Below are 55,764 nucleotides of genomic sequence, written 5' to 3' on the forward strand. Positions count from 1 at the left end.
CCGGCACCCACACCGGCGCCGCCGCGCAACGCGCCGTCGGGTGCCTCGGATTCCGATCCCGGCGACCCGCCGGGCGGCGGCCGTGGCGGCGCCGGGCGCCCGCCGGTGAAGGGCCAGCAGCGACAGCCGCAGACCGGCTTCACCGACGCCGACCCGAACGACGCACCGAACAATGGGCGTGGTGCGCAGGGTGGCGGACGTCCGCTCGGCCCGTCCGACAACGACCCGGGCGACCCGCCCGGTCAGGGCCGTGGCGGCGGCGGCGGCGGTCAGCGTCGCGGCGGCGTCAACGATGCCGACCCCAACGACCCGCCCGGCCAGGGGCGCGGCGGCAGCGGCCAGCAGCGGCGCGGCGGCGCGACCGACAGCGATCCCGGCGACCCACCCGGCCAAGGTCGCGGCGGCGGTGGCCGCCAAGGGGGTAGCGGCGCGACCGACAACGATCCGGGCGATCCGCCCGGCCAGGGTCGTGGCACCACCGGCGGGCAGCCACGCCGGGGCGGCCTCAGCGACGCCGATCCCAACGACCCCGCGGGGCAGGGCCGTGGCGGCGGCGGCGGCGGAGGCCGGCAGGCGCCTTCAGGTCCCTCCGACAGTGATCCGGGCGATCCACCGGGCCGCGGGCGCGGCAGCCAGGGCCCGGTCAAGACCTGACCGTGGAGTGAGGTACGATCTCTCGATATGAGATTAGTCTCGTAAATTCGTCTCTTTTTTAGAGACAGACGGACATCCTGGCTGGGTCCGGCGCTGCATGGCGCCGGCTCCCAGCCGGAGCCGCTCCTTTGTCTAACGTCACCCTCTCCAGCAGCGTCGCAAACAGCGTCACCCTGGCCGGCTTCGACCGGCTGACGGGCGGGGCGCTCGCCGACAGCGTTACCGTCACCGGCGCCTTGTCCGACGCCATCGTCGAGCTCGGCGACGGCATCGACAGCCTGTTCCTCGCCGATACCGGCAACCGCCTCTCGGTCCGCGGCGTCGAGAGCCTGACCGGCGGCGCAGGCGCCGACACGATCCTACTGCTGGAACCGGCCATCGAGGCGCGGATCGACCTCAAGGGCGGCAGCGACCTGCTGCTGCTGGCAGACGGCACCAACCTCGTCACCCTCACCGGCGCGGGGGTCGAGACGGTGCTCGGCGGCACCGGCGACGACGCGATCTACAGCGGCGCGCGCATGCTGGGCTTCTACAGCCTTGGTGCCGGGGCCGACCGGCTGACCATGATCTCGACCCGCGGCAATGCTGTGACGATCGCCGCGGATATCGAGACGGTCACCGGCAATCACGGTGTCGAGGAGGTGACGGTGCTCGGCGCCGCCCTCGGCATGCGCATCGACCTCAAGGAGGGGGCGGACCGGCTCGTCCTGTCCGACAGCGCCGATTCCATCACGGCCGCCGGGGTGGAGACGCTGCTGGCCGGCGGCGGCGACGACATTATCCTGGTGGAAGGCCGTGCCGAGGGCCTGTTCGACCTCAGCGCCGGCAACGACCGCTTGCTGCTCGGCAGCGGCGGCGCGCTGGTCACCGTCGCGGGTGCGGAGGCGATCGAAGGCGGCAGTGGCGACGACGCCGTCACCCTGGCCGACGCCCTCGCTGGCCGCCGCATCATGCTCGGCGCGGGCAGCGACAGCCTGGTCCTCGCCGCGGGCGGCAACACGCTGCGCCTATCGGGCGTCGAGGCGGTGACCGCCGGAGCGGGCGACGACCGGCTGGTGCTGGAAGATGCGCTGCCCAATGGCGGGATCTTCGACCTCGGCGCCGGGGCGGACAGCATCGCGCTTGCCGATGGCGGCAACGCGCTGACGCTCCGTGGCGTCGAGACCATTGCCGGCGGCGCCGGAACCGATCGCGTCACCCTGCTCGGTGGCGGCAGCGTCGTCGCCAGCGGCATCGAGACGATCCTGGGCAGCGGCTGGGCGGACAGCGTCACGCTGACGACGCGGATGCAAGGCGGGCTGGTCAATCTGGGCGGCGGTGCCGACCGGCTGGTGCTCGCCAATGGCGGCAACACGCTGACTGCCTATGGCACCGAGACGCTGCTCGGCGGTAGCGGCGCCGAGGATGTCGTCCTGTCCGGCGCGATCGATGGCGGGGTGATCGACCTCGGCGGCGGCGCGGACCGCCTGGTGATCCGCGGCGGTCCCGTCCGCGCCCTCATCCTCAATGTCGAGACGCTGGAAGGCGGCGGCGGGGACGAGGACCTAACCCTCGGCGGCGCCATCGCCGGGCGGATCGCGCTGCATGGCGGGCAGGACCGGCTGCTCCTGGCCGATGGCGGCAACACGCTCACCGTCGCGGGGGTCGAGACGCTGATCGGCGGCGCCGGCGCGGACCTGATCCTGTTCGATCGGCGGGTCGACGGGGCGCTGGTCGATCTCGGCGCCGGCAGCGACCGGCTGACCCTGGCCCATGGTGGCAATCGCGTCCTCGCTGCGGGGGTCGAGGCGGTGAATGGCGGCAATGCCGCCGACGACGTCACGCTTCTCGACGCCGCGGCGGATGCGGTCGTCGCGCTTGGCCTCGGACGGGACCGGCTGGCGCTGTCCGACGCCGCCGACCGGATCAGCCTGCGCGGGGTCGAGAGGCTCGAGACCGGCGGCGGGAACGACACGGTCACGCTGCTCGACCCGCTGCGCAGCGGATATCTGCATCTTGGTGCCGGCGAGGACCGGCTGACCCTCGCCGATGGCGACAACAGCCTGACCGTGATCGGCGCCGAGACCATCCTGGGCGGCAGCGGCGCCGACATCGTGACGCTGGGTGCGGCGATGCCGTCAGGATCGGTCGATCTCGGCGCCGGCAGCGACTGGCTGGTGCTGACGCGCGGCAGCAACCGCATCGCTGTCGCGGGTGCGGAACTGGTGCTGGGCAGCGACGGTGCCGACACGATCGACCTGGCCGGCGGCGCGAATGGGGTCGTGCTACGCCTCGGCGCCGGGGCTGACCATGTGCTGCTGGGTGCCGGCGGCAATCGCGTGGCGCTGTCGGATGTCGAGCGTGTGGCCGGCGGCAGCGGCAACGACACCGTCACTATGGCGCGCGGCGTCGCGGGCGCGGAGATCGATCTCGGTGCCGGGAATGACCGGCTGCTGCTCGGACCCGGCGCCAATGCTGTGATGCTGTGGGGCGTGGAAGCAGTGGTCGGCAATGCGGGCGCGGATGCCGTCACCATCGCGGGGGCGACCGCCGTGGTCGCGGTGGCGCTCGGCGCGGGGTCGGATGTGCTTACCCTTGGCGATGGCGGGATCAGCGTGGTGGCGACGGATGTGGAACTGGTGCGCGGCGGCGCAGGCAACGACATGATCGCTGTCACCGCCGGCAGCGGGCGGACCCGGCTGATTGGCGGGGATGGCAACGACACGCTGACCGGCGGTGCCGGCAATGACGAGATCCAGGGCGGACCGGGCGTTGACCGCCTGGCCGGCGGGGCGGGGGCGGATATCTTCATCTACACCGCGATCTCACATTCGCCGGTCTCAGCGCCGGACACCATCGTCAACTTCAACCCGCTGGAGGGCGACGTGCTCGCCTTCGCGGGCATCGGCACCGGCGGGGATTTCCGCTGGCGCGGCGCCTTTGGCTTCACCGCGCAGGGCGGCGCCGAAGGGCGTTTCGAGGAGGCGACGAAGACGCTGTTCATCGACCTGAACGGCAATGGCGTGGCCGACATGGCGTTCCTGCTGCCGGGCTTCCCGCCGGCAGGCTTCGACGGGCATTCGGTGATCTGGGCGTAGGCCTACTTCGCCGTGAGCATCCCCCGCGCCACGATCAGGCGCATGATCTCGTTGGTGCCTTCCAGGATGCGGTGCACGCGCAGGTCGCGCACGATCTTCTCGATGCCGTAATCGGCCAGGTAGCCGTATCCACCGAGCAGTTGCAGCGCATCATCCGCAACGCGGGAACAGGTGTCGGTGACGAAGCGCTTGGCCATGGCGCAGAAGGCCGTCGCATCCGGCGTGCGCGCATCGAGCTTCGCGCAGGCGCGCCACAGCAGCGAACGCGCCGCCTCCAGCTCGATCCGCATGTCGGCGAGGCGAAACTGCGTGTTCTGGAAATCGCTGATCGCCTTTCCGAAGGCACGGCGCTCGCGGACATAGGCGAGTGCGATGTCGAGCGCCGCCTCCGCCCCGCCGAGCGAGCACGCCGCGATGTTCAGCCGCCCGCCATCGAGGCCCGCCATGGCGAAGCGGAACCCCTGCCCTTCCTCGCCGAGCAGCGCGCTGGCCGCGACGCGCGCATCCTCGAAGATCACCTGCCGCGTCGGCTGCGCGTTCCAGCCCATCTTGCGTTCATTGGCGCCGAAGGTCAGGCCCGCCGTCTCCTTCGGGACCAGCAGGGCGGACACGCCGGACGGGCCGTCGCCGCCGGTGCGCACCATCGTCAGGTAGAGGTCCGACACGCCGGCGCCCGAGATGAACTGCTTGGTGCCGTTCAGCACATAGCCTTCGTTGTCGCGTGCCGCCCGCGTGCGCAACGCCGCGGCATCCGACCCCGATCCCGGTTCCGTCAGCGCATAGGATGCGATGCGTTCCATCGTCACCAGGGATGGCAGGTGCTCGGCGCGCTGCGCGTCGGACCCGAAGCGGTCGATCATCCACGCAACCATGTTGTGGATCGACAGATAGGCCGAGACGGTCGGGCAGCCGGTCGCCAGTGCCTCGAACACCACGGCGGCGTCGAGCCGCGTCAGGCCGGACCCGCCGGACTCCTCCCGCACGTAGAGCGCCGCCATGCCAAGTTGCGCGGCCTGCCGCATCTCATCGACAGGGAAGTGGCGTTCCTCGTCCCAGCGCCGGGCATGGGGTGCGAGGACCTCGGCGGCGAAATCGCGCGCGACGGATTGCAGTTCGCGTGTCGCCTCGGGCAGGTCGAAGGCATGGGTCATCTTGGCGTTCTCCGTGCGTCCTGACGTAGCAGATGGCCGGGCGGAAGGAAGCATTCCTCACGCCACTGCGTGCCGGCGACGGGCTGCGTGATGGCCGGCGGCGCCCGCCCATGCGAAACATGGCGCCCATGCCCGATCACCCCGGCCCGCTCCAAGACGCAGCCGAACGCGACATCGCCATCGCGCGCGACCTGTTGGCCGCGGGGCGGGAGGACGCCGCGACCGTGCTGCTGCGTGGGGTGCCGGGGCGGGCCGGGAACCGGCCGGCGGCGGCCATGCTCACCATCGCCGCAAGCCAGGCCGATCTGCGCTTCCGCGCCCTGGTCGCCCAGGCCGATGCGGAGCGTGACGCGCGCTGCTGGGATGCCGCCGAGGTGCTGTATCGGGAAGCCCTCGCGCTCTATCCGCTCCATGCCGGCTACCTCGTGCAACTCGGCCATTGCCTGAAGGAGCAGGACGCCATGGCCGAGGCGGAGATGGCCTACCGCTCCGGCCTCGCGCTCGGCGCGCCGCGCGAGGATGTGGAGGCCCATATCCGCCATGTCTGCACGGTGCTGGGCGATGCCGGGGCGCCGATCCTCGAAGTGCCCGCGGCCGCCACCGGGCCGCTCGGGCACCCGCCGACCGCGGCGGATATCGAGTTGCTGTTCATGCTGCTGCGGAACCGCCGGCCCGATCCGGTGCGCGAGGTGCTGGCGCTGCTGCGCACCGCGACGACCTGCCAGGATGTGGTGGACGCGCTGCGCGCCCCGGAAGGCTGACGCTGCCGGCGTCAATGCACCCTGCGCCCCACCGCGGGCAGGCCATGCGCCCGCCGGAGATGCCGGGCGAGCGCCGCCCAATCCGGGCAACGCACCACGATCTCCGCTGCGCTATCGGTCGGCAACCCGAACAGGGCGAGCAGATGCGCCACCGCCGCCGGGCCGTAGGAGGGTGCGGGACCGCCTATGCCGACGCTCGCCGCCGCCGGCAGTGCCCCAGCGCCGCCGATGGACGCGGCTAACCGACCGATCTGCCGCGCGAGCCGATCAGTCACGTCGAGACCCGGCAGCGACCCGTGCGAGCCTTCCCGCGCCAGGCCGATCCATGGCCGATTGCGGTCGGGGCTCGGCACCAGATCTTCGATGGCGGCCGCCGTGGCGGCGGCCTCCGCGGCGCGGTTGGCCGGCGCTTCGGCCATCATTCCGGCATAGAGCGCGATCAAGCGCGAGACCAGCGCATCGAGGTCGTGCTCCGCACGCACTATGGCGCTGACGCACGCTGCGGCATGCGCGTCGTAGGCGGCGATCGCCGCGCGGTAGGCGTCGGTATCCGGCCGGTTCACCAGGATCGCGCGGCCGAGGTTCAAGGGCAGCCAGGCGCGTGCCGTCTCCGCGGTCAGGAAGCCAGCATGCCCGCGCTCATCGCTGACGACGACGGCAGCGCCGGCGGCGGCGGCCTCGAGCGCCGCGCGCCCGGTCGCGAAAACGAGGTCCGCCTGCGCCAGTTCCTCCTCCGGTACCTCAGAGAAGCGCCCGGCACCCCGCCCAAGCTCGTGGAGTTCGAGCCCGGCCTCCTCGCAGGCCCCCCGCAGCGCCGGGAGGTGCCCGGCATTCTTGGTGTAGGCCAGGGCTCGCCGCGGGCGCGCCGGCAGGGCGTCGCGCGGGAGCAGACGGCGCAGGTCAATGGGATTGGGCACGATGCCGATCGCCTCCCGCGGCACGCCTTCCGACACCAGGCAATCACGGCACAGCCCGTCAACCGCCAGCCATCGACGGAGCCCCGGATGCCGCGGCGGCCGTGAATGCGCGGCCGAGGAATCGTGGCAGACGAAAAGCCCGGGAACACCGGGGAAGGCCACGAGCGCGGCCAGCATGGGCTGGAGGTGGTGGCCGTGGATAACATCCGGCCGGACCGGCACGGCGGAGACGCGGTCCACCACGATGAAGCCGCGAACGCGCATCGCCTCGGCCTGCTTCCCGCAGAGCGGCGCGTGGATCACCACGCGGCAGCCCGCCCTGCGCAGCCCGTCGGCCAGCATCTCCGTGAAGACCTCGGTGCCGGAACGCTCGGCCAGGACCAGGTTCGTCAGGAGAACCGTGGGTTGCATTCTTCACCTCTCGGCGGCCTGATGCCGCGACGTGCTCGTATCTGCGCCGATGGGATCACCTCTCCTCATCATTGCCCATCCGGGACACGAGCTTCGGCTGTTCGGCTGGATGAGGCAGGCACGGCCCCGCGTCGCCATCCTCACGGATGGTTCCGGCGGTGCGGAGCAGGACCGCACGATCTATTCGCGCGCTCTCTTCGATGCGGTGGGTGCCGTTGCGAGCCCAGTCCTTGGCGAGGCGAGCGATCGCGCCTGGTATGCCGCGCTGCTGGCCGGCGACCCAACGCCTTGGCTGGCAGTCGCGGAACGCATCGCGGCCTTCGTCGCGGATGACCCGCCATCGCCGATCGTCAGCGATCCGGTCGAGGGCTACAATCCGGTGCACGACCTGATGGCGCGGCTCGCCGCGCGCGTCGCTGCGTCCCTGGCAGCCCTCGGCCGAAGGCCGGCGCTGGCGACCTATCCGCTCATGGCCGGCGCGACGGGGGAACGGCTGGCCAGCCTGCACCTCGACGAGGCCACCGTCGCGGCCAAGCGCGCCGCAATCGCCGCCTATGCCCTGGCCGCCGAGAGCGAGCGCCTGCTGGCCGAGGATCCAGGAGCCCTCGGCGAGGAATGCATCATCGCCTCGCCGCCGCCACACTGGCCCACCACGGCCGATCCCCTGCCCCACTACGAACGGGTCGGGCGGGCGCGCGTAGCGGCCGGGCGCTACACCTCGCTCGCCACCTATGCGGACCATGTCAGGCCGGCGGCCTTGCGCCTGCTGCAGCACAGTTGATGGTGCGGGCGCCGATGTCCGTGATCCCCGGTGCGCACCGCCGATCCGCCCCGTCTATTCCGCCGCGATCGCCGGCGCCTCGATGGTCGCAAGCCTGGTGCGGGTCGCGGCGAGGTTACGTGCCTTGATGTGCCCGAAGCCCTTCACCCCGGCCCAGGCTTCCGCCCAGTCGCAGGCCATGGCGTGGTTCACCGGGAGGCCGGCCAGCAGGCGCTCGATACCGTCGCGGAACTCGCCCGGTAAAGCGCGTTCGACGCGGCGTTCCTCGGTGCGGCCGAAGGGATCGAGCGCCGTGCCGCGCAGCGCCTTGCCGTGCCGCAGCAGGCCCATCGCCTTTAGCATCCAGGGGCCGAAGCGTCGCTTGGCCGGCACGCCGGTGACCGGATCGGGCTTCGCCATCACCGGCGGGGCCAGGTGCATCTCGATCCGCTGCGTGCCGGTGAAGCCATGCGCCAGCGCATCCTTCCATTCCGGCAGGCTGTGCAGTCGGGCGACCTCGTACTCGTCCTTGTAGGCCATCAGGCGATGCAGCTGCGTCGCGACGGCGCGCGTCAGGCGTTCCTCGCCCGGCCGCGCGGCCTGCTCGGCGGCGCGGACCCGGGTGACGAAGGCGGCGTAGTCGCCGGCATAGCGCGTATTCTGATAAGCGGTGAGGTCGGCAACGCGCCGTGCGACCAGCGCGTCGACCGTCTCCGCGACCTCGACCGGCGGTGCCAGTTCCTCCAGGGCCGCGGCGCGGCCACGGGCGAAGGCTTCCTTGTTCAGCACCACCTGCGCGCCGTTCAGTTCCAGCGCGCGGCCGATCGCCTCGGCCGAAAGCGGCACCAGCCCGCGCTGATAGGCGATGCCGAGCAGGAAGACGTTCAGATACACCGCATCGCCGAGCTCCTCCTCGACGCGCGTGGTCCCACCCAGGGCAATGGTGTCGCGACAGGCGGCGCGGATGCTCGCGAGCATCTCCGCGCCGCGATAGCGCGTGCCGGTGTCCTTCACGAATTGCGCGGTCGGCGCGAGATCCGCATTGACCACGGCCGCGGTGCGCGCGGGGCCAAGCAGCGGCCGCGCCGTGCGACCATGCGCCACCACCATGTCGGCGGCGATCAACAGATCGGCGCTACCGGCCGCGATGCGCGCGCCGGCGATGCTGTCCGGGCTGGCGCCCGCCGCGCCGATGCGCAGCTGCGCATAGACGCCGCCGCCCTTTTGCGCGAGGCCGAGGAAGTCGAGGCTACGTACCGGCCGCCCTTCGAGATGCGCGGCCTGTGCAAGGATCGCCGCCAGCGAGGACACGCCCTGCCCACCCACGCCGGCCATCAGCAGGTTCCAGGCCTCGCCCTGCACCTCGGGCCGCACGGGCTCGGGTGGCGCGGCGCCGGAGGCGACGACGTGATGTTCCGCCGGCTTCGCGCCGAGCAGCGTCACGAAGGACGGGCAGAAGCCGTCCAGGCAGGAATAATCCTGGTTGCAGGCGGACTGGTCGATCTTCCGCTTGCGGCCGAATGCTGTCTCGACCGGTTCCACCGCGAGGCAGTTCGAGGCGCGGGAGCAATCGCCGCAATCCTCGCAGACGCGGGGGTTGATCATCACCCGGCGCTCGGCCTTCGGGGCCAGGTCGCGCTTGCGCTTGCGGCGGCGCTCGGTGGCACATTCCTGGTCGTAGATGATGGCGGTGACGCCCTTCACCTCACGCAGGGACCGCTGCACGGCATCGAGTTCGGAGCGGTGGTGGAAGCCGGTCCCCGCTGGGATCAGCGGATCGTCGCGATGGCGGTCGGGATCGTCGGAAAGGATCTCGATGCGCTGCACGCCCTCGGCATGGAGCTGGGCGGCGATGTGCGGGACGTCGATCTCGCCTTCCGGCGTCTGTCCGCCAGTCATGGCGACAGCGCCATTGACCAGGATCTTGAAGGTCATGTTCGCCTTGGAGGCAACGGCGAAGCGGACCGTCAGGCTGCCCGAATGACCCCAGGTGCCGTCGCCGATATTGGCGAAGACGTGCTTCTCGGTGGTGAAGGGCGCCTGGCCGATCCAGGGTATGCCCTCCCCGCCCATCTGGGTGAACAGGTCCGAATTGCGGTCCATGTTCTTGGCGAGGTAGTGGCAGCCGATGCCCGCCAGCGCGCGCGACCCCTCGGGAAGACGCGTCGAGGTATTGTGCGGGCAGCCGGGGCAGAAATACGGATCGCGCAGATGCAGCGGCGCGGCCTGCGCGGCAGCCAGCCCGTCGAGTTCGGCGATGCGCGCACGCAGCCGGTCGGTGCGCAGCGCCTCCGGCAGGCGGGCGAGCAGCGCGCGCAGGATCTGGCCGATGTCGAGCTCGGTCAGGTCCGACAGCAGCGGCTTGCCGTTCTCATCCTTCTTGCCGGTGACGCGCGGGCGGGTGGCGGCATGGAACAGCGCGTCGCGGAGCTGCCATTCCAGCACCGGGCGGCGATCCTCGATGACGAGAATCTCCTCCAACCCCTCGGCGAAGGCGCGTGCGGCTTCGGTGTCGAGCGGCCAGGCGAGGCCCACCTTCCAGATCCGCAGGCCATGGTCGCGGGCGAAGGCGTCGGTGATGCCCGCCTCCTCCAGCGCCTGGCGGAACACCGCATAGGCCTTGCCGCGAACGGCGATGCCGAAGCGCGCATTCGGCCCATCGAGCGTGATGCGGTCGAAGCCATTGGCACGCGCGAAGGCGACGGCGGCGGGCAGCTTGAAGTGGCGCAGGCGTTCTTCCTGCGCGATCGGCGTATCCCTCAGACGGATGTGCAGCCCGTCGGGCGGCATCGGCAGCCCGACCGGATCGCGCGTCGCATGGCGTGCCGCGTCGAGCAACACCGTCATCGATGCATCCATGGTGTCGGCGACGCATTTCACCCCCGCCCACAGGCCGGCGAAGCGCGACAGGGCGATGCCCTTCAGGCCGAATTCCAGGACCTCCGCCACATCGGCCGGATCCAGCACCGGGATCTCGGCATCCATGAAGCTGTATTCGCAGCCGGATGTGATGGTGGAGGATTTGGACGACGGATCGTCGCCCGCCAGCGCGATGACGCCGCCCTTCGGCATCGTCCCGGCGGAGCTGGCATGGCGCAGCACGTCGCCCGACCGGTCCACGCCCGGCCCCTTGCCGTACCAGATGCCGAAGACGCCATCGACCGTCGCCCCCGGCGTCAGCCCGACCTGCTGGCTGCCCCAGACGGCGGTCGCCGCGAGGTCCTCGTTCAGCCCGGGCTGGAACACGATGTCATGCGCGGCGAGGCGCTTCTGCTGCCGCGCGAGTTCCTTGTCGAAGCCACCGAGCGGCGAGCCGCGATAGCCGGAGATGAACCCCCCGGTCTTCCAGCCGAAGGCCGCATCCATCTCCCGCCGCAGCATGGGCAGGCGGACCAACGCCTGGGTACCGGTCAGGAGAACCGGGCCGTCGCTGGCGTCCCAGCGTTCCTCGAGTGTCGCGTCGGGTCGGATGATGCTGCCCATGGCGGTCATGTTGGGCGGTCCCCAGGGTTCTGCCAATGGCGGGATGATGCACTGGCATGCGCGGGGTATTCTTCCGATTTCTATTGTGCAGCGCCGAAGAGACGGAACATCCTTCTGCCATGGACGCCACAGACCGACGGATCCTCCGTGCCCTCGCCCGCCGCGCGCGGCTGACCAATGCCGAACTCGCCGAGGAGGTGGGCCTGTCCCCTTCCCCCTGCTGGACACGGGTGAAGCGGCTGGAACAGGCCGGCGTCATCCAGGGATACCACGCCGCACTCGACCAGGCCGCGCTCGGCCTGCCGGACACGGTGTTCCTGGAAGTGATGATGGAGCGCCACGACGACGAGAACCTGAAGCGCTTCGAGGAAGCGGTCAGCGCCATGCCCGAGGTGCTGGAATGCTGGCTGGTGACCGGCGAGTACGACTACGTGCTGAAGGCCGCGGTGGGCGGCACGGCGGGGTATGAGAAACTGCTGCGGGAGAAGATCTACCGCCTGCCCGGCGTGCGCCACACGCGCACGGCCTTCACGTTGCGCTGTCTGAAGCGGGTGATCTCGCCGGTGCCGTGAGGCTCCGGGTCGCGGCCGAGCCGCGACCCTTGGCGTTCAGTGCCCTTCCTGCTCGTCGAAATGCACCTTGATGGCGTTGAAGGCGTTCAGCACGCCGAACAGCACCAGCCCCCAGCCGAAGATGGAGATGCCGATGTCGCGCGCCGCCGCGGCCATGACCAGGCCGACCAGCGCGAGCACGCCATAAAGCACCAGGAAGAACACGCGGGCACCGGTCATTTCGGCGTCTCCTTGCGGGGTTTGTCGTCGAACAGGATGCGTGCGGCCGCACCGTCCAGATCCTCGTACTGGCGCGACCGCAGCGCCCACAAGAAGCCCACCAATCCGATGCCGCCGAGCAGCAGCGAGATGGGGATCAGGAAGATCAGCGCGTCCATGGTTCAGTCCTTCGCCGCGCGCAGCGCATTCAGCACCACGACCAGGGAGGATGACGCCATGACGAGGGCCGCGATCAGCGGCGTCACCAGCCCGAACGCCGCCATCGGCACCGCCACGACATTATAGGCCAGCGAGAAGCCGATATTCTCCCGCGCGATCGCCTGGGCCCGCCGCGCGATGCGGATCGCCGCCGGCAATGCCGACAACCCTTCCCGCTGCAGCACAAGGTCGGATGCGGTCTGCGCCAGGTCCGTCGCCTCGGCCGGGCTCGCGGAGACATGCGCCGCGGCCAGAGCCGCGGCATCGTTGATGCCGTCGCCCACCATCAGCGGGCGCCGGCCGTCCTGCCGCAGCGCCGCGATCCGCGCCTGCTTGGCAAGCGGATCCGCGCCCGAGCGCCATTCCGCCACCCGGGCCTGCCATGCCACCGAAGCCACCGCCGCTTCCCCGTCGCCGGACAGCACTTCCGCCGTCAGGCCGAGCGTGCCGAGCGCCGCGACGGCGGCCGGCGCGTCCTCGCGCATGCGGTCGGCGAACCGGAAAGCGACCGGCGCGGCGTCGCCATCGCGGAACACCAGCGTCATGCCATCGGCGGATGCGCCAAGCCCGCAGAAGACCGGCGAACCCAGCCGCGCAGCACCGGCTTCGAGCCCCTGCCCCGGAACCTCCCGCACGCCCTCGGCGAGCGGCGCCTCCGGGCAGGCCCGCACCAGCGCCTGCGCCAGCGGATGACGGGATGCGCGCGCCATGGCGGCAGCCTGCATCAGCACGCCGGGGTCCTGCTCCCCGGGGATCAGCACGGGCCGCCCTTCGGTCAGCGTGCCGGTCTTGTCCAGCACGACATGGTCGGCCGTCGCCAGCCGTTCCAGCGCCGTCGCCGAGGTGACCAGCACGCCGCGCCGGAACAACCCGCCCACCGCCACCACCTGCACCGCCGGCACGGCCAGCGCGAGCGCGCAGGGGCAGGTGATCAGCAGCACGCAGACCGCATTCACCAGTGCGACCTGCCACGGCGCATCGAGCACGCCCCACCAGGCGAGGAAGGTCGCCGCCGCCACCGCATGCACCACCGGCACGTAGAAGCGGGATGCACGGTCGGCGACGGCAACGAAGCGACCCTTCGCCTGTTCCGCGCGTTCCAGCAGCCGCGCCATGGCGGCCAGCGAGCCGTCCTTCGCCGCCGCGCTGACCACCATGGTGAAGGCCGCGCCCATGTTGACCGCGCCGGCCGGCAGCGCATCGCCGGCGGCGAAGGCGCGCGGCACGCTCTCCCCGGTCGTCGCGGCGGCATCGAGCAAGGTTCCGGCCGCCGCCACGCCATCCAGGCGCAGCCTCTCGCCCGAGGAGACCAGCACGCGGTCCCCGGCGGCGACGGCTTCCGCCGGCACCGCTTCCATATGCCCATCGGCCAGCACGCGGCTGACCACGCCGTCCTGCAGCGCCAGCAGCTCCGCCACCGATTGCCGCGCGCGGCGCCGCGCCGCGCGGTCCATCACGCGCGCCGCGAGCAGCAGCGCGAGCAGCGCAGTCGCACCGTCGAACCAGGTGTAGGGCCCGTTGCGCAGCGTCTCCGACAGCGACATCGCCGTGGTGGCCAGTACGCCCAGCGAGATCGCGAGGTCCATCGACGGCCGCCCGGCGCGCAGCGCCGTCCAGGCGGAACGGTAGAAGGGCATGCCCGCCACCAGCACGACCGGCAGGCCGATCAGCGCCGCCAGCCAATGCAGCCCATGGCGCAGCGACGGACCCATATCCCCGCCGACCCATACGGCGACGGAGATCAGCATGATGTTCATCGACCCGAAGGCCGCGATGCCGAGCGCGCGGGTCAGGGCGCGCCCTTCGGCATCCTCGGTCGCGCGCAGGCAGGCCGGCGACCAGGGCGCCACCCGGAAGCCAAGCCGGCCGAGCAGCGCCGCGAAATCGTCCGCCCGCGCCGCCGCGCCACGCCACGTCACCGTCAGCCGCCGTGCGGAGAGCGAGGCACGCGCCGATAGCACGTCCGCTTCCGCCGCCAGCGCCTGCTCCACGAGCCAGATGCAGGCCCCGCAGGTCAGGCCAGAGACGACCAGTTCAAGCCGTTGCGTGCCGTCGCGCTCCGTCGCCACGAAGGGCGCGAGGTCAAGGGCGGGCGCCGCCGCCTCGGGCCGCAACGCGCCGGCCTCGGTCTCCCGCCGTCCGTAGAAGGAGGACAGGCCAAGCCCGGCGACGAGCGCATGCGCGCCCTCGCATCCCGTGCAGCAGAAGCGGTCCTGCCCCGGCGCCAGCCCAGCGCCGCAATGCGCGCAGGCGGCGGCCGAGACGGCCCCCGACGCGACGGCGCGGGTGCGGCCGAGAAAGCTCACGGCACGACCACCCGGCGGCGGATGTCGAAGGCAGTCTCATTCGGCCCGAACAGCGTCAGGCGGACATCCCATTGGCCGCGCTGCGGCGGGCTGGCCTCGGCCGCCCAGCGGCCCGAGCCGCGCGGGCCGAAGGCGAGCGGCAGTTCGATCCCTTCGAGCGGGCGCAGCAGCACGCCCTCAACCCGGCCCGGGAGCGGACGGCCATCGCGATCGGTCGCGACGACGGTGAGCAGGCCGCCCGCCAGCGTGACCTCGGCGCGCCAGCCCAGCGCGTCCTGCCGCACCGCTTCGGCCAGCACAGCCTCATAGCCGCGGCCGCGTTCATAGGCATGCGGCACGGTGACACCAGTGAAGGTGGAGAAGGCGTAATAGATCAGCATCGCGTTCACCGCGAAGACGACCAGGAACCCGCCGACGAAAGCCCAGGGGATCCAGCGGCTGCGATTGGGGTCGTGGCGGGCGTGCTGCACGGTCGCACTCATGGCTTCGGGCCCAGGAAGTTGGTCGCCTGGCTGGCGACCGCACGGCCGCGCGCATCCACCAGGCGGAAGGTCACGGGCGTGTCCTCCGGCAGGCGGCGGCCGAGCGGCGCGGTGAGGAAGACGCGATACTGCGCGATGCCGTCGGCGCGACGGGCGAGCAGCGGGCGGCCCTGCGCGTCGTTCTCGACATCCTGCACCGTCATGCGGAATCCCTCGGGCGCGGAGAGGACCAAGGCGAGCGGGGCGTCCTCCCGCGTCTTGTTGACGATCTTGATGGTGTAGCCATTGCGGATCGCGCCATCCGACAGCCGCACATACAGCGGCGCGCGGTCGCGCAGCACCGTCACGTCCAGCGTCGATCGCATCAGGAAGGCACCAAGCATCACCAGCGCGACCAGCGAGAGCGCGCCGGCATACATCATGGTCCGCGGGCGGATGAAGCGCGGGACCTGGCGCGCCGCCATGCCCGCCTTGAAGCGGGCATCGCCGGGCGGCATGGCGGCCGTCGCCGCCGCGCTGGCCGAAAGGTTCTTCAGCGTCTCGAAGGCGATCAGCCCCTTGGGCCGTCCGAGCTTGCCCATGACGCTGTCGCAGGCATCGACGCACAGCCCGCAGCCGATGCATTCCAGCTGCTGCCCGTCGCGGATGTCGATGCCGGTCGGGCAGACATGCACGCAGGCGAAGCAGTCCACGCAATCGCCGACCCCTTCGGCCTTCGCCTTGCCGCGCGGTTCGCCGCGCCAGTCGCGATAGGTGACGACAAGCGAGTTCTCATCGAGCATCGCCGCCTGGAAGCGCGGCCAGGGGCACATGTAGGTGCAGACCTGCTCGCGCGCCCAGCCTGCCAGCAGATAGGTGAAGCCGGTGAACAACCAGAAGAAGACATAGACCTCAAGGCTGGCACGGCCGGTGAGGATCTCCACCGTCACGGTCGGCGCGTCGTTGAAATACATGATCCAGGCGCCGCCGGTCGCCGCGGCGATCAGCAGCCAGACGGCATGGGTCAGCCCCTTGCGCGTCCAGTAATCGGCGCCATGCGGGCCCTGGTCCAGCTTCATCCGGGCGTTGCGGTCGCCCTGGATCCAGCGCTCGACGAACATGAACAGGTCCGTCCAGACCGTTTGCGGGCAGGTGAAGCCGCACCACAGCCGGCCGAACAACGAGGAGACGGCGAACAGCGCGAAGGCGCCGAGGATCATCGCGCCGGCGAGGAAGTAGATCTCCTGCGGCCAGATCTCGATCCAGAAGAAGAACAGGCGCGCATTGGTGATGTCCACCAGCACCGCCTGGTCGGGCACGCCCTCCCCGCGATCCCAGCGCAGCCAGGGCACGACGTAGTACAGGGCGAGGCAGACCATCAGCACCGCCCACTTGACCGAGCGGACCTTGCCGAAGACGCGCTTCGGATAGACCTTCTGGCGCGATGCGTAGAGCGGCTGGGCGGCGGCGGAGGTGGGTGCCTCCGCCGGACGGTCGGCCTTCGCGCGATGCGGTGCCTCGACGCTGGTCATGTCACCTGTCCTGTTGGGAGGAGGCTACTCGCCCCCGCCCAACGCATGCACATAGACCGTCAGCATGTTGATGGTGGCCGGGTCGAGCCGGCCCTGCCAGGCCGGCATCACGCCGAGCCGCGGATTGCGGATCATCGCCATGATCTCCGGCTTGCTGCCGCCCTGCAGCCAGACCTGGTCGGACAGCCGCGGGGCGCCGAGCTCGCGGTTGCCGTCGCCGCGATCGCCATGGCAGGCGACGCAGTTCTCGGCGAAGATCGTCTGGCCACGCCCGACGGCCGCCGCATCGTTCGAGCGACCGGCCAGCGACAGCACATATTCCGCGACGTCGCCGATCTGCGCGTTGTTCAGCATGCCGTCGGCGCCGAAGCGCGGCATCAGGCTGGTGCGCGCCTGGTCGTCCTCGGTGTTGCGGATACCATGGCGGATGGTGGCCTGGATCGCGTCCATCGACCCACCCCACAGCCAGTCGTCATCGACCAGGGCCGGATAGCCCCCCAGCGCGCCCTGCCCGCCCGCGCCGTGGCAGGCAGCGCAGTTGTTGGCGAAGGCGACGCGTCCACCGGCGGTGGCGAAGGCGCGCATCTCCGGATCGGCAGCAATCTGTGCGGGCGTCGCCTCCCGCAGCCGGGCCATCATCGGTGCATTGCGGGCTTGCGCGGCGGCGACATCGGCCACCACGGCCTCCCGCGCGATCCAGCCGGAGGTGCCGCGCCAGAACGGCAGCGACGGATAGATCACCATCCAGGCCACGCCAAAGGCGATGCAGGCGTAGAAGCTCCATAGCCACCAGGTCGGCAGCGGGTTGTTGAGTTCGCGAATGCCATCCCATACGTGGCCGGTGGTCTCCTGCCCGGTCACGCCATCCTTTTCGATCTTCGTCGGCATCCCTGGATGCTCCTCAGCGTGTGCCGCGCGGGGAATTGTCGACCCGCAGGGGCGCGGGCGGAACGTCGTCCCGCAGCGGAATATCGGCCTGGGCTTCGAAATGGGCCTTCTTCGACGGCCGCAGCACGAGCCACAGCATCCCGACGAACAGCACGAAGAACCAGACGACCCAGAGCGAACGCAGCAGCGGCAGCTGGTCGATCAGCGAGCTCATCGCCCCCTCCTCACGGCTGGCGCAGTTGCGCGGGCGTCACGTCGCGGAAATCCACGAGCGTGCCGAGCATCTGCATGTAGGCGACCACCGCATCCATCTCGGTGACCACGGCCGGGTTGCCGTCGAAGGCACCCTGGCGGGCGCGGGCGTAGCGGCCCTGGAAGCCCGCCGCATCGGCCTCCGGCGTTGCCTGCGCCGTCAGGTCGGCGGCGGCATTGGCGATCATCTCGTCGGTATAGGGCACGCCCACCACGCGCAGCGCCCGCATCCGGTCCTGGATGTCCGCGAAGGCGAGCGGCCGGTCGAGGAAGGCATAGGGCGGCATCACCGAGGCCGGCACCAGCGCGCGGGGCGAACGCAGATGCGCCGCGTGCCAGTCATCCGAATACCGACCGCCGACACGCGCGAGGTCCGGCCCCGTGCGCTTGCTACCCCATTGGAAGGGGTGGTCGTACATGCTCTCGGCCGCCAGGGAGAAATGGCCGTAGCGTTCCAGTTCGTCGCGGAACGGCCGCACCATCTGCGAATGGCAGTTGTAGCAGCCTTCCCGGACATAGATGTCGCGCCCACGCAGTTCGAGCGGCGTGTAGGGGCGGACCCCCGACACGCGCTCGATGGTCGTCTCGACGGCGAAGAGTGGAACGACCTGCACCAGGCCGCCGATCGAGACGGTGATGAGGGTGAGCACCGCCATCAGTATCACGTTGCGTTCGATGATGCCGTGGTCGCGAAGCCAGCCGAACATCCGGGTGTCCTCCTTACTGCGCCGCGACGGGGATGGCGGAAGCGGCCTGCGGTTCGGGTGCGAGCACCTCTCCGCTTGTCACCGTCTTCCACAGGTTGAAGGCCATGAGCAGCGCGCCGGTCAGGTACAGCAGGCCACCCAGCAGGCGGATCACGTAGTAGGGGTGCATCGCCTCCACGGTCTCGACGAAGGAGTATTGGAGGAAGCCGAGCTCATCATAGGCGCGCCACATCAGTCCCTGCATGATGCCCGACACCCACATCGCGGTGATGTAGAGAACGATGCCGAGCGTCGCGAGCCAGAAGTGCCAGGCGACCAGCTTCTCGCTCCACAGCCCCTTCTTCCGCCACAACGCGGGGAACAGGTAGTAGAGCGCGCCGAAGGTGATGAAGCCGTTCCAGCCGAGCGCGCCGGAATGCACGTGGCCAATGGTCCAGTCGGTGTAGTGCGACAGCCCGTTCACCGCCTTGATGGACATCACCGGGCCTTCGAAGGTCGCCATGGCGTAGAAGCCGACGGCAACGACCGAGAAGCGCAGCGCCGCATCGGTGCGCAGCTTGTCCCAGGCCCCCGACAGCGTCATCAGCCCGTTGATCATGCCGCCCCAGGACGGCATCCACAGGATGATGCTGAACACCATGCCGAGCGTCTGCGCCCAGTCCGGCAGCGCGGTGTAGTGCAGGTGGTGCGGGCCGGCCCAGATGTAGAGGAAGATCAGCGTCCAGAAGTGCACGATCGACAGCCGGTAGGAATAGATCGGCCGGTCCGCCTGTTTGGGGATGAAGTAGTACATCATCCCGAGGAAACCCGCGGTCAGGAAGAAGCCCACCGCGTTGTGGCCGTACCACCACTGGATCATCGCCCCCTGGACGCCCGCCGGCGCAGCATAGGAGGCCGAGGAACCGAGGCTCACCGGGATCGAGATGTTGTTGCCGATATGCAGCATCGCGACGGTGATGATGAAGGCGAGGAAGAACCAGTTTGCCACGTAGATGTGCGGTTCCTGGCGCTTGATGATCGTGCCGACGAAGACGACCAGGTAGGCGACCCAGACGATCGTCAGCCAGATGTCCACATACCATTCCGGCTCGGCGTATTCCTTCGACTGCGTGATGCCGAGCACGTAGCCGAGAGCGGCCATGACGATGAAAAACTGGTATCCCCAGAACAGGAACCAGGCCGCGTCATTGCCGCCGAACAGCCGCGCATGGCAGGTGCGCTGGACGATGTAGAGGCTGGTGCAGAGCAGCGCATTGCCGCCGAAGGCGAAGATCACCGCGCTGGTGTGCAGCGGCCGCAGCCGGCCGAAGGTGGTCCACTCCAGGTCGAGGTTCAGGAGCGGAAAGGCAAGCTGGGCCGCGATGGCCACGCCCACTAGGAAGCCCACCACGCCCCAGAATGCGGTGGCGATGGCGAAGGCGCGGATCGGCGCCTCGACATAGCCGGCCTCCTCCGCCCCCGTGACCTGGCCCGGAGCCAGGGCGGCTGTTGCAGTTGCTGCTGCCACGACCAGATTCTCCTCAAGCGGCGCCGCGGCGGAGTCGCCGCATGCACCAGGGATGCGAAAGAAGCCCCGGGACAGGGCGCCGTCCTTGATCCGGATCAATTCTTCCGCGCTGCAGCAGTGTATGGTCAAATGGTTTCCGGGACGCCGCTGCCCTGGGGAGGAAATCAACCATGCCGAGCGACGCGCAATCGATCGCCCGCCGCCCCATCGCCATCCGGATCGTCCCGCCGGACCAACCCTGGCGGTGGCTCGTCGCAGGCTGGCGGGACCTGATGGCCAATCCGCAGATCGGCTTCTTCTATGGCGCCGCGCTGACCGTCATCGGCTGGGCGCTGGCGCTGCTGCTGCTGTGGGCGCAGATCGGCTGGGCGATCCTGCCGGTATCGGCCGGCTTCTTCATCGTCGCGCCGTTGGCGGCGGCCGGGCTGTATGAGGCCTCGCGCCTGCGCGAGCGCGGAGAGCCGGTGACCTTCGCCGCCTGCATGGGCGGCTTCACCCGAAACGGGACCCAGCTTGCCTTTATGGGGGTGGCGCTGCTGCTGCTGCACCTGTTCTGGGTGCGGGTGGCGGCCCTGATCTTCATGCTGATGTTCGGCATCAACTTCGGCACGGCGATCGAGAACGTGCCCATGGCGATGCTGCGTTCGCCGATGCTGCTGCCGTTCCTGGTCGTCGGCACCGCGGCGGGCGCGCTGTTCGCCGCGGCCGCCTTCGCCATCTCGGCGGTGTCCATCCCGATGCTGATCGACCGGGAGGTCTCGGCGCTGGAGGCGATCGTGGTGTCGATCCGGGCGGTGCTGGCCAACCCCGCGGCGATGATCTTCTGGGCCGGGCTGATCGTGGTGTTCACCGCGATGGCGCTGGTGCCCTTCTTCCTCGGCCTCGCGCTGGTGGTGCCGCTGATCGGGCATGCCACCTGGCATGCCTATCGCGACCTGGTGGAATAGGCGTCCCGGCGCAGGCGCAGCAGCAGGAAGGCCACCAGCCCGAGTTGCAGGACGTTGGCCGCGATGCCCGCCCACCAGGCGGCCGCGTAGAAGCCGACGCGATCATAGATCGCCCCCGCCAGCCAGGCGCCGAAGGCCATGCCCGACAGGCTAACGAACAGCAGGGCGGGCACGCGCCAGGATGCCTCGCTGGCCGGATACAGCGCCCGGATCGTCAGCACATAGGCCGGGATGATGCCGCCGAAGCCAAGGCCATAGGCCGCCGCGACGAAGAACAGCCCGGCCTCGTCCTGCGTGGCGAGGAAGCCGAGCATGCCCACCACCTGCGCCGAGGACCCGGCGAAGACCGTCCACAGCCCGCCGATCCGGTCCGACAGCCAGCCCCAGAACTGCCGCGCGATGAAGGCGGACAGCAGCAGCACCGAGAGCATCGCGGCCCCGCGCGAGGCCGCGATGCCGAGATCCCCGCAGAAGGCGACCAGATGCGCCGCCGGCATCGCCATCGGCACGCAGCACAGGAAGGACGCCGCGGCGATCAGCGCCATGGCGCGGTTCGGCGCCATGCCGAGCACACGCCGCCCCTTCACACTGTGCATTCCCCCGGGTCCCGCCGTCGGCACCGGCGCGGGCACCAGCACCAGCGCGGCGAGCGTGACCACCAGGCTCGCCGCGAAGGCGCCATAGGCCAGCATCGTCGCCTGCCAGCCGAAGGCGGCGATCGCGCGTTCAAACACGAAGGGCCAGAGGAAGCCAGCAATGTACTGGCCGGAGGAGACGAGAGCGAGCGCCGTGCCGCGCCGCCGGTCGAACCACAGTGAGACATAGGCGACCATCGGCGCGAACAGCGCGCCATTGCCGAACAGCCCGACGCCAAGCCCTATTCCGGCTAGCAGCGACCAGCCCTGCCCGAGTGAGGCGAGTGCAAGTCCGCACAGGATCGCCGCGCCGCCAATCATCGCGACCAGGCGCTGCCCGATCCGCGCGGCCAGCAGCCCGCAGACCACCCCGCCGACACCCGACCCGAGATAGGCCAGCGAGGTGGCGAGCGAGGGCAGCGAGCGTCCCGTGCCCAGCGTTTCTGAGATCGGCACCAGGCCGATCACCACCGTCAGCGGCGCGCCGGCGGCGAGTGCGAGCATCGTCACCGCGGTGACGGCAATGATCCAGGATTGTCGGGTTTCGACACTCCCGCCCGTGGCGGCGTCCGGCATGCGTTTCCTTCCCAGTGCGGGAAGTCTCGGCGCGTCGTGGGATTCCGTCCAGGTCAGGCGGCGACACGGAAGGCCATCGCAGCCAGCACCACGCCATTCAGCGCGAACAGCGCCGCGCCCGCCATGCGCATGCCCGGCCCCGCCCGTCGTCCGAAGAAGCGGCCGAGCAGCGCGACACCCACCAGCGCCGGCACGGTCCCAGCGACGAAGGCGGCCATCGCGAGCGCGCCGCCCAGCGCCGAACCGGTCGCCGCCGCCCCGGCCAGGGCGCCATAGAGCAGCCCGCAGGGCAGCGCCGACAGCATCAGCCCAAGTGCGACCCCGCGCAGCCCGGTGGGTGCTGCGATCAGCCCGCCGAGCTTCCGTTCCAGCCCCGCAGGCAACCGAGGTGCGGGCATCCTCGGCAGCAGTGCCGCGATGCGGGCCGAGGCCTGCGCGAACATCAGCACCGCCGCGACGGTCAGCAGCCCCGCCAGCACGAAGCGGAACCCGGTGCCGATGGCCACGACACCAGCCAGCCCGCCCGCCGCGGCGCCCAGCGCCGCGTATCCCAGCATCCGCCCGAGGTGATACGGCGCCAGCGCAGCCCCCGACAGCCGCGCCAGCATCCCACCCGCCTGGGCGCGGTCCGCCACCGCCGCGGCCTGCGCGATCACGAAGGGCCCGCACATCCCGGCGCAATGCGTCGCACCGCCGGCGAGCCCTGCCAGGAACAGCGCGGCCATCACCGCCGGCACACCACCGGGCCCGAGCGCCGTCAGGTCGTGCAGGCAATTCGCCAGGAACTCCATGCCTAGCTTCTAGCACGCGCGGGGCGCATCGGCTTGCGGCCGCACAAAAGCGGTTCCCCCAAGGGCGGAACCGCTCTCGCCTTGTCGGAGCGAGCATTTACACCCGCGCGGGACCTGCTCGAGGTCTCGCCAGGATGGCGCGCAGCGACTACACGCGAAGGATCATGCGACCCCTCGCCCTCACCATGGGAGAACCCGCCGGCATCGGCGCGGAGATCGCCGCCGGCGCCTGGTCCGCCCTGCGCGCGACCGGCCCGGCCTTCTTCCTGATCGACGATGCGACCCGGCCATTTGGCGTGCCCGTGCAGCGGATCGCCACGCCGGAAGACGCGGCCACCGTCTTTCCGCACGCCCTGCCGGTGCTGCATCGTCCACTGCCGCACGCGCCCGTCGCCGGCAAGCCGGACACCGCCAATGCGCCGGCCGTCATCGCCGCCATCACCGAGGCCGTGGACCTCGCCAAGGCCGGCCGCGCCGCAGGCGTCGTGACCAACCCGATCCAGAAGGCCGTGCTGACCGCGGCCGGCTTCAGGCATCCGGGCCATACCGAGTATCTCGGCGAGATCGCCGGCACCGGCGTTCCGCCGATCATGATGCTGGCCAGCGCGGAACTGCGCGTCGTGCCGGTGACGGTGCACGAGGCGTTGGCCAAGGCCATCGCCCGGCTCACGCCGGAACTGATCGCCGAGACCGCCCGCATCACCGCCCGCGCCCTGCGGGAGGAATTCGGCATCGCGCAGCCGCGCCTCGCCATCGCCGGGCTGAACCCGCATGCCGGGGAGGTCGGCACCATGGGCTGCGAGGAGATCGACATCGTCGCCCCCGCCATCGCCACGCTGCGCGCCGAAGGCATCGAGGCGCGCGGGCCGATGCCGCCGGACACCATGTTCACCGCGCTGGCGCGCCCGACCTATGACGCGGCGATCTGCCTCTATCACGACCAGGCGCTGATCCCGATCAAGACGCTCGACATGGCGGGCGGGGTGAACGTCACGCTCGGCCTGTCGATCGTGCGGACCAGCCCCGACCATGGCACCGCGCTCGACATCGCGGGCACGGGGCGTGCCGATCCGTCTTCACTCATCGCCGCGATCCGCCTCGCGGCGGAACTCGCCTGCGCACGGGGAACCGCATGAAGCCGCATCTCGATTTCTCGGTGAATGTCGATCACGTCGCCACGCTGCGGAATGCGCGCGGCGGCACCTTCCCCTGCCCGGTCGAAGCCGCGCGCATCGTCGTCGCGGCTGGTGCCGACGGCGTGACGATGCATCTGCGCGAGGACCGCCGACACATCCGCGACCGCGACGTGGAACGCGTCCGCGCCGAGATCGCAGCCCCCCTGAATTTCGAGATGGCCGCGACCGAGGAGATGGTCGCCTTCGCCGAACGCATCCGCCCGCCCTATTGCTGCCTGGTGCCGGAAAAGCGCGCGGAGCTCACAACGGAGGGCGGGCTCGACGTCCTGCGCGCCTCGCCCTTCCTGAAGCAGGCGGTCGACCGGCTGCGCGCGGCCGAGGTGCGCGTGTCCATCTTCATCGAGGCCGATCCGGCGCAGATCGAGGCCGCCGCGGCACTCGGCGCGCAGGCGATCGAGTTGCACACCGGCACCTATGCCGAAGGGCCGGTGGCGAACCGGCCGGCGCAGCTCGCGCGGCTGCAGGCCGGTGCTGCCGCGGCCAAGGCGGCCGGGCTGCTGTGCCATGCGGGCCACGGCCTGACCTACGACACGGTCGGCGACATCGCGCGCATGCCGGAAGTCACCGAAGTGTCCATCGGCCACTTCCTGATCTCCCAATCGGTCTTCGAGGGGCTGGGGGCGACGGTGCAGCGTTTCCGAGCCATCATGGAGGCCGCGCGCAACGCATAAGGAAACGCCATGCCCAGCATCGCCATCGACGGCTACCCGATCGCCTATGCCGAGGCCGGATCCGGCCCGCCTTTGGTGATGATCCACGGCACGTTGGGCGACCAGCGGTCCTGGAGCGGGCAGATGGCTGCCTTCGGTGAGCGCTTCCACGCCATCGCCGTCAGCCTGCGCCACACCTGGCCGGGCAAGTGGGAAGACGGCGGCGACTTCACCATCGCGCGCCACGCCGCCGACATCGCCGGCTTCGTCAAGGCGCTGGGCGCCGGGAAGGTGCGGCTGGTCGGCCATTCGCGAGGCGGGCACATCGCCTTCCGCGTCGCGCAGCACCATCCCGAATTGATCGAAGCCCTCGTGCTGCTGGAACCCGGCGGCGAGCTGGATGAAAGCCTCGGCGGCGCACCACCCGCCGGCAAGCAGGGCGCAGCCTTCGCCAAGGGTGCCGCGCTGATCGCCGAGGGCAAGACCGAGGAAGGGCTGACCGTCATCGCCGAGCATACCGGCGGTCCCGGCGCCTGGGAGAAGCGATCGGAAGCGCGCAAGGGTGTGAACCGCGACAACGCGCGCACGCTGCTCGGGCAGATCAACGAACAGCGCAAGCCCTACAGCCGCGCGGAGGCCGAAGGCATCCGCATCCGCACCCTGCTGGCCGGCGGCGACCAGTCCCAGCCGCAATTCGGGCGCATCCTGGATGCGCTGGAAGGGGCGATGCCGAATGCGACGCGCGTGACGATCCGGCGCGCCGCGCACAGCGTGCAGGCGGATAATCCGGCCGATTTCAACGCCGCGGTGCTCGCCTTCCTCGATGGGCGTTGACGGCGGGCCACCGCAGCCCGCAGCATGCCGTCCATGATCGCGCGCCATGCCATCATCGCCGCCACGCGACGCCGCCGTCACACGACGACGGCACGGCGGCGTGCGCCCGATCCGAAGACCCGAGGCTGATGGCGGCCTAGTCCCGCCCTTCGATCCCAGGTCTCCCCGGCGCCCCGCCCACCGCAAGGTCGGCGGGGTTTTTCGTGTCCATCCGACAGGACCCTTCCCATGACAGCGCTTCCGCCCACCGCCTTCCGCCGCGCCACCCCGGCCGACGCCGCGGCGATCCGCGCCCTGGTGCGCGAGGCCTATGCGCTATGGGTGCCGCTGATCGGGCGCGAGCCGCTGCCGATGCGCGCCGACTATGACGCCGCGCTGCGGACGCATCGCTTCGACCTGCTGCAGCGCGGGCCGACGATCCTGGCGGTGATCGAGACCGTGCCGCACGACGATCACCTCTGGATCGAGAACATTGCGGTGCTGCCGGAACGCCAGGGCCAAGGCCTTGGACGGCGGCTGCTGGCCGCGGCCGAGACGCTGGCGCGGGAGGCCGGGCGGGCGGAGTTGCGCCTGCTGACGAATGCCGACTTCGCGTCGAATGTCGCGCTGTATGAGCGCAGCGGCTACGCGGTCACGGCACGCGAGCCCTTCCTGGGCGGGACGACGGTGTACATGCGCAAGATGCTGGCCGCGCCTCCGTCCTGATTTGGCGCGCCAACCTGGTGCCCGGCAGGCACAACCCCTGATTGCAGGCACTTTAAGCTTTTAGGATTTCAGCCCTTTAAATCCGCTCCACGCAGCTACGCGCAATCCGCCCCTTGACCACGAGAACCTATCAAGAACATCGCCCAAAATCCAGCACTGCCTGACATCAAGCGCGGCCGATGGCATTCCAAAGGCCACTGGCCTTTGGCGGGAGGGGTTCCGGGGAGGGCGGCGCCCTCCCCGCGCGCCTCAAGCGTCGGTGAACTGCAACGCCGCCAATCGCGCATAAAGCCCGGCTTCCGCCAGCAGCGCCTCATGCGTCCCGGTGGCGACGATCCGTCCGGCTTCCATCACCACGATCCGGTCCGCCCGTCGCACGGTCGCGAGCCGGTGCGCCACGACCAGCGTGGTGCGCCCCTTCGACAGCCGTGCCAGCGCCGCCTGCACCGCATGTTCGCTTTCGGCGTCGAGCGCGCTGGTCGCCTCGTCCAGCAGCAGCACGGGCGCGTCCCGCAGGATGGCGCGGGCGATGGCGATGCGCTGGCGCTGCCCGCCCGACAGGGTGACGCCGCGCGCGCCGAGATGGGTGTCGAAGCCGTCCGGCAGCGCGGCAATGAAACCAGCGGCGGAAGCGGCCTCGGCGGCAGCGCGGACATCGTCGTCAGTTGCGTCCGGCCGGCCGTAGCGGATGTTGTCGGCCACCGTCGCGCTGAAGATCACGGGGTCCTGCGGCACCAGGCCGATGCGGCCGCGCACCGCCTCCGGCGCCGCCCGCGCGATGTCCACGCCATCGAGCAGGATCGCGCCTACCTGCGGGTCGTAGAAACGCAGCAGCAGCGACAGCACGGTGGTCTTGCCGGCGCCGGATGGCCCGACCAAGGCGACGGTCTCGCCCGGCGCGACGTCGAGGCTGAAGCCGTCCAGCGCCGAGGTTTCCGGGCGCGACGGATAGCGGAAGGTGACGTCGCGGAAGGTGACGCGGCCCTCAGCGACGGGTAGTGCGACCGGGTTCGCCGGGGCGGCGATGGCGGGCTGCACGGCGAGGATCTCGGCCAGCCGGTCGGCCGCCGCGGCGGCGCGCTGGATCTCGCCCCACAATTCGCTGACGGTCGCGCCGGCACTCGCCAGCAGCACGGCGTAGAAGACGAAGGCGGTGAGGTCGCCGCCCGACATCCGCCCCGCGATCACGTCCTGCCCGCCGACCCACAGCGCGAAGGTGATCGCCCCGAAGCCGAGCAGGATGACCGAGAGGATCAGCGCCGTGCGCGTCAGCACGCGGCGTAGGGCGGCCTGCACGGAGCGTTCGGATTCCGCGCCGTAGCGGGCGCGCTCGGCCGGTTCATGGGTGAAGGCCTGCACCGTGCGCATGCCGTTGATCGCTTCCTCGGCGGTGGCGGCGAGGTCGGCGACGCGTTCCTGCGCGGCGCGGGACAGGCGGCGTTCGCGGCGGCCGAAGACGATCATCGGCAGCACCACCATCGGCACCACCACGGCCATCAGCCCGGCGAGCTTCGCGCTGGTCAGCACCAGCATCGCGAAGGCACCCGCGCCGGTCAGCGCGTTGCGCAGCCCCATGGAGATGGCCGAGCCGATCAGCGATTGCAGCAGCGCTACATCCGCGGTCAGGCGCGACATCAGGTCGCCGGTACGCGCGGTCTCGTAGAAGCGAGGATCGAGCCGCGTCAGGTGGTCGAAGACGGCGCGGCGGATATCGGCGGCGACGCGCTCGCCGAGCCAGGTCACGAGGTAGTAGCGCACCGAGGTCGCGACGCCGAGCGAGGCGACGATCATCGCCATGACGATCGCCGCCTGGTTCAGCGCGCCGGGGCCGCCGCGAAAGCCGTCATCGATGATCTGCCGCAGCCCCTGCCCGACCGCGAGCGTCAGCCCGGCGGCGGCGAACAGCGCGACGACGGCGCCGACGGCGCGCGGCAGATAGGGCCGCAGGAATGGCAACAGCAGCTGCAGCGATGCGACGCCGCGCCGCGTGCCGCTACCGGACATGGTTCACCAAGGCCGCATCAGCAGCGCCGCGGCGGCGCGACCGCTGCCAACGCCGCGCTGCGTTGCGCCGCTGAATCGGATCGTGCCCGCACGATCCGGGAGCGCACGGCGCGACCGCGCCCAGACCGCCCGTTGCCGCCAGCGCACCAGCGCAGGGCGCGAAGCCAAGGCCCGCGGATGCGGGCCGCCCGGCGTTTGAGGGCGTATCAAACGTGCTGACCACCATTGATGTGCAGTTCGGCGCCGTTCACGTAGGACGACGCCTCGGTGCAAAGGAAGTAGATCGCCTGCGCGACCTCCTCCGGCCGGCCGAGCCGGCGCATCGGGATCTGTTCCTGCACGATCTTCTCGGTGCCGGGGGACAGGATGGAGGTATCGATCTCGCCCGGGCTGATCGCGTTCACGCGGATGCCGAGCGGGGCGAAGTCGCTCGCCATCTCCCGCGTCAGGGCGGCGAGCGCGGCCTTGGAGGTCGAGTAGGCCACCCCAGCGAAGGGATGGACATGGCTGCCGGCGATCGAGGTGACGTTCACCACCGACCCCTTCGCCTTCTGCAGCGGCTCCACCAGGCCGCGCGCGAGCAGCAGCGGCGCGAAGAAATTGACGCGGAAGACGCGCAGCCAGCCCTCGATATCCATCTCGAGCGAGCCGAGCCGCGCGCCGCCCGGTCCCTTCGGCGAGATCGCTGCGTTGTTCACCAGCGCGTCGAGCCGCCCACCCTCGGGCTTCAGCCGCTCCTTGATCTCCTCGGCGGCTGCCTCGGTGGCGGAAGGATCGGTCAGGTCGAGCTGGATGTGGTCCTCGGGGCCCATCTCCCACGGGCATTGCTCGGGGAAGGGCTGGCGGGAGATGGTGATGACCCGCCAGCCGGCGGCGGAGAAGCGCTTGACGGTCGCATGGCCGATCCCGCGCGAGGCGCCCGAGAGCAGCAGCACGCGACGCGGCGCATTGGAATCCCTGGGTCGTCCCGCGCCGCTCATGGACATGCAACCGCTCCGCGCTGTTGAGGCGCGGCGGGTATAGCGCGGATGAGGGGAAGGCACACCCAGGCGCAATGGCCGCCCTTGGCGGCCATTGGCTGAGTCTTTCGTGCCTCAATCGCCGGCGCGCACGTCCGTGTGCTTGGCTCGCGCGCCCTGCACTGTGGCGTTGGGCGCGGTGCGCAGGATGGGCGCGGTCGCGCTTCGCGCTCGCGGCAAGGCCGCGATCCGATGGGGTCGCGGCCCCCTTTCGCTGTAGCGCCATGGTGCCCTGCGCCGGGCTTGCGCGCCGTGCGCTCCGAGGCCCGAGGCATGGCCTCGGGCCGACGGCCGGCGCTGATGCGTCAGGCTGCCAGGCGGTCCGGCGTGACGGGCTGGAAGGCGGCGGCCCAGGCGGGTGCGGCGCGCAGCAGGCGCTCGACCACAGCCTCGGGCAGCGTCTCGACATATTCGAAGGCGGTGACGGCCGTAGCGTCCCAGTGGCGGGCGATCTCGGTCACGGCCTGCACGGCGGGTTCGGCGACGCTCGGCAGGCGCAGCGCGCCAGCAGCGGCGAGGTCAGCGGCACGGCGGGCAGTGGCCACGATGCGGGCCGCCTGCTCCAGCCGGATGCGGGCCGCGAGGTTGCCTTCAGCCATCTCGGCGAGGCTGCGGGCCAGGGCGGCGGATTGCGGGCGGGTGGAATTGGTCATGTCAGTGTCCCCTTTCGGACGGTGCGCATGGCCTCCCTCACCACGCGTCTATGAGAAAGAATGGTTTGCCACTCCCGTAACGACAAGATCGAAGTTTAGAACTCCGGCATGTTGCATCTGCATAGTCGCCGGCCTGCCCAGGTTCGGGGGCAGGCCGGGGCGGCGGATCATTCGGGCTCCAGGCCGGCGGCGCGGGCCTGCTGGCCCCAGAATTCGACCTGCTGGCGGATGAAGGTCGCGAATTCGGCCGGGGTGGAGGTCACCTTCTCAATGCCGAACTCGCCGAGCCGCTGGATGGTCTCGGGCCGGTCCCAGACGCGACGGATGGCGGCGTTCCAGGCGCCGAGGATCTCCTCGGGCATGCGCGCCGGCCCGACCGCGCCCATGAAGGACAGCAATTCGAAGCCCGGCAGCCCGACCTCGGCAAGCGTCGGCCATTCCGGGAACAGCGGCGTGCGCTGGGCGGAGGTGATGCCAAGCGGCTTCAGCTTGCCTTCCTGGAGGAAGGCTCGGGATGCCGCGACATCGGCGAACATCGAACTGACGCGCCCGGCGATCACGTCGGTCATCGCCGGCGGGGAAGACCGGTAGGGCACATGCGTCACATCGACATTGCCAAGCCGGTTCAGCATCGCCGCGCCCACCACGCCCGTCGTGTTGCCCGAGGCGCAGGTGAGCTGCCCCGGCCGCGCCTTCGCCAGTGCCAGGAATTCCTGCATGGAGCGCGCCGGCACCTGGTCGTTCACCGCGAAGACGAAGATGTAGGTGCCCAGGCGGCAGATGGCGGTGAAGTCCGCGATGGCGTCATAGGTCGGCCGCCGCATCAGCGCCGGCGTCGCGCCATGCGGGCTGTTGGTGGTGACCATCACCGTATGCCCGTCCGGCGCGGCCCGGGCCGTGGCGATCGCGGCGATGGCACCATTGGCGCCGGGGCGGTTGTCCACCACCAGCTGCGTGCCCCATTCGTGTTCCAACAGGGATGCGAGGGTACGCGCCACGGTGTCCGTGCCGGACCCGGCGGCAAAGGGGACGACCAGGGTGACAGGGCGGGACGGCTTCCATCCACCCTGGGATCGCGCCAGCCCCGGGGCCAGGAAGGGCGCGGCCAGCATGGTCCGTCGAGCGATCGTGAAGGTCACGGGGGCGTCTCCTCAATGCCGTGTCGTTTGGGCGGGAAACTCGCAATCGCGGGCTGGCTTGTCCATCGGGGAAGGCCCGGCGCCAGGGGATAGCGCATGCGTCGGACTTGACCCGGCGCGGCCCGGCGGTCCATGACGGCCGCGCAATGCAGAAGCACAGACCCCGCGCCCTGCGGCTGCTCGGCCTGGTCCTGCCCCTCGCCGCGCTTGCGGCCCTGCCGCCGGCGCCGGCCAACGCCAATACGACCCAGCGCGGATCCGCGGCGGCGCGCCCGGCCGCGGCCCCGCGCCAGCAGGTCGCCGCCCGCGCCACGCCGGCCCCTGCCCCACCCGCACCGTCCAACGACCCCTGGGACGCCTGTGCGCGCGCCATCGCAGCGGCCGACCAGAATTCGGGCCTGCCGCCCGGGCTGCTCGGCGCCATCGCCCGGGTCGAGACCGGCCGCCGCGCGCCGAACGGCGGCGTGCAGCCCTGGCCGTGGTCCTTCAACGCCGCCGGCGAGGGCCGCTACATGGCCAGCCGCGCCGAGGCGGTGGCCGAGGTGCAGGCGCGGCAGGCCGCCGGCACGCGTTCAATCGACATCGGCTGCATGCAGATCAACCTGCTGCACCACCCCGACGCCTTCCCCAGCGTCGATGCCGGCTTCGATCCCGAGACCAATGTCCGCTACGCGGTGCGCTACCTGAAGTCGCTGTTCGCCCGTACCGGGGACTGGGCAACGGCAACCGGGCAGTACCATTCCTCAACGCCTGAGCGGGCGACCATTTACCACATGCGCGTCACGGCGGCGCTCACCGGCCAGGGGTTCACCCCCGGCCCCGCCCCCGGCGTCATCCCGCTGCCCGGCCCGGCCATGGCGGGGCTTTGCGCCTCGGGCCGCGGGGCGGTGCTGCTGGTGGGGGCGCAGACGCCCTCCCTGCGGCCGATCGTGGCCGTGCCTGCGGTGGAACTGCGCTTGCGCGGACGCCCGGCAGCGGCACCGCCGGCCCGGACGCGGATCATGTGCCTGCGGACAGCGAGCCGGTCGGCGCCGGGCTGAGGCTGGCAGCGACATTGTTGCGGCGCCACGCCATGTCGCGGTGCCAGGCCGACCACAGCACGATCCCCCAGGCGGCCGGCGCCACCAGCGGATGCTGCACGACGACGAGCAGCGCCGGCATCAGGCAGGCCAGCAGCAGCAGGGCCTTCTCGCCCGGCAGCCAGCCATCCCGCAGCGCCGCCCGCACGAGGAACAGCGCGGCGACCGGAATGGCCGGCGTGTCATAGCCCCAGACATAGGGCGTCAGCAGGTAGGAGGCGGCGATGGCTGCCGCGGCGCGGGCTTCCTCTGGGCCTTCCGGCCTCCGCAGCCACAGCCGGAGCACCAGCGCCGCGACCGCCAGGGCGACCAGGCCGTGCCCCGCCGCGGCGAGCCCTTCCCGCCCCGTCAGCCGCGCCAGGAAGACATAGACGGATTGGATGCGCGGCGAGATCTCCCCCGCCAGCATGCGATCGGCGTTGCCAGCGACCGAGGGAAGGAAGGCGCGCCAGGCCTCCGTGCCGAAGGCGGCCCAGGCGAGGCCCATCGCCACGAGCGCCACCGCCGCCGCCACGCCGAAGACGCGCCAGCGGCCGGTCAGGACCAGCAGCAGCGGCAGCAGCAGGCCGAATTGCGGCTTGACCGTCAGCAGGCCGAGGGCGAGGCCGGCCGCCGCCGGCCGCCGGTCCAGCAGGGCAAAGGTCCAGGCGAACAGCGCGGCGACCAGCAGCCCGTTCTGCCCGACCGAGGCCGTCAGCAGTACCGATGGCGCGGCCATGACAGCCACCACCGCCACCCCGCGCGGCAGCACCGACCAGGCGGCTGCGGCCAGCAGCAGGCCGGTCGCGACAACCCAGGCCAGCCAGGCCCAGCCATAGCCGAGCGGTGCCAGGGGCAGCACGGCGAAGAAGAAATGCGGTGGATTCAGCCAACCCAGCGCACCGCCGATTGCCTCCGGCGTGATGCCGAGCACCGCCGCCTGTTCAAGCCGGAATGCCGTCCAGTCATAGGCGATGGCCGCCTGCCCGGCCATCGCCAGGCGACCGGCGGTGAGGAAGGCCAGCAGGTCGGCCGTATTGGGTGTGCCTGACCGCAACACGGTGGCGGTCAGGACGAGCAGCATGTCGGAGGCGATCGTCACCAACCCGAGCGCAAGGACGCAGCGCCCGTCCACCCAGGCGGGCCATCCGGCGCCCTGCCAAGCGCGCACGAAGCGCGGTCAGCCCGGCCGGTCGTTCGGCGTGACCTCGATGACCTGGCGGGTGCCGCCGCGGAAGGCATCGCCGAGGGCCGCAATGTCGCCACCGGCCTCGCCGAGCACCGAACGCGCCGCCGCGACATCGCCCGTGGCGGCGAGGGAAATGGCATAGTTCGCCGTCACGCGGTCGGTCGCATCCGGGCGACGTGCCAGCGGCTCAAGAACCGCGCGCGCCTCATCAGGCCGGCCGTCGAGCAGCAGCGACAGGCCGAGATTATTGGCGATCGCGATGGAGTTGGGCGCCAGGGCCTGGGCCCGGCGGTATGATTCCTGCGCCTCCGGGTGGCGGCCCATCAGGTCGAGCGCGACGCCGCGTCCGTCCAGCGCATCGGTGTTGCGGGCGTCAGAGACAAGCACGCGGTCGAACAGCGACAGCGCCTGGCCTGCCTGGCCACCGCGCAGCCTGACGCGGCCGAGTTGGACCATGAGCGCGCGATTATTGGGCAGGCGTTCCACCGCAGCGGCCAGCACCTGCTCAGCCTGGGCGTGGTTGCCGGAACGGACCAGCGCAGCGGCAAGCCGTGCCTGGGCCTGAGCATTGTCCGGGTCGCGCGCCGCCGCGGCGGCATACATGGACAGGGCGACATCCATCTGGCCCTGGCTTTCGGCGGCCGCCGCGACGCGCATCCGTGACGCGGCGTCGGGATCGCGCAGCCCGTCGGTCGCGCAGCCTGTCAGCAGAAGCCCGAGGAGGCAGGCAGGAAGGAGCCGACTCGTCATTACTGCATTCCCGATAGGAGGCCCTTGCCAAGTTCCAGCACGGACGGCCCGACCAGCGCAATGAAGACCGCGGGCATGATGAACAGGATCAGCGGAATGACCAGCAGCGCAGGCAGGCGGATCGCCTTCTCCTCGATGCGCAGCATGCGGTCCTGGCGCATCTCGGCGGCCAGCACGCGCAGTGCCTGGGCGAGCGGCGTGCCGTATTTCAGCGTCTGGGACAGGGTGGCGCCGAGCCGCTTGAAGCCGTCGAAATTCGATCGTTCGGCGAAGCGTTCCAGCGCCTGGCGTCGGTCCGGCAGCATGCGCAGTTCCTGCACCAGGACGAGGAAGGAGATGGCGAGCGGTCGGTTGTTCGGCTCGATCTCCCGCGCCACGCGGTCGAGCGCGGTCTCGATGCCAAGACCCGCTTCGGCTGTCACGACCAGCAGGTCGAGAGCATCGGGCAAGCCCTTGCGCAGCTTCTCCTCATGCTTGCCCTTGAGGTAGCCCAGGGCGAAGTTCGGCCCGAAGACGCCGAGCAGGATGCCGCTGAACACGACGACGGCGGTGCGCGGCCCGTCGAAGTTGCTGACATGTGCGTAAACGTAGGCGCAGATCGGCAGCGCCACCATCATCACCGCCTTGACGCCAATGAAGGTTGGCACCGCGGCGCGGGGATTGAGGCCGGCCGCGGCAATGGCGACCTGGAAATCGGCGAGGTCCTTTTCCGACACCAGCGTCGTATTGCGCAGGATCTCACCCAGGCGCCGGAAGGGCGCCGCGGCGACAGTGCCCGTGGCGGTGGCTGCGGCCGCGAAGTTGGGCCCGTCCGTCCGCAGCACGCCGCTCACGCGGTTGGCCATGTCCTTTTCCTCGGCTCCGCGCGCCAGCACGATGGCCGCCAGGATGGCGAGGCAAACAGCCCCGACCACTGCCAGGATGGGCACGAGACCGCCGTCCATGATGAGGTCGATCATGGGTCAGTCCGATCCCGCCCGCTTGATCATCCAGCGGATCACTAGATAGCCGAAGACGGAGAAGCCAAGGCCGATCAGGGCGAGTTTCCGCCCGGTCGGATTGTAGAAGAAGTTGTTGATGTAGAACGGCTGGATCTGCGACATCGCGAGCGCCGCAATATACGGCAGAGCCATCAGGATGCCCGCCTGCATGCGCGCTTCCGCCGCCAAAGCCTTGGCACGCTTGGCAAGAGCGACGCGCTTGCGCACGATATCGGCGAGGTTGTCGAGTGTCTCGGCGAGATTGCCGCCGGTCTGCGACTGCATGCCGAACACCACCGCCAGGAATGAGAATTCCGGCAGTTCAGTGCGCGTATGCAGACGCATCAGCGCCTGGTCGATCGGGCGGCCGATCGCCACATCGCCCAGCATGCGTGCGAATTCGTCCCGCAGCGGATCCGACAGTTCCGCCGCCACGCTGCGCATCGCCTCGGCAACCGGCAGGCCGGCGCGGATGGCGCGCACCATCATCCCGATCGCGTCCGGGATCTGATGGAAGATCGCATCGACGTAGCGGTTGTGCTGCCAGGCGAATAGGCCACGCACCACGAAGATGCCAATGCCCAGTCCCATCGGCACGGCCATTTCGACCGACACCAGGAAGCGCAGGTAGTAGCCGAGCACGATCGCGAGCACGACGCCGATCAGCAGCGTCGCCCACCAGGGGATCAGTTGCTCCTGCGGCGTCTCCGGATTGAAGCGTAGGAAACGGAGAAAGTGCTCAAGCAGCGGGCGCCGGTCGGCGGTTTGCAGACGGATGCTCGGCAGGCCCGGCGTCTCTATATTGCGCAGGTCCACGAGCCCCGCACTGGCCACCCTTTCCCTCATCCGGCGGGCCTGGCCGGATTTCGCGAGCGTTATCAGGCCGGTGACCAGAGCCAGGGTCAGCAGCGCCCCGATGCCGAGGAGGTAGGAACGATCCATGCTCAGCCCTCCTGGAGCGCGCGCATCCAGGCATCGAGCATGCCGAAGTAGTTGAGCCGATCAACGAAGGCCGGCCGCATGCCCGGGGAAACCCAGGAGCCGCGCAGGCGTCCGTCGGCGTTCTCGCCTTCGTACTGGAAGGTGAAGATGTCGTTCATAGTGATGACATCGCCTTCCAGGCCGCAGATCTCGGCGACCTGGGAGACGCGGCGGCCGCCGTCGCGCATGCGTTCGATCTGCACGATCAGGTCCACGGCAGCGGCGATCTGCGTGCGGATGGCGCGGGAAGGCAGCGTGGACTGCCCCATCATCACCATGTTCTCAATACGGGTCAGCGCGTCGCGCGCGGTATTGGCATGGACGGTACAGAAGGACCCGTCATGGCCGGTGTTCATCGCCTGCAGCATGTCGAAGGCTTCGGCGCCGCGGACTTCGCCGACGATGATGCGGTCGGGGCGCATACGCAGGGCGTTGCGCACCAGGTCGCGGGCGGTCACCTCGCCGCGCCCTTCGAGATTGGCGTGGCGGGTTTCGAGGCGCACCACATGCGGCTGCTGCAGTTGCAGTTCCGCCGCGTCCTCGATGGTGACGATGCGTTCACCATGGTCGATCAGGCGCGACATGGCGTTCAGCATTGTCGTCTTGCCCGAGCCCGTGCCGCCCGAGATCACGACATTCAACCGGCAGCGCGAACCGATCTCGAGAATCCGCTGCACCGCCGACGACATCGATCCGTTCGTCGCCAGCGACGACAGGTCATAGCGCTTCTTGGCGAACTTACGGATCGAGATACAGGGCCCGTCCAGCGCCAGCGGCGGGAAGACGATGTTGACGCGCGAACCGTCCAGCAGGCGCGCGTCGCAAAGCGGGCTCGATTCATCGACGCGGCGGCCGACCGTCGCCGCGATTTTCTGCGCGATGGCCGAGACCTGCGCGGAGGAACGGAAGCGGACGTTGGTGCGCAGCAGCTTGCCACGCACTTCAACGAAGACATTCTCCGGCCCGTTCACCATGATGTCGTTGATGGTGTCGTCGGCCAACAGTGGCTCAAGCGGGCCGTAGCCCACCATGTCGCGCGCGATCTCCTCGGCGATGCGCGACTGGTCGCGCGCCGAGATCTCCATGCGCTCGCGGCTGGCGAGCTCATGAACCAGCGCATCGAGCTGCTGGCGCAACGCGAGGGGCGGCAACTCGCCGGCGACGACCGGATCGATCCGCTCCATCACCAGGGTGCGCAGACGGGCGAGCTCTTCGCTTTCCGACAAGGCGATATCGGCGGCGCTGATATTCACCGACCGGATCTCGTTGTCGGTCGAGATCGGCACCGGCAGGTGATTGGCGCCTTCGCTGCGCCGCCCGAACGTCCGCATGGTCAGCCTCCGCGCCCGAACAGCCGTCCGAAGAAGGAACGCGGCCGCTCGACCGAGCGCACCGCCGCGATTTCCTGCGACAGGGCGCCGAGCGCGCGGCGCAGCACCGGGCTGTCGCGCAGTGCCGGCCGGCCGAGATTGGCCGCGCGAGGCAATTGCCGCGGCAGGTCGGGAATGACCACCTCGGGCGAGGCACCGATGCCCTCGGAGATCAGCTTGATCGGCAGGTAGCCCTTGCGCCCTGCCCCGTTCAGCACGGTGATGACGCGCCCGGCCGAACCGGTCATCGACACCAGCTTCTTCACCGCGACGGTGTCGCGGATGCTCGCGACATCAGGGCCCAGCACCAGCACGACGTGGCGCGCGCGCTGCAGCGCCAGCCGCTCGACCGGGCCGGGCGGCATGGGCAGGTCGATCACCACGTGGTTGAAGCGCTGCCGCAGCATCTCGATGACCCGGCGCACGCCTTCCTCGGTCGGCTGCGTGTCGGATTCCATCGGCTCCTCGGCGGCGATCAGCCGCACGCGCTCACCGAGCGGCACGGCGACGCGATCGAGGAACAGACTGTCGACGCGATCCGGTTCTTCGAGCGCGACGCGCAGGCCCGAGGTGACGCGCGCGCCGAGCATCATCGCCGCCGCGCCGCCGCGCAGATGCAGGTCGAGCAACGCGACATGCCCGCGCGTCGCATCCTCCAGCTGCAGGGCGAGGTTGACCGCGAGCGTCGTGGCCCCGACACCGCCATGGACGCCGCAGACCACCGTCACCTGGCCGCCGCGATCCTGACCGCCATCGCCGCCACCCTGCACATGCGGGGCGAAGAGTCGGGTGATGGTGTCGCGAGTCAGCGGCTTATGCAGGTATTCATGCACGCCGACATTGCGCGTGATGTCGCGGTAGAAGCCGATCTCGGTCCGCTCACCCACCACCAGCACGCGCACGTCGGGCGTGCAGACGGACGCCAGATCGTCCAGCGCGCCGAAGGGATCCTCGATGCCGCTGATGTCCACGATCAGGACCCGCGGCGTCACCTCCTTCTCAAGCGCCTTGACGGCGGTGCGCACCGTGCCCCGGCGCAACTGCGCACCGAGCACGTCGCCGATGCCGCCACGGATCGCCGCCTCGCTCGCCTCGTCGGCCACGAAGGCCATGAGGGAGGGGCGATCAGCCGAGATGATCGCGCTGCCACGCTGCGCGTCGGGCACTTCGCGCAGGAAGCCGCGATCACCTCCCACCGGAGCCTCCACTGCCCGAACCGCCCGAGGTCACACCACTCGCGCCACCCCCACCGCCCTGACCGACATCGGTCAGGGTCATTTGCGGCAAGGGCGGCCGGGCGCCGCGCTGCAGGGCGCTGACCGCGGCCGCGCCCGCCGCGCCGCGATCCGTCGCCGCGCCGACACCACGCGTCAGGTGCGAGGGATCGGCGACCTGGGCGCGCAGGTTGCGGTCGTTGATGCCCTCGGCCTGCCAAGTGCCCGCCCGCTCGAAATCGGTGGGCGGGAAATAGGTGTCGGGCGCGCAGGCCCCGAGGCCAAGCGCCAGGGCCAGCGCGGAGATGGATGCGAGACGCCGGTCCATGCCACTCACTCCACGATGAAGCCGGCCGCCGCGGGCGGACGGATCTGGCGATAGGGCGCGCCGGACCCTGTCTGGCGCCGCAGCAGCACGCGCTCGAGGTCAGTGGCCGGGCGGAAGGTGTCGAGCGGCGTCGCGAGCGCCGACGGATCCGAGACCGGCCGCACGAGATACGGCGTGATGATGATGACGAGCTCCGTCTCGTTCCGGCGGAACCGGTCGGAACGGAACAGCGCGCCGAGCACGGGAATGTCGCCCAGCCCCGTCACGCCGCTATTGTTGATCGAGGCATTGCGGCTGAGCAGGCCGGCGATGGCGAAACTCTGGCCGGAGCCAAGTTCGATCGTCGTCTCGGCGCGACGCACGGTCAGGCCGGGGATCGTGACGACACCGCCCGCGACCGGGAAGTTGATCGAACCCGTGTCGGTGAGTTCGCTCACCTCGGGGCGCACCCGCATGTTCAACCGTTCGGGCGAGAGCACTGTCGGTACGAAAGCCAAGCTGACGCCGAAGGGCTTGTATTCGACCGTAATGGTCGAGCTGTTGTTCGACGCCGCTGCCGGCACCGGGAACTCACCACCCGCGAGGAAGGAGGCGACTTCGCCCGACTGGGCCGTGAGGTTCGGTTCCGCCAGCACGGTGATCAGCCGGTCCTGCGCCAGCGCGTCGATCAGGCCGTTGATGTCGAAATTGCCGCTGTTGAAGCGCACGCCATAGGTGCCGCCGACCGAGGAGGTGCCGCCGCGCAGCGCATTAATGATGCCGCCCGCCACCGTGCCGGCAACGCCGCCGCCGGTGCGCAAGCCGAGCTGCCAGGTTCCGTCATTGAAGGCGCCGAGCCAGTTGAAGCCGAGATCCCGTGTCACCTCGCGCGAGATCTCGGCGACGCGCACGCGCAGGTTCACCTGGATGCCGGACAGCAGGGTGAGCTCGTTGATCACCTCGCGCGCTTCGCCAGCCATCGACTTGGCGATCGCTTCGGCGCGCTGGGCGTCCGCGGCGGTCGGCACCATACCTGTCAGCGCAAAGGCACCACGGCCGACCGCGGCTACCCGCACATTCTGGCCGCCGCGCACCATGCGGCGGATCATGCTCTGCACCTGGCCGGCCGAGACGGCCGGGACGGCGGCCACGGGCACGCCGGTCGCGGCGGCGGTCGCGCCGGTCGCCGCCACGGTGATGTCGAATTCAGCCACCAGCGACCCGTCTTCACGCGTCGCGATCAGATTGGTCCGCCCGGCATTCACGCCCATCACGAACAGGCTGGTCGGCGAGGCGGGCTGCACGCGCGCGATGCGCGGATCGGCCACCAGCACGGTCAGCGCGGGGCCCGGCAGTTCCACCAGACGGCCGGAGCCTTGCTCAAGCACCAGCGGGCGGGTCAGCGTGGCACCCGGGGCCGGCGCCACCACCTGGGGCACGCCCGGGATCTGCGGCGGCAGGGTTTGTGCCTGCGCCTGCGGCAGCAGGGAAATGCCCGGCGGCGCCTGCATCGGCACATTGAAGGGCGCGGCGGGACGCGGGCCGCCCTGCGGCAATGCCTGCGTGACCTGGACCACGGCGGGCGCCGGCGCCTGCACCTGAACGCCCTGCAGTACATCGGGCACCAAGGGTGCGGTCCGCGTTGCCTCGGGGCCCGGCGTGGTGCTGGCGAGCACGGCGCCACGCGCCACCGGACGCTCCGGCGCGGCGATGCGCGTTGCGGCGGCGAGGTCCGCCATCACTGCGGCGGTCGAGGGCGCAGGAGCCTCCGCGGCCGGCGCCTGCGCTGTGCGCAGCACGGGTGCCACGGCGGCAGCGGCGGGGGCCTCGGGGTCAAGGATATCCACCACCAGCTTCGGGCCGTGGTGGAAGTGGCGGAAGCGCGCGCCGTCGCGCGCCGAGATACGAATGGTATCGCCTTCCGTCGCGAGGCCCGTGACGTTGCGCGGCGTGGGCACCGAACCAAGCTGCGGCCGGCCCGGCGCGGCGAAGCGGATGACCAGACTATCGGCCCCGGCCACGGCCTCATACGAGGTGCGCACCGGCCAATCGAATACCACGCGGCCATAGCCCGGATGGCTGCCGACACGCACGCCGACCGCCGGCCCTTCCAGGGCGGCGGCCACGTTGTCTTGCGCCTGCGCGGAAACGCTCCCGGGCGCGACCATCAAAGGCAACGCCGCGACGGCGGCCAGCAGGACCATGCGGCCCGCTCGCGCGGACGCCAGCGTCGCCAAACGCGTATCCATCATCGGAACGTCACCTCCTGCTGCGAGCCGCCCTGTATGATACGCATGCGCGGCGCGGCTGGAGCCGGAGCCTGGGGACCGGACAAGGCCGAGGAGACGTCCGAACCGAACACCAGCGACGGGCGCGGTTCGGTCGCCTCGGGCACACCCTCGATCGAACGCACGACGAGGGAGATGCGGCCAAGCTGCATGGCAACCGCCAGGCGCTCGGCTTGCTCGGGGTTCACTTCAAGCGTCACGGTGCGCGCCACCACACGGGCGGTCGCAGCATCCGTTCCGCTGTGACTGATCTGCTGATCCACTGCAATCACCCGTACCGCAGACAGGATGGTCTCGCCGACAACGCGGCGTCCAGGCGATTCGGTCCCCTGCTGCTGCAGGTTCTGGGTCAGGATGAGGTCCACCTCGTCGCCCGGCCAGATCAGGCCGGAAGCGCCGGTCACGACGTCGACGCCGACCGAGATCGCGCGCGTGCCCGGCCGCAGCACGGCGGCAAGGAAGCCACGGTCGCGCGGGCGGAGGACGTCGGTGCGAATGATCGGCTGGTTCGGGTCGATGAAGCGGCGCAGCAGCGCGCCGCGCAACTCCGCGAGGGATTCCGCGCCGCCGACGAAGGCGCCCTCGGGCGCCGCATCGCCGGCGACCTCCATCTCGCGCATGTCGTCATCCTTCAGCAGCGTGCCGATGGACAGCGGACGGGCGGCGACCAGCATCCGGATCTTGGGCGCCGGCGCGACGGCGGGCGGCGCCTCGACCCGCGCGACCTGCTGCGGCTGGCCGGGTGGCTGGAGGAGTTGGAGCGCGAGGATCCCGAGGCCGGTGGCGCTCAGGACCAGGGAGAGGACGACGAGAAGCCGCAGGAACATCGGGTCAGATCCCCGTCTGGGTGTAGAGCACGATCAGTCCGCCGGCCGCGATGGCAACAGCGTAGGGCAATGGACCCCGGCGACGCACGCGCCACGCCTCAACGGCAAGCACGCGACGAAGAAGAGTCCCTCCGGCGACGACACGCGTCTCGGGAACGAGAACGCGGCCAATAATATAGGCAACGCCAAGCGCGCCACCCGCAAATACCGTCGCGACGATAAAGAGCCACGTCTCGTGGACACTGAGGCCCACGGCCATGGCGCTTATCAACTTGACGTCGCCGCCACCAAACCAGCCCCGCATTGCAAGCGGCAGAAGCACGACGAAGAGCAGAGCGGCGACAATGAGAGAGATGCCGGCATCGGCCCAACCGAGCATGAGACGGCTCACCAGGCCCGCGAGGGCGATCGCGATTGATACGCCATCAGGAATGAGCCGTGTGGCGATGTCACGCGCCGCGGCAAAGATCAGGAGAGGTGCCGCGACGACCTGGAACAAAAGCAGATCATGCATGCGCTCACGCATCCCAACAGTGGTGCGCCGCCCCCGCTAGCCTCGCTCGCCTTAGCGCGCGGCGGCGTTGAGCGAGGTTTGGCCGGCGAGCAGGGCGGAACTTGCGTACTGCATTGGCTCGACGAGCCTAAAGGCAACGACCGCGGCACCCACGACGATCACGACCCCGACGGCGAGAATGGCGTATTCGGCCGACGTCACGCCGCGCCTGTCATCAAGCCGCCCAGCGAACGCCTTCAGGACCTTTCCGAAGCCAGCCATCGATTCCATCCATTCCGGTTGCCGCCGCGCCTGCGGTTTGCCCTCGCATTCTCCATCAGTCGAACCGAAAGGGAATGCGCCAACGTGCAGCCTATACGACGGAGGACATCCGAAAACTCCAAACCGATCGCCCAGTCACTTGCCGCAAGACGGAATAGTTCTGGACGATCGGCTGGGGATTCAGACGACCTGGATCAGCGAGAAATCGAGCTCTGGGTCGCGGTGATCTGCGAACCGATGGCCGAGAAAGCGCTGTTCAGACCCGGCGCGAACGCCAGCACGGCGCCGCCGACGACGATGACCACGCCGACCGCGAGGATGGCGTACTCGGCAGCCGTCACGCCCTTGCGGTCGGAAGCAGCGCCACGGATGGAAGCCAGGAACTTGCGAATCATGTCGATCCCCTTCGATGCATCTCAAAAACGAGCCGTTTGCTGCACCATCCGCACCGAACCCGCTCGCCTGGGTTGCCGTGGTGCGGATGCGAAGCGGATCGCCCCATGAGGGAGTCAACCGCGACGGGACAACCAAAGCACTTTCGTTAACGAAAGGTCAACGCCAAAAAATGAGATGGTGGGTTTATTTTTTGTGGATCTACCGTCGCAATCTCGTGATGACGCCCTTGATGCGCGCTTTAACGATGTGATAATGCTCCGATTCGGTGATCTGAATTCGTTTGATGCAGCTTCTGATTGTAAATTCAGGGTGGCATTGTCGCATTCGGCCAAAATGATCCGCGTTCCTAAAAATCCGGACAAACATCATGCCAAGGGATGATCGTGCCCGCTAACTAACGGTTGCGCACACTCACTTGTGAGTTATATCTCAGCAGTGAATACACTAACATTTTCGTGTTCGTCACTGGCACCGCCCTGCGGGGGATAAGCATCCATGCCCACGGCCGTACACGCCTCGTACCTGCCTCGAAAGCCTGTGATGGCTAGCGTTCGCTCGCGCAGGGGCGCGATCAGCATCGCCTTTGCGGTCGGGTCCACTGCCCTGCTTGGCATGGGCGCACTTGCGACCGAAGCCGGCATATGGCTCTCCTCTCGCAGGAACGCGCAGAACGCGGCGGACGTCGCGGCGTATGTCGGCGCAGTCCGATTGTCCCTCAGTGGCAGTTCGGAGGCCACTGCCGCCGCCAGCCAGGTGGTCAGCCGCAACGGCTTCACCGACACCGGCGCCCTTACCGCTGCGGGCGATACGCGCGTGACAATCGACATCGGGTTCGTGACGCCGGCCGCGTCGCCCGGCGGCGCCGTCGGCAACTTCGTTACGCCGGCCCCCAATGGGTCGAGCGCCAATGCGGTCCGGGTCCAGGTCCGGCAGGTCCAGCGCATCGGTCTGGCGCAATTGATCAACCGAACCGCGCCGATTGCCTGGGGCGGCGCCGTCGCGACCATTGAGGCGGGCGGGCCGGCCTGCACGCTTTCCATTCCGCCGCCGGATCCCTCTCAACAGGTAGCCGGTCACACAAACGTCGCCGGCAGCACGACCGTCAACGCACCGAACTGCCTCATCGCGTCGAACTTTCCCGGCCGGAAGTCCATCAACGTCCAGGGCAGCGCCGTGAATTCCGTGACGGCCGCGGGGCTGCGGGCGGCGGGCCAGTGCTACAACTGCGAAGACGTGCCGTCGGCGAACCTTCCGGGCGGTTATGTCAGCGGCGCGCCGAAGCTGGATAATCCTTATGCCAGGTTGGACGACGACACGTACAACCCGCTCCTGCGGCGGAATGCCAACAACGGAAACCTGGTGGAGAACTTCAACCGCTCCGCCCCGACGCGCCGGACGGTCAACGGCCGGACGGAAATCACCCTGCCCGTCATGACCTCCACGAGCAGTGGCAGGCCTGTCGCCACGGACGCAGGGGGAAATGGCGTCCTGCAGATCGGCACGAACGAGACGCTCGTGCTGACGCCAGGAACCTATTATTTCTACGAGACGTCGATCCAGATGTCCGCGGGCACGGCAATGATCGAATGCCGCGGCTGTTCGCGGGGCGGGCCAGGCGTGACCTTGGTCTTCACCGGCAACAATGCGAACAAGGTCGGCGGCATGGACATCACGGGCGGCCAGTTCACGCTGATCGCACCCGGCCCTAACCAGGGCACCCCGTCCGTCTACGACGGCATCGTTATCTACCGGGACAATTTCGGGGGTACCGCGAACCAAAACGTCTTCAACATCCGGGGCAACACCGGCGCGGCCACCAATGACACGCTGTTCGGCGGCATCTATTCCCCGACAGGCGGCTTCTCATTCGAAGGAACCCCGAGCGTGAACATGACCACCGACCCGACCTGCGTGGCTATCGTGGCGGCGGAGATCACCTTCACCGGCAATTCCACCGCGAATATCGACGCGTGCAAGGCGAACGGCACGAAGGTAGCGCAGGTGAACTATGTGAGGCTCGTACAGTGATGACGCGCCGCATCGTGCATGGTCGAGACCGCGGCGTCGCGGCACTCGAATTCGCGGTCGTGATGCCCGTCGTGCTCCTGATCATGCTGGGCATTGCCGACTACGGGAATGCGCTGCAGCAGTCCCTGCGCCTTGAGACCGCGGCGCGGGCAGGTGCCCAGGTCGCCATGACCCAGCCTGGCGACACGAGGACCACCGCCAATGACCCCAGCGCTGCGCTGGTAAGGACCGCGGTGCTGAACAGCCTGGCCGGTTGGCCGGTGGCGCCGAGTTGCACGAATGGCGCGGGCGCCGGTGTCTGCGTCACTTATGTTTCCTGGTGCCAGTGCCCCGGTACGGTGTCGACAGCAAACGGGTATGACTGCAGCGCCGACACCCCGCCATGCGACGAAACGTCGCAGCGCTTCGCCTCGGTTTCCGTCACGCGCAATTATACGCCCCTCCTGCTCGTCCCAATCAGGACGCTCCGCGGCAATGTCGAAGTTCGCACACGCTAGACGCCGGCCCTGCGTGGGTCGCCGTGGCGTCGCGTCGCTGGAGTTTGCTGTCATCGGCGGCGTCTTCTTCTTTGTCCTTCTCGCAGCGATCGATGTTGGCCGTTACTACATGGCGGTCCAGGGCGTGAGGAACTTCGCGGCGGATGCCGAGCGCTACGGCATCGTCAACATGTCCACGACCGGAACGGCAACTCAGACCGCGACCTGTGCCCAGGTGGTGGCGGCGATCGGCCGTGGCGGCGCCGTTGGCGGCCTTGTGAGCACAAGCCCGGGCGCGTGCGTAACCCGTCAGCAGACAACCACGGGCGGTGGCGCGGTCTTCCGCGTGACGGTGACCGTCACCATCGACGTCACGTTCAACTTCGTGATCAATGCTTTCGGCATTGGCAGACCACGCATCGTGGAATCGACCAGCCTCACCTATCTGTTGTAGCGATAGGCAGGCGCGCCGATCAGGCGCCAGTGCAATCCAGGAGGAGACAGCCATGCGCCTCGGACAGGGGGAACCCGCCCGCCCCACGACGCGCCTGCGCGCGCTGATCGACACTCATCGCCCACTGGTCGTGCCTGGCTGCTTCAACGCCATGTCGGCCCGCATCCTCGAACATGCGGGATTTCCGGCGGTCTACATGTCGGGCTACGGCACCTCGCTGAACCTGCTCGGCCTGCCCGATGCGGGGCTCGTGACGCTGACCGAGATGGCGCTGAATGCCCGGCTGATCGCCGCGGCCGTGAAGGTGCCGCTGATCGCCGATGCGGATACCGGCTTCGGCAATGCCATCAACGTCGTGCGCACGGTCGAGGAATACATCCGCTCCGGCGTCGCCGGCCTGCATCTGGAAGACCAGGTCGCGCCCAAGCGCTGCGGGCATGTCGCCGGGCGGGAAGTGATCGCGCGCGACGAGGCGGTGCTGAAGATCCGCGCCGCCGCGCGCACGCGTGATGCGCTTGATCGCGATTTCGTCATCATCGCCCGCACCGATGCGCGTGGCGCGCATGGTGGCTCGCTCGATGAGGCGATTACCCGTGCCAATGCCTTCATCGAGGCGGGTGCCGACCTCGCCTTCGTCGAGGGCCCCAAGGATGTCGAGGAAGTCGCGCGGATCGGGCGCGAGGTGAAGGGCCCGGTCTTCTACAACATGACCGGCATCTCCCCGCGCCTGTCGGCCGAGGAGATGGCCGCGCTCGGCATCCGGGTCTGCATCCTGCCGGGTGCGGCGATGCGCGCGACGATCATGGCGATCCATGACTTCGCCACGGCGCTGAAGCAGGACGGCCCGATGGCCGAAGCCGCCTATGACGCGCGCTTCAAGCAGCACCCGATGGGCAACCTGCACGGCTTCGCCGGCTTCGACCGCATCCGCGAGATGGAGGCGGAGTTCCTGACCGAGGACGCCGCGCGAAAATACGAAGGCGGCCTCGGCTACGCGCCGAAGGCGGCGGAGTAAACTCCGCCGCCTTCGGAGTCTTGATTTCGTCCCTCAGACGGCGGGCGCCAGCCGTCCGGCCGGCTTGCCTTCGCGCCACGCACTGTTGCGTTGGGGATCACTGGTGGTCCGGGCGCGGTCGCAGCGTGCGTCTGATCCTCGCCCGAAGCCCTATCCGACGCGCAGCCCCGTCGCGGCGACGATCCGCCGCGCCGTCTCCCGGTCGCGGCGGATGACCGCGGCGAAGGCCACCGGGTCCGATTCGACCGGATCGGCGCCCGCCGCTTCCAGCCGCCGCCGCACATCGGCATCGGCCAGCGTCGAGCGCAACACCTCCGCAAAGCGCAGCATCGCTGGCTCCGGCGATCCCGCCGGCGCGAACACCCCGGTCCAGGACGACATGTCGTAGCCGGGATAGGTCTCCGCGATCACCGGAATCTGCGGCAGTGAGGCCTGGCGGCGGCCCGCCGTACTGGCGATCAGCGTCGCGCCGCGTTCCACCGCCGGGCGCAGGCTGGAATAGGAGATGATGCCCGCATCGATCCGCCCACCCGCCAGTTCGCGGGCGACATCCGCCCCGCCGCGGAAAGGCACGTGCTCCAGCCGGATGCCGGCGGCCATTTGCAGCGCCTCGCCCATGAAATGGCCGATATGGGCGACACCCGGGGTCCCGTAGGTGACCTCGCCGGGGCGGCGTTTCGCCTCGGCGACGAAGCCCGCCAGGTCCTGCGCCGGGAAGCCCGCGCGGATGCCGATGATGTAGGGCTGCGTCGTCACCTGCACGACCGGAACGAATGCCGCGGCATAGTCGAAGGGCAGGTCGCGGCGCACCTCGGGCAGCGTGGCGAAGGTCGCGCCTTCGAACAGCAGCGTGTTGCCGTCCGGTGCCGATTGCGCGACGGCCGCCGCGCCGATCGCGCCCGACGCACCGGTGCGGTTGTCGATCACGAAGGACTGGCCGAGATGCTCCGCCACGCGCGGCTGCAGGATGCGCGCGATGGTGTCCGCCACCCCGCCCGCGCTGTAGGGCACGATGAAGCGCACCGGGCGGTCCGGCCAGGACGCCTGCGCGTGGGCGCGAAGCGACAGCGCCGGTGCCGCCAGCAGGCCCAGTGCGATGTTCCGGCGACCGATCCGCGCCATGGCATGTTCCTTCCCACCCGGCGGGCGCTTGACCGCGCCCGTCCCGCGCGGCGTGATGCCCGCCGCTGCGCCGCGGCACGGTCCCGCGCCGGCCAGGCAGCGTCAAGGCTGGGAAGGAAGCGCCGGATGCCGGCAACATTGTTCGACAAGATCTGGGATCCGCATGTCGTCGCCGATCTCGGCGCCGGCTGGTCGCTGCTCTACTGCGACCGAGTCCTGGTGCATGACCTCTCGGGCGGCCGGGCACTGCAGGAAGTAGGGGAGGCAGGCTACAACGTCGCCCGCCCCGACCTGGTCTTCGCCACGCCGGACCATGCCGTTTCCTCCGCCCCGGGACGCACCTCGGAGACCTTCCCGACCGGCGCGCGGCTGCTCGCGGGCCTGCGCAAGCGAGCAGCGGAAACCGGCGTGCGGCTGTTCGACCTCGGGCAGGACGGCAACGGCATCGTGCATGTGATGGGCCCGGAGCTCGGCATCGTGCTGCCGGGTGCCACGCTGGTCTGCGGCGACAGTCACACCTGCACCAATGGCGGCGTCGGCGCGCTCGCCTTCGGCATCGGCGCGTCGGAACTGCGCCACGTGCTCGCGACGCAGACGCTGCCGCAGCGCAAGCCGAAGCGCATGCGCATCCGCTTCGAGGGCACCGCCCCGCCGGGTGTGACGCCGAAGGACATGATCCTGGCCGCGATAGGCCGCTTCGGTGCCGCAGCCGGCACGGGATATGCCGTCGAATATGCGGGATCCGCGGTGCGCGCGCTGTCGGTCGAAGGCCGGCTGACGCTGTGCAACCTGTCGATCGAGATGGGTGCCAAGATCGGCATGGTCGCGCCCGATGAGACGACCTTCGAATGGCTGAAGGGCCGCGACTTCGCGCCGAAGGGCGCGTCCTGGGATGCGGCGGTGGCCGCGTGGCGCGACCTGCCGACCGATGACGGCGCGGTGTTCGACCGCGACCTGCTGATCGACATGCGCGACATCGTCCCGCAGATCACCTGGGGCACCAGCCCCGAGCAGGTGCTGCCCGTCACCGGCATGGTGCCCGACCCGGCGAACGCGCCCGATGCGGAGAAGCGCGGCGCCTGGGAAGCGGCCCTCGCCTATATGGGCCTGACGCCGGGCGCGCCGATCATCGGCACGAAGGTCGATTGGGTCTTCATCGGATCCTGCACCAATTCGCGCATCGAGGATCTGCGCGCCGCCGCCGCGATCCTGCGCGGCCGCCATGTCGCCCCGCATGTCACCGCCTGGGTGGTGCCGGGGTCCGAACGCGTGAAGCACGAAGCCGAAGCCGAGGGCCTCGACGCCGCCTTCCGTGAGGCCGGCTTCGAATGGCGTGAGCCCGGCTGCGCGCTCTGCGTCGCCGCGAATGGGGAGGCGGTGCCGCCCGGCGCGCGCTGCGTCTCCACCTCCAACCGCAACTTCGTCGGGCGGCAGGGCACGGGGGCGCGGACGCACCTCGCCTCCCCGGCCATGGCGGCGGCGGCGGCGGTGGCCGGTGCCATCGCCGATGTGCGGCACTTCGCGGCGTAGGGGGACCGACCGATGCAGAAATTCACCAAGGTCGCCGGCCCCGCAGCGCCGATGCTCCGCGCGAATGTGGACACCGACGTCATCATCCCGATCCAGCGCCTGGTCGGCACGGGCCGCGAGGGTCTCGGCCCCTATGCCTTCGAGCGCCTGCGCTACGCCAAGGACGGGTCGGACAACCCCGATTTTGTGCTGAACCTGCCGCAATACCGCGACAGCCCGATCCTGCTGGCGGGCCCGAACTTCGGCTGCGGATCGTCGCGCGAGGGCGCCGTCTGGGCCTTGATGGGCATGGGCTTCCGCGCCGTGCTGGCGCCCTCCTTCGGCGACATCTTCTTCAACAACTGCTTCCAGAACGGCATGCTGCCCATCGTGATGCCGGAGGAAGCGATCGCCCGCATCGCCGCCGAGACCGAGGCCGCGCAGGGTGCTCGCCACACCTCCGTCGATCTCGCCCGGCAGGTCGTCGTCACGCCGGAGGGTGCCGAGATCCCCTTCGCCGTCGATGCGCGGAAGAAGGAGGCGCTGCTCGAAGGCCTCGACGACATCGCGCTGACGCTGCGCTTCAAGGACCTCATCGACGGCTGGTATGCTGCCGACCGCGCCGCCCGCCCATGGAATTGGGAGAGTGTCGAGAAATGACCCTCAACATCGTCGTCCTGCCCGGCGACGGCATCGGGCCCGAGGTCACCGACGAAGCGGTTCGCGTGCTCGAATGGTTCGCGCAGAAGCGCGGCATTCCGCTGCGCATGGAACGCCGCCTGTTCGGTTCCGCTGCCTGGGCCGCGCAGGGCACCACCATGCCCGACGCCACCTGGGATGCGATCCTCGCCGCCGACGCGCTGCTGTTCGGCGCGACCGGCAGCCTCGACCAGAAGCACATCCCGGCGGAGGAACGCAGCAAGGGATCGCTGCTGCGCATGCGCAAGGCGCTCGACGTCTTCGCCAACCTCCGCCCGGTGAAGGCGCAGCCGGCGCTGGCCGAGGTCTCCCCCTACAAGCCCCGCACCGTGGCCGGGGCCGACCTGGTCTTCGTGCGGGAACTGACGGCGGGTGTCTATTTCGGCACGCCGCGTGGCATCCAGACGCTGCCGGACGGGACGCGCTGGGGCCTCAACACCCATGCCTACACGGAAGGCGAGATCGCCCGCGCCGCGCGCTTCGCCTTCGGCCTCGCCCGCACGCGGCGCGGCCACGTCACCTCGGTGGACAAGGCAAATGTGATGGAGGCGGGCGCGCTGTGGCGGGAAGTCGTGACCGCCGTGCACGCCAAGGAATTCCCCGACATCACGCTCGAGCACATGCTCGCCGACAATTGCGCGCTGCAGCTCGGCCGCGCGCCGACGCGCTTCGATGTCATCGTCACCGACAACCTGTTCGGCGACATCCTGTCGGATTGTGCCGGCGCGGTGAATGGCAGTCTCGGCATGCTGCCCTCCGCCGCGCTGTCGGACCCCGGCCCGGACGGCAAGCGACGCGCGCTGTACGAACCGATCCACGGTTCGGCGCCCGACATCGCCGGCAAGGGCATCGCCAATCCGCTCGGCGCGATCCTGTCGGCGGCGATGCTGCTGCGCTGGACCGCCGGCGCGCCCGAGGAGGCGACGATGCTGGAGCGCGCGGTCGAGACAGCGCTCGCAGGCGGCGCCCGCACGGCGGACATCGCCCTGCCTGGGGAGCCGGTGTTGTCCACCCGTGCGATGGCCGATGCGGTGATGGCGGCGCTGGACGGCTGAAGCCGGCGCGGGCGCCCCCCTTCGCAAGGCGCGTCCGCCTGTCCTACCGTTGCGCCAACCAACGGGAGGAAACCACATGCGTCGCCTGCTGCTCGCCGCTGCCCTGTCGCTCGCCGCCCTGCCCGCCCTCGCCCAGGACCGCACCATCCGCGTCATCTCCGGCTTCGCCGCCGGCGGTGCGGGCGACCTGATGGCGCGGCTGATCGCCGAATACGTCCCGCCCCAGATGGGCGCGCGCGGCGTGATGGAAAACCGCACCGGCGCGAACGGGCTGATCGGAGCGGAGGTCGTCGCGCGATCCGCGCCGGATGGCATGACCGTGCTGCAATGCCCGATGGGCAGCATGACCATCACGCCCAACCTGCCCGGCGCCGCCCTGCCCGTGGATCCACGCACGGAGATGACGGGCGTCGCCAATGTCGCACTCTCGACCTATGCGCTCGTCGTCGCGGCGCGCGGGCCGCACCAGGACACGGCCGGGCTGATCGCGGCGGCGCGGGCGCGGCCGGGCGGGCTGACCTATGCCTCGGCGGGCGTCGGGTCCGCGCAGCATCTTTCGGTGGAACTGCTCAAGGCGCGCGCCGGGCTCGACATCGTCCATGTGCCCTATCGCGGGGCGGCGATCGCCATCGTCGATATCCTCGGCGGGCGGACCGACTTCATGATCACCAATCTCGGCGACGTCATGCGCCAGATCACCGGCGGCGAGCTGCGCCTGCTCGCCATGGGCGACGATGCCGGGTCGCCGCTGTTCCCGAATGCGCGGCCGATCTCGGCCGCCGTGCCCGGCCTGCAGATGGCCGGCTGGTTCGGCATCTGCGGCCCGAAGGGGATGAGCGAGGAAAGCCTCGCCCGCTGGTCCGAGGCGACGCGCAAGGCGCTGGAGAACCCGACCTTCCGCGAGCGCCTTCTCGCCAACGGCCTGACGCCGAATTTCGAGGATACCCGCACCTTCAACGCCCGCATCGCGAACGACCTGCGGTCCTGGGGCGAGGTGATCCGCACCACCGGCATCCGGGGCGACTGAGGCATGGCGATCCGCCTCGCCGCCTTCACCAAGAACGGGGTCAATCCGAACTACCAGGCCTTCCTGCTCGGCGTGGAGCGCGCCGCGGCGGCGGAAGGTGCCACCGCGACGCGGCACCATCCGGCGACGCCCGACGATGCCGCCGAGCAGATCGCGCTGCTGCGCGCCGTCGTCGCCGAGCGTCCCGACGCCATCATCTTCGCCCCGGCCGATGATGCCGCGCTGGAAGTACCGGTCGCCGAGGCCATCGCGCGCGGCATTCCCTTCATCGGCTTCGTCAACCGCATGAAGGGCGATTTCGTCACCTTCATCGGCGCCGATGACGTGGCGATGGGCCGCGCGGCGGTCGGCGCCATGGCCGAAGCGCTGCACGGCGTGGGCGATGTGGTGCTGGTCGAGGGCCCCGACAGCGCGCCGACCAGCCGCGACCGCGGGCGCGGCTTCCGCGCCGCACTCGCCGCCCATCCCGGCCTGCGCCTGCTCGACACCGCGCCGGGACGCTACCTGCGTGAACCGGGGCGCGAGGCGATGGTGGGGCTGCTCGCACAGCATCCGCGTATCGACGGGGTGATCTGCACCAATGACCTGATGGCGCTCGGCGCGCTGGATGCGCTGGACGCGGCGGGGCGGCGCACGCTTGTCACCGGCATGAACGGCATCATCGCCGCGGCGCAGGCGATCGATGCCGGGCGACTGCTCGCCAGCATCGACTATGACGGGCTGAAGATGGGGGCCGCCGCCGCCATGGCCGCGCTGCGCCACCTGCGCGGCGAACCCGTGCCGCCCACCATCCTGCTGCCCGCGCAGGTGATCCATCGCGGCAATCACCATCCGTGGCTGGTGCCGGTCGAAAGCCGCCCCCTGCCCCGCTGGGACGACATCGTCCCGCCAAGCAGCAACGAACGGGAGTGACACGCATGGAGATGACCCGACGCGCCCTCGGCGCAGCGCTTTCCGCCGGGCCTGCCACGCCGGCCTTCGCGCAAGGCGCGACCTGGCCGACCCGCCCCGTGCGGCTGATCAGCCCCTTCGCCCCCGGCGGCCCGCAGGACGTGCCGGCGCGGTATTTCGTGGACTACCTGACGCCGCGGCTCGGCCAGCCCGTCGTCTATGACAGCCGGGCCGGCGCGGGCGGCCAGGTCGGCATGCAGCATGTCGCGACCGCGACGGATGGCCACACCTTCCTCATCACGTCGAATTCCGTGGCGACGCTGCCGGCGCTGAAGCGCGACCTCGGCTTCGATCCCTTCACCGACCTGCTGCCGGTGACGATCGTGACCGAGGCGCCGCTCGTCTATTGCGTGCGCGCCAATGGCCCGGCCGACCTGCCGGCCTTCCTGTCGCGCGCGAAGGAAGCGCCTGGGCGGGTTTCGGTCGGCAGTTCGGGGATCGGCTCGGCGACGCATCTCGCCTCCGCCCTGCTGATGCAGAAGGCGGGGATCGAGCTGCTGCACGTGCCCTATCGCGGCGCCGGGCTCATCATGACCGCGCTGCTGGCCGGGGAGATCGACGCCTTCGTCGGCGACCTGTCGCTCGCGCTGGAACACATCCGCGCGGGGACGATCCGCCCGGTCGGCGTCACCACCGCGACCCGCGCGCCACTGCTGCCGAATACGCCGGCGATCGGGGAGGTCGTGTCGGGCTACGCCGTGCCCTTCTGGTTCGGGCTGTTCGCGGCGAAGCAGACAACACCCGAGGCGCTGCGGCGGATGAACGCGGAACTGGCGCCGCTCGCGGCCCCCGACAGCGAATTGTCGCGGCGGATGGCCGAGCGCGGGTCGCTGCTGGTGCTGTCCGGGCCGGATCCCCTGGCGGCGCGGCTGCGCAGTGAGGTGGCGCAGTGGCGTGAGGTGGTGCGCGTCGCGGGGATCACGATGGAATGAGGGCGCGCAGCGGCCGGGGCACCGCCCCCGGACGCCGCCAGCGTTGCTTGAGCCTCCCTTCCGGACACCAGTAGTGGGAGACTGATCCGGCCATCTTCCCGTGCCGCGCGGCGTTCAAGCCGGTGGCCTTCATCCCGGACGTATCAGGTCCCGCGCGGAAGCACCTGCATGACCCGCGCGATGAAGGCGCCGAAGGCCTCCATGTATTGGCGGAGGAACTGCTCGGTCGATTCCACCGTCACCTCCCCGTCGTCGGTGATCAGGCCGGGTGTGAAGTGGATATAGGCTTCCGGCGCATTCATCTGCGGCGAATTGCAGAAGCTGAGCACGCTGCGGAGACTCTGCTGTGCCACGGCAGTGCCGATCGAACCGGGCGAGGTCCCGATCACCGCCGAGGGCTTCCGCGCGAAGGAATTCGTCCCGTAGGGCCGGCTCGCCCAGTCGATGGCGTTCTTGAGGCCGCCGGGGATCGACCGGTTGTATTCCGGCGTCACGAAGAGGACGGCGTCCACCGCCGCGATGGCGGCCTTGAAGGTCTTGGCGACGGGCGGGAAGTCGGCATCGTAGTCGTAGCTATAGAGCGGCAGGTCCTTGAACGGGATCTCCGACATCTCGAGATCCGCCGGCGCCAGCCTCACCAGCGCCCTGGCGAGTTTCCGGTTGATCGATCCCTTGGCGAGGCTGCCGATGAGATAGCCAACCTTGTGGGTGGTCATGTCGCCCATCCTCCATGTCGCACGCGGTCACCGGCCCGACAGCCCCGGAAGAGCGCGGCACTATGCACCTCGCGAACCGAACCCGCACGGATCGAATGACGGCGGTTGCGGATGGGCGGCCCTCACGGCCGCATGGTGAACGCCGCCATCCCCGGCGCTCGCAGCGGATCCGCGAGCCGCGCGAATTCGCACAGCAGGCGCCGTGACTCCCGCGGGTCGATGATCTCCTCGACCCAGAAGGCCTCCGCCGTGCGGAACGGCGAGCGTAGCTTCTGCAGCCTCTCCTCGATCTCGGCGACCTTGGCGTCGCGGTCCTCGGCGGCCGAGACCTCCGCCGCATAGGCCGCCTCGACCCCGCCTTCCAACGGCAGCGAACCCCAGCGTGCCGAAGGCCATGCATACCGGATCGAGTACCGCCCCGCCGGCTGATGCACCACGCCCGCCACCCCGAAGGCGTTGCGCATGATGATGGTGCACCAGGGTTGGCGGCACTGGTTCACCGCCGCCATGGCCCGCACGCCCCAACGGATCGTCGCGGTCTTCTCCGCATCCAGCCCCACGGCGAAGCCGGGGCAGTCCATCAGGTAGACGACCGGCAGGTGGAAGGTCTCGGCCAGGTCGACGAAGCGGACGATCTTCT

At 70.0% G+C, this 55,764-nt stretch carries 53 protein-coding genes and 1 pseudogene (1 of these 54 only partly in view); 21 read left to right on the plus strand and 33 right to left on the minus strand.

Annotation, left to right across the window (positions count from 1 at the left end; all coding sequences use genetic code 11):
- A pseudogene (locus AC2YHJ_RS23715) lies at positions 1-654 on the plus strand (hypothetical protein); the annotation flags it as partial.
- Positions 655-782: 128 nt separating this feature from the next.
- Positions 783-3,731 carry a beta strand repeat-containing protein gene (locus AC2YHJ_RS23720; RefSeq protein ID WP_487398656.1) on the plus strand — a complete coding sequence of 983 codons (2,949 nt, stop codon included), beginning with the start codon at positions 783-785 and terminating at the stop codon, positions 3,729-3,731.
- Between the two features lie 2 nt (positions 3,732-3,733).
- Here AC2YHJ_RS23720 and AC2YHJ_RS23725 read toward each other — a convergent pair whose 3' ends face one another.
- Positions 3,734-4,882 (minus strand): acyl-CoA dehydrogenase family protein, encoded by a 1,149-nt coding sequence (locus AC2YHJ_RS23725; RefSeq protein WP_487398657.1) that lies wholly within the window; start codon positions 4,880-4,882, stop codon positions 3,734-3,736.
- 128 nt (positions 4,883-5,010) lie between these two features.
- On the opposite strand from AC2YHJ_RS23725, the gene AC2YHJ_RS23730 reads away from it, so the two are divergent.
- A complete protein-coding gene (locus tag AC2YHJ_RS23730; RefSeq protein WP_487398658.1) occupies positions 5,011-5,643 on the plus strand; it encodes a hypothetical protein in 633 nt (210 codons plus the stop codon).
- 11 nt (positions 5,644-5,654) lie between these two features.
- Here the strand turns inward: AC2YHJ_RS23730 and AC2YHJ_RS23735 are convergent, their stop codons facing one another.
- On the minus strand, positions 5,655-6,971 hold the full coding sequence (locus tag AC2YHJ_RS23735; protein ID WP_487398659.1) for a glycosyltransferase family 4 protein: 1,317 nt from the start codon (positions 6,969-6,971) through the stop codon (positions 5,655-5,657).
- Positions 6,972-7,080: 109 nt separating this feature from the next.
- Here AC2YHJ_RS23735 and AC2YHJ_RS23740 point away from each other — a divergent pair, with 109 nt between their 5' ends.
- Positions 7,081-7,752 (plus strand): hypothetical protein, encoded by a 672-nt coding sequence (locus AC2YHJ_RS23740; protein WP_487398660.1) that lies wholly within the window; start codon positions 7,081-7,083, stop codon positions 7,750-7,752.
- A gap of 54 nt (positions 7,753-7,806) precedes the next feature.
- On the opposite strand, the gene AC2YHJ_RS23745 is transcribed toward AC2YHJ_RS23740, so the two are convergent.
- Entirely contained in the window at positions 7,807-11,223 is a 3,417-nt protein-coding gene (locus tag AC2YHJ_RS23745; RefSeq protein ID WP_487398661.1) for an indolepyruvate ferredoxin oxidoreductase family protein, read from the minus strand.
- Positions 11,224-11,333: 110 nt separating this feature from the next.
- Here AC2YHJ_RS23745 and AC2YHJ_RS23750 point away from each other — a divergent pair, with 110 nt between their 5' ends.
- Positions 11,334-11,786 carry an Lrp/AsnC family transcriptional regulator gene (locus AC2YHJ_RS23750; protein ID WP_487398662.1) on the plus strand — a complete coding sequence of 151 codons (453 nt, stop codon included), beginning with the start codon at positions 11,334-11,336 and terminating at the stop codon, positions 11,784-11,786.
- Between the two features lie 36 nt (positions 11,787-11,822).
- Here the strand turns inward: AC2YHJ_RS23750 and AC2YHJ_RS23755 are convergent, their stop codons facing one another.
- From AC2YHJ_RS23755 to ccoN, 9 genes are read right to left on the minus strand one after another with little or no spacing between them, the layout of a single operon-like run.
- On the minus strand, positions 11,823-12,005 hold the full coding sequence (locus tag AC2YHJ_RS23755) for a hypothetical protein (RefSeq protein ID WP_487398663.1): 183 nt from the start codon (positions 12,003-12,005) through the stop codon (positions 11,823-11,825).
- Positions 12,002-12,163, minus strand: a complete 162-nt coding sequence (gene ccoS / locus AC2YHJ_RS23760) for a cbb3-type cytochrome oxidase assembly protein CcoS (protein WP_487398664.1) — start codon at positions 12,161-12,163, stop codon at positions 12,002-12,004. Before ccoS ends, AC2YHJ_RS23755 begins: the two co-directional genes overlap by 4 nt.
- Positions 12,164-12,166: 3 nt before the next feature.
- On the minus strand, positions 12,167-14,509 hold the full coding sequence (locus AC2YHJ_RS23765; protein ID WP_487398665.1) for a heavy metal translocating P-type ATPase: 2,343 nt from the start codon (positions 14,507-14,509) through the stop codon (positions 12,167-12,169).
- Complete coding sequence (locus AC2YHJ_RS23770; protein ID WP_487398666.1) at positions 14,506-14,991, minus strand: FixH family protein; 486 nt, start codon at positions 14,989-14,991, stop codon at positions 14,506-14,508. The genes AC2YHJ_RS23765 and AC2YHJ_RS23770 overlap by 4 nt, the downstream gene beginning before the upstream one ends.
- Entirely contained in the window at positions 14,988-16,502 is a 1,515-nt protein-coding gene (gene ccoG / locus AC2YHJ_RS23775) for a cytochrome c oxidase accessory protein CcoG (RefSeq protein ID WP_487398667.1), read from the minus strand. The genes AC2YHJ_RS23770 and ccoG overlap by 4 nt, the downstream gene beginning before the upstream one ends.
- Positions 16,503-16,526: 24 nt before the next feature.
- Positions 16,527-17,390, minus strand: a complete 864-nt coding sequence (gene ccoP / locus AC2YHJ_RS23780) for a cytochrome-c oxidase, cbb3-type subunit III (protein WP_487398668.1) — start codon at positions 17,388-17,390, stop codon at positions 16,527-16,529.
- Between the two features lie 13 nt (positions 17,391-17,403).
- Entirely contained in the window at positions 17,404-17,604 is a 201-nt protein-coding gene (locus tag AC2YHJ_RS23785) for a cbb3-type cytochrome oxidase subunit 3 (protein WP_487398669.1), read from the minus strand.
- Positions 17,605-17,614: 10 nt separating this feature from the next.
- Positions 17,615-18,349 (minus strand): cytochrome-c oxidase, cbb3-type subunit II, encoded by a 735-nt coding sequence (ccoO, locus tag AC2YHJ_RS23790; protein WP_487398670.1) that lies wholly within the window; start codon positions 18,347-18,349, stop codon positions 17,615-17,617.
- A gap of 13 nt (positions 18,350-18,362) precedes the next feature.
- Complete coding sequence (gene ccoN / locus AC2YHJ_RS23795) at positions 18,363-19,856, minus strand: cytochrome-c oxidase, cbb3-type subunit I (protein WP_487398671.1); 1,494 nt, start codon at positions 19,854-19,856, stop codon at positions 18,363-18,365.
- A 170-nt stretch (positions 19,857-20,026) separates the two neighbouring features.
- Here ccoN and AC2YHJ_RS23800 point away from each other — a divergent pair, with 170 nt between their 5' ends.
- Positions 20,027-20,803 carry a DUF2189 domain-containing protein gene (locus AC2YHJ_RS23800; RefSeq protein ID WP_487398672.1) on the plus strand — a complete coding sequence of 259 codons (777 nt, stop codon included), beginning with the start codon at positions 20,027-20,029 and terminating at the stop codon, positions 20,801-20,803.
- On the opposite strand, the gene AC2YHJ_RS23805 is transcribed toward AC2YHJ_RS23800, so the two are convergent.
- Positions 20,782-22,014 carry an MFS transporter gene (locus AC2YHJ_RS23805; RefSeq protein ID WP_487398673.1) on the minus strand — a complete coding sequence of 411 codons (1,233 nt, stop codon included), beginning with the start codon at positions 22,012-22,014 and terminating at the stop codon, positions 20,782-20,784. The two genes, AC2YHJ_RS23800 and AC2YHJ_RS23805, sit on opposite strands and share 22 nt — an antisense overlap.
- Before the next feature lie 53 nt (positions 22,015-22,067).
- The gene (locus AC2YHJ_RS23810) at positions 22,068-22,805 is read right to left on the minus strand and encodes an urease accessory protein UreH domain-containing protein (protein WP_487398674.1); all 738 of its coding nucleotides are present in this window, start codon (positions 22,803-22,805) and stop codon (positions 22,068-22,070) included.
- A 164-nt stretch (positions 22,806-22,969) separates the two neighbouring features.
- Here AC2YHJ_RS23810 and pdxA point away from each other — a divergent pair, with 164 nt between their 5' ends.
- The 4 genes from pdxA (at position 22,970) to AC2YHJ_RS23830 (ending at position 26,190) form a co-directional block, all read left to right on the plus strand.
- Complete coding sequence (gene pdxA / locus AC2YHJ_RS23815) at positions 22,970-23,941, plus strand: 4-hydroxythreonine-4-phosphate dehydrogenase PdxA (RefSeq protein WP_487398675.1); 972 nt, start codon at positions 22,970-22,972, stop codon at positions 23,939-23,941.
- The gene (locus AC2YHJ_RS23820; RefSeq protein ID WP_487398676.1) at positions 23,938-24,672 is read left to right on the plus strand and encodes a pyridoxine 5'-phosphate synthase; all 735 of its coding nucleotides are present in this window, start codon (positions 23,938-23,940) and stop codon (positions 24,670-24,672) included. The genes pdxA and AC2YHJ_RS23820 overlap by 4 nt, the downstream gene beginning before the upstream one ends.
- A gap of 9 nt (positions 24,673-24,681) precedes the next feature.
- Positions 24,682-25,485 carry an alpha/beta fold hydrolase gene (locus AC2YHJ_RS23825; RefSeq protein ID WP_487398677.1) on the plus strand — a complete coding sequence of 268 codons (804 nt, stop codon included), beginning with the start codon at positions 24,682-24,684 and terminating at the stop codon, positions 25,483-25,485.
- A gap of 228 nt (positions 25,486-25,713) precedes the next feature.
- A complete protein-coding gene (locus AC2YHJ_RS23830; RefSeq protein ID WP_487398678.1) occupies positions 25,714-26,190 on the plus strand; it encodes a GNAT family N-acetyltransferase in 477 nt (158 codons plus the stop codon).
- Positions 26,191-26,439: 249 nt separating this feature from the next.
- Here AC2YHJ_RS23830 and AC2YHJ_RS23835 read toward each other — a convergent pair whose 3' ends face one another.
- The 4 genes from AC2YHJ_RS23835 to AC2YHJ_RS23850 form a co-directional block, all read right to left on the minus strand.
- Positions 26,440-28,194, minus strand: a complete 1,755-nt coding sequence (locus tag AC2YHJ_RS23835) for an ABC transporter transmembrane domain-containing protein (protein ID WP_487398679.1) — start codon at positions 28,192-28,194, stop codon at positions 26,440-26,442.
- Positions 28,195-28,400: 206 nt separating this feature from the next.
- On the minus strand, positions 28,401-29,180 hold the full coding sequence (locus tag AC2YHJ_RS23840; protein WP_487398680.1) for an SDR family NAD(P)-dependent oxidoreductase: 780 nt from the start codon (positions 29,178-29,180) through the stop codon (positions 28,401-28,403).
- 338 nt (positions 29,181-29,518) lie between these two features.
- Positions 29,519-29,866 carry a hypothetical protein gene (locus tag AC2YHJ_RS23845; protein ID WP_487398681.1) on the minus strand — a complete coding sequence of 116 codons (348 nt, stop codon included), beginning with the start codon at positions 29,864-29,866 and terminating at the stop codon, positions 29,519-29,521.
- Positions 29,867-30,033: 167 nt separating this feature from the next.
- Positions 30,034-31,005 (minus strand): Bug family tripartite tricarboxylate transporter substrate binding protein, encoded by a 972-nt coding sequence (locus AC2YHJ_RS23850; protein ID WP_487398682.1) that lies wholly within the window; start codon positions 31,003-31,005, stop codon positions 30,034-30,036.
- A 146-nt stretch (positions 31,006-31,151) separates the two neighbouring features.
- Between AC2YHJ_RS23850 and AC2YHJ_RS23855 the strand changes: the two genes are divergently transcribed.
- On the plus strand, positions 31,152-32,045 hold the full coding sequence (locus AC2YHJ_RS23855) for a lytic transglycosylase domain-containing protein (protein ID WP_487398683.1): 894 nt from the start codon (positions 31,152-31,154) through the stop codon (positions 32,043-32,045).
- On the opposite strand, the gene AC2YHJ_RS23860 is transcribed toward AC2YHJ_RS23855, so the two are convergent.
- From AC2YHJ_RS23860 to AC2YHJ_RS23915, 12 genes are all read right to left on the minus strand, one after another.
- Positions 32,005-33,234 carry a glycosyltransferase family 87 protein gene (locus AC2YHJ_RS23860; RefSeq protein ID WP_487398684.1) on the minus strand — a complete coding sequence of 410 codons (1,230 nt, stop codon included), beginning with the start codon at positions 33,232-33,234 and terminating at the stop codon, positions 32,005-32,007. The genes AC2YHJ_RS23855 and AC2YHJ_RS23860 overlap by 41 nt on opposite strands.
- Positions 33,235-33,243: 9 nt before the next feature.
- Positions 33,244-34,002 carry a tetratricopeptide repeat protein gene (locus tag AC2YHJ_RS23865; protein ID WP_487398685.1) on the minus strand — a complete coding sequence of 253 codons (759 nt, stop codon included), beginning with the start codon at positions 34,000-34,002 and terminating at the stop codon, positions 33,244-33,246.
- Positions 34,002-34,961 carry a type II secretion system F family protein gene (locus AC2YHJ_RS23870; RefSeq protein WP_487398686.1) on the minus strand — a complete coding sequence of 320 codons (960 nt, stop codon included), beginning with the start codon at positions 34,959-34,961 and terminating at the stop codon, positions 34,002-34,004. The genes AC2YHJ_RS23865 and AC2YHJ_RS23870 overlap by 1 nt, the downstream gene beginning before the upstream one ends.
- A 3-nt stretch (positions 34,962-34,964) precedes the next feature.
- Complete coding sequence (locus tag AC2YHJ_RS23875) at positions 34,965-35,924, minus strand: type II secretion system F family protein (protein ID WP_487398687.1); 960 nt, start codon at positions 35,922-35,924, stop codon at positions 34,965-34,967.
- Between the two features lie 2 nt (positions 35,925-35,926).
- A complete protein-coding gene (locus tag AC2YHJ_RS23880) occupies positions 35,927-37,294 on the minus strand; it encodes a TadA family conjugal transfer-associated ATPase (protein ID WP_487398688.1) in 1,368 nt (455 codons plus the stop codon).
- A gap of 2 nt (positions 37,295-37,296) precedes the next feature.
- On the minus strand, positions 37,297-38,529 hold the full coding sequence (locus tag AC2YHJ_RS23885; RefSeq protein WP_487398689.1) for a CpaE/TadZ family protein: 1,233 nt from the start codon (positions 38,527-38,529) through the stop codon (positions 37,297-37,299).
- A complete protein-coding gene (locus tag AC2YHJ_RS23890; RefSeq protein WP_487398690.1) occupies positions 38,519-38,875 on the minus strand; it encodes a hypothetical protein in 357 nt (118 codons plus the stop codon). Before AC2YHJ_RS23890 ends, AC2YHJ_RS23885 begins: the two co-directional genes overlap by 11 nt.
- A gap of 5 nt (positions 38,876-38,880) precedes the next feature.
- Positions 38,881-41,106, minus strand: coding sequence for a type II and III secretion system protein family protein (locus AC2YHJ_RS23895; RefSeq protein ID WP_487398691.1), 2,226 nt, complete (start codon positions 41,104-41,106; stop codon positions 38,881-38,883).
- Positions 41,103-41,969 carry a Flp pilus assembly protein CpaB gene (gene cpaB, locus AC2YHJ_RS23900; protein ID WP_487398692.1) on the minus strand — a complete coding sequence of 289 codons (867 nt, stop codon included), beginning with the start codon at positions 41,967-41,969 and terminating at the stop codon, positions 41,103-41,105. Before cpaB ends, AC2YHJ_RS23895 begins: the two co-directional genes overlap by 4 nt.
- A 4-nt stretch (positions 41,970-41,973) precedes the next feature.
- Positions 41,974-42,483 (minus strand): A24 family peptidase, encoded by a 510-nt coding sequence (locus AC2YHJ_RS23905; RefSeq protein WP_487398693.1) that lies wholly within the window; start codon positions 42,481-42,483, stop codon positions 41,974-41,976.
- A gap of 51 nt (positions 42,484-42,534) precedes the next feature.
- Positions 42,535-42,744, minus strand: coding sequence for a hypothetical protein (locus tag AC2YHJ_RS23910; protein ID WP_487398694.1), 210 nt, complete (start codon positions 42,742-42,744; stop codon positions 42,535-42,537).
- A gap of 194 nt (positions 42,745-42,938) precedes the next feature.
- Entirely contained in the window at positions 42,939-43,139 is a 201-nt protein-coding gene (locus tag AC2YHJ_RS23915) for a hypothetical protein (protein ID WP_487398695.1), read from the minus strand.
- Between the two features lie 541 nt (positions 43,140-43,680).
- On the opposite strand from AC2YHJ_RS23915, the gene AC2YHJ_RS23920 reads away from it, so the two are divergent.
- From AC2YHJ_RS23920 to AC2YHJ_RS23935, 4 genes are read left to right on the plus strand one after another with little or no spacing between them, the layout of a single operon-like run.
- On the plus strand, positions 43,681-45,168 hold the full coding sequence (locus AC2YHJ_RS23920) for a pilus assembly protein TadG-related protein (RefSeq protein ID WP_487398696.1): 1,488 nt from the start codon (positions 43,681-43,683) through the stop codon (positions 45,166-45,168).
- A complete protein-coding gene (locus AC2YHJ_RS23925) occupies positions 45,168-45,665 on the plus strand; it encodes a TadE/TadG family type IV pilus assembly protein (RefSeq protein WP_487398697.1) in 498 nt (165 codons plus the stop codon). Before AC2YHJ_RS23920 ends, AC2YHJ_RS23925 begins: the two co-directional genes overlap by 1 nt.
- Positions 45,643-46,098 carry a TadE/TadG family type IV pilus assembly protein gene (locus tag AC2YHJ_RS23930; RefSeq protein ID WP_487398698.1) on the plus strand — a complete coding sequence of 152 codons (456 nt, stop codon included), beginning with the start codon at positions 45,643-45,645 and terminating at the stop codon, positions 46,096-46,098. The genes AC2YHJ_RS23925 and AC2YHJ_RS23930 overlap by 23 nt, the downstream gene beginning before the upstream one ends.
- A 52-nt stretch (positions 46,099-46,150) precedes the next feature.
- Positions 46,151-47,113 (plus strand): isocitrate lyase/PEP mutase family protein, encoded by a 963-nt coding sequence (locus AC2YHJ_RS23935; protein ID WP_487398699.1) that lies wholly within the window; start codon positions 46,151-46,153, stop codon positions 47,111-47,113.
- 150 nt (positions 47,114-47,263) lie between these two features.
- Here AC2YHJ_RS23935 and AC2YHJ_RS23940 read toward each other — a convergent pair whose 3' ends face one another.
- The gene (locus AC2YHJ_RS23940) at positions 47,264-48,235 is read right to left on the minus strand and encodes a Bug family tripartite tricarboxylate transporter substrate binding protein (protein ID WP_487398700.1); all 972 of its coding nucleotides are present in this window, start codon (positions 48,233-48,235) and stop codon (positions 47,264-47,266) included.
- A gap of 126 nt (positions 48,236-48,361) precedes the next feature.
- Between AC2YHJ_RS23940 and leuC the strand changes: the two genes are divergently transcribed.
- The 6 genes from leuC to AC2YHJ_RS23970 all read left to right on the plus strand — a co-directional run bounded on the left by leuC (position 48,362) and on the right by AC2YHJ_RS23970 (position 54,408).
- The gene (gene leuC / locus AC2YHJ_RS23945; protein ID WP_487398701.1) at positions 48,362-49,765 is read left to right on the plus strand and encodes a 3-isopropylmalate dehydratase large subunit; all 1,404 of its coding nucleotides are present in this window, start codon (positions 48,362-48,364) and stop codon (positions 49,763-49,765) included.
- A gap of 12 nt (positions 49,766-49,777) precedes the next feature.
- Positions 49,778-50,404, plus strand: a complete 627-nt coding sequence (gene leuD, locus AC2YHJ_RS23950) for a 3-isopropylmalate dehydratase small subunit (protein WP_487398702.1) — start codon at positions 49,778-49,780, stop codon at positions 50,402-50,404.
- Positions 50,401-51,498: a 3-isopropylmalate dehydrogenase gene (gene leuB, locus AC2YHJ_RS23955; protein WP_487398703.1), complete on the plus strand. Its 1,098-nt coding sequence runs from the start codon at positions 50,401-50,403 to the stop codon at positions 51,496-51,498. The genes leuD and leuB overlap by 4 nt, the downstream gene beginning before the upstream one ends.
- Positions 51,499-51,574: 76 nt before the next feature.
- Complete coding sequence (locus AC2YHJ_RS23960; protein WP_487398704.1) at positions 51,575-52,525, plus strand: Bug family tripartite tricarboxylate transporter substrate binding protein; 951 nt, start codon at positions 51,575-51,577, stop codon at positions 52,523-52,525.
- Between the two features lie 3 nt (positions 52,526-52,528).
- On the plus strand, positions 52,529-53,437 hold the full coding sequence (locus tag AC2YHJ_RS23965) for a sugar ABC transporter substrate-binding protein (RefSeq protein ID WP_487398705.1): 909 nt from the start codon (positions 52,529-52,531) through the stop codon (positions 53,435-53,437).
- A 5-nt stretch (positions 53,438-53,442) separates the two neighbouring features.
- Entirely contained in the window at positions 53,443-54,408 is a 966-nt protein-coding gene (locus tag AC2YHJ_RS23970; RefSeq protein ID WP_487398706.1) for a Bug family tripartite tricarboxylate transporter substrate binding protein, read from the plus strand.
- Between the two features lie 143 nt (positions 54,409-54,551).
- On the opposite strand, the gene AC2YHJ_RS23975 is transcribed toward AC2YHJ_RS23970, so the two are convergent.
- Positions 54,552-55,124 carry an NADPH-dependent FMN reductase gene (locus AC2YHJ_RS23975; protein WP_487398707.1) on the minus strand — a complete coding sequence of 191 codons (573 nt, stop codon included), beginning with the start codon at positions 55,122-55,124 and terminating at the stop codon, positions 54,552-54,554.
- A 122-nt stretch (positions 55,125-55,246) separates the two neighbouring features.
- Positions 55,247-55,764, minus strand: partial view of an acyl-CoA carboxylase subunit beta gene (locus AC2YHJ_RS23980; RefSeq protein ID WP_487398708.1) — the 3' portion only. 1,039 nt of this gene lie beyond the right edge of the window; 518 of the gene's 1,557 nt are visible here — the last part of the coding sequence; its start codon lies beyond the right edge, outside the window — the gene reads right to left on this strand; the stop codon is at positions 55,247-55,249.

The sequence above is a fragment of the Roseomonas sp. SRI_022 genome, from assembly GCF_057586215.1.

Coding starts and splice junctions, on each gene's coding strand:
- AC2YHJ_RS23905 (WP_487398693.1), bottom strand. CDS start 42,483: ATGCATGATCTGCTTTTGTTCCAGGTCGTCGCGGCACCTCTCCTGATC.
- AC2YHJ_RS23865 (WP_487398685.1), bottom strand. CDS start 34,002: ATGACGAGTCGGCTCCTTCCTGCCTGCCTCCTCGGGCTTCTGCTGACA.
- AC2YHJ_RS23935 (WP_487398699.1), top strand. CDS start 46,151: ATGCGCCTCGGACAGGGGGAACCCGCCCGCCCCACGACGCGCCTGCGC.
- AC2YHJ_RS23895 (WP_487398691.1), bottom strand. CDS start 41,106: ATGATGGATACGCGTTTGGCGACGCTGGCGTCCGCGCGAGCGGGCCGC.
- AC2YHJ_RS23930 (WP_487398698.1), top strand. CDS start 45,643: ATGTCGAAGTTCGCACACGCTAGACGCCGGCCCTGCGTGGGTCGCCGT.
- AC2YHJ_RS23845 (WP_487398681.1), bottom strand. CDS start 29,866: ATGACCAATTCCACCCGCCCGCAATCCGCCGCCCTGGCCCGCAGCCTC.
- AC2YHJ_RS23965 (WP_487398705.1), top strand. CDS start 52,529: ATGGCGATCCGCCTCGCCGCCTTCACCAAGAACGGGGTCAATCCGAAC.
- AC2YHJ_RS23975 (WP_487398707.1), bottom strand. CDS start 55,124: ATGACCACCCACAAGGTTGGCTATCTCATCGGCAGCCTCGCCAAGGGA.
- AC2YHJ_RS23770 (WP_487398666.1), bottom strand. CDS start 14,991: ATGAGTGCGACCGTGCAGCACGCCCGCCACGACCCCAATCGCAGCCGC.
- AC2YHJ_RS23820 (WP_487398676.1), top strand. CDS start 23,938: ATGAAGCCGCATCTCGATTTCTCGGTGAATGTCGATCACGTCGCCACG.
- AC2YHJ_RS23880 (WP_487398688.1), bottom strand. CDS start 37,294: ATGCGGACGTTCGGGCGGCGCAGCGAAGGCGCCAATCACCTGCCGGTG.
- AC2YHJ_RS23960 (WP_487398704.1), top strand. CDS start 51,575: ATGCGTCGCCTGCTGCTCGCCGCTGCCCTGTCGCTCGCCGCCCTGCCC.
- AC2YHJ_RS23805 (WP_487398673.1), bottom strand. CDS start 22,014: ATGCCGGACGCCGCCACGGGCGGGAGTGTCGAAACCCGACAATCCTGG.
- AC2YHJ_RS23920 (WP_487398696.1), top strand. CDS start 43,681: ATGGCTAGCGTTCGCTCGCGCAGGGGCGCGATCAGCATCGCCTTTGCG.
- AC2YHJ_RS23890 (WP_487398690.1), bottom strand. CDS start 38,875: ATGGACCGGCGTCTCGCATCCATCTCCGCGCTGGCCCTGGCGCTTGGC.
- AC2YHJ_RS23725 (WP_487398657.1), bottom strand. CDS start 4,882: ATGACCCATGCCTTCGACCTGCCCGAGGCGACACGCGAACTGCAATCC.
- AC2YHJ_RS23800 (WP_487398672.1), top strand. CDS start 20,027: ATGCCGAGCGACGCGCAATCGATCGCCCGCCGCCCCATCGCCATCCGG.
- AC2YHJ_RS23730 (WP_487398658.1), top strand. CDS start 5,011: ATGCCCGATCACCCCGGCCCGCTCCAAGACGCAGCCGAACGCGACATC.
- AC2YHJ_RS23925 (WP_487398697.1), top strand. CDS start 45,168: ATGACGCGCCGCATCGTGCATGGTCGAGACCGCGGCGTCGCGGCACTC.
- AC2YHJ_RS23830 (WP_487398678.1), top strand. CDS start 25,714: ATGACAGCGCTTCCGCCCACCGCCTTCCGCCGCGCCACCCCGGCCGAC.
- leuC (WP_487398701.1), top strand. CDS start 48,362: ATGCCGGCAACATTGTTCGACAAGATCTGGGATCCGCATGTCGTCGCC.
- AC2YHJ_RS23915 (WP_487398695.1), bottom strand. CDS start 43,139: ATGATTCGCAAGTTCCTGGCTTCCATCCGTGGCGCTGCTTCCGACCGC.
- AC2YHJ_RS23940 (WP_487398700.1), bottom strand. CDS start 48,235: ATGGCGCGGATCGGTCGCCGGAACATCGCACTGGGCCTGCTGGCGGCA.
- ccoG (WP_487398667.1), bottom strand. CDS start 16,502: ATGACCAGCGTCGAGGCACCGCATCGCGCGAAGGCCGACCGTCCGGCG.
- leuB (WP_487398703.1), top strand. CDS start 50,401: ATGACCCTCAACATCGTCGTCCTGCCCGGCGACGGCATCGGGCCCGAG.
- AC2YHJ_RS23910 (WP_487398694.1), bottom strand. CDS start 42,744: ATGGCTGGCTTCGGAAAGGTCCTGAAGGCGTTCGCTGGGCGGCTTGAT.
- AC2YHJ_RS23735 (WP_487398659.1), bottom strand. CDS start 6,971: ATGCAACCCACGGTTCTCCTGACGAACCTGGTCCTGGCCGAGCGTTCC.
- AC2YHJ_RS23810 (WP_487398674.1), bottom strand. CDS start 22,805: ATGGAGTTCCTGGCGAATTGCCTGCACGACCTGACGGCGCTCGGGCCC.
- pdxA (WP_487398675.1), top strand. CDS start 22,970: ATGCGACCCCTCGCCCTCACCATGGGAGAACCCGCCGGCATCGGCGCG.
- leuD (WP_487398702.1), top strand. CDS start 49,778: ATGCAGAAATTCACCAAGGTCGCCGGCCCCGCAGCGCCGATGCTCCGC.
- ccoO (WP_487398670.1), bottom strand. CDS start 18,349: ATGTTCGGCTGGCTTCGCGACCACGGCATCATCGAACGCAACGTGATA.
- AC2YHJ_RS23840 (WP_487398680.1), bottom strand. CDS start 29,180: ATGTCCATGAGCGGCGCGGGACGACCCAGGGATTCCAATGCGCCGCGT.
- AC2YHJ_RS23745 (WP_487398661.1), bottom strand. CDS start 11,223: ATGACCGCCATGGGCAGCATCATCCGACCCGACGCGACACTCGAGGAA.
- AC2YHJ_RS23785 (WP_487398669.1), bottom strand. CDS start 17,604: ATGAGCTCGCTGATCGACCAGCTGCCGCTGCTGCGTTCGCTCTGGGTC.
- ccoP (WP_487398668.1), bottom strand. CDS start 17,390: ATGCCGACGAAGATCGAAAAGGATGGCGTGACCGGGCAGGAGACCACC.
- AC2YHJ_RS23750 (WP_487398662.1), top strand. CDS start 11,334: ATGGACGCCACAGACCGACGGATCCTCCGTGCCCTCGCCCGCCGCGCG.
- AC2YHJ_RS23825 (WP_487398677.1), top strand. CDS start 24,682: ATGCCCAGCATCGCCATCGACGGCTACCCGATCGCCTATGCCGAGGCC.
- ccoS (WP_487398664.1), bottom strand. CDS start 12,163: ATGGACGCGCTGATCTTCCTGATCCCCATCTCGCTGCTGCTCGGCGGC.
- AC2YHJ_RS23740 (WP_487398660.1), top strand. CDS start 7,081: ATGAGGCAGGCACGGCCCCGCGTCGCCATCCTCACGGATGGTTCCGGC.
- AC2YHJ_RS23835 (WP_487398679.1), bottom strand. CDS start 28,194: ATGTCCGGTAGCGGCACGCGGCGCGGCGTCGCATCGCTGCAGCTGCTG.
- AC2YHJ_RS23870 (WP_487398686.1), bottom strand. CDS start 34,961: ATGATCGACCTCATCATGGACGGCGGTCTCGTGCCCATCCTGGCAGTG.
- AC2YHJ_RS23875 (WP_487398687.1), bottom strand. CDS start 35,924: ATGGATCGTTCCTACCTCCTCGGCATCGGGGCGCTGCTGACCCTGGCT.
- AC2YHJ_RS23855 (WP_487398683.1), top strand. CDS start 31,152: ATGCAGAAGCACAGACCCCGCGCCCTGCGGCTGCTCGGCCTGGTCCTG.
- AC2YHJ_RS23970 (WP_487398706.1), top strand. CDS start 53,443: ATGGAGATGACCCGACGCGCCCTCGGCGCAGCGCTTTCCGCCGGGCCT.
- cpaB (WP_487398692.1), bottom strand. CDS start 41,969: ATGTTCCTGCGGCTTCTCGTCGTCCTCTCCCTGGTCCTGAGCGCCACC.
- AC2YHJ_RS23755 (WP_487398663.1), bottom strand. CDS start 12,005: ATGACCGGTGCCCGCGTGTTCTTCCTGGTGCTTTATGGCGTGCTCGCG.